Source organism: Paenibacillus sp. FSL H8-0280, from assembly GCF_045040665.1.
Lineage (GTDB): Bacteria > Bacillota > Bacilli > Paenibacillales > Paenibacillaceae > Paenibacillus > Paenibacillus xylanexedens_A.
Genome location: NZ_CP150296.1, coordinates 1 through 57,671 on the forward strand (window position 1 = coordinate 1; position 57,671 = coordinate 57,671).

Consider the following 57,671-nt stretch of genomic DNA (forward strand, 5'->3'; position numbering starts at 1 on the left):
GTGGACAGCCATACTTCTGATTTATGGCAGCAAATTTTATCAATCATACAAAACAAACTCAGCAAACCCAGCTTTGACACCTGGTTCAAAGCAACCAAAGCCACCAAGCTGAATGACCGTTCAATCGTCATTTCCGCACCAACCACGTTTGCCGTCGAATGGCTGGAGAGCCGTTACACCAAATTGGTTGGCTCGACGGTATACGAGCTGCTTGGCAAGCAAGTCGATGTGAAATTTGTCATCGAAGAGAACAAGCCTGCTGAACCGGACCCGCAACTGCCGGCGCCAACGCCTACAGTTGTACAGGAAGAAGCCGTACTCAGCATGCTGAATCCGAAATATACGTTCGATACATTTGTCATCGGGCCGGGCAACCGTTTTGCCCATGCCGCATCGCTGGCGGTCGCTGAAGCGCCCGCCAAAGCTTACAACCCTCTCTTCCTGTATGGAGGAGTAGGTCTCGGTAAAACTCACTTGATGCATGCGATCGGACATTATGTTCTGGAGCATGATCCGGGCAGCAAAGTCGTTTATTTGTCGTCTGAGAAATTCACGAACGAATTCATTAACTCGATCCGTGACAACCGCGGGGAGAGCTTCCGTAACAAATACCGGAGCGTCGACATTTTGCTCATTGATGATATTCAGTTCTTGGCGGGAAAAGAATCAACACAAGAGGAATTTTTCCATACGTTTAATGCGCTGCATGAGGAACGGAAGCAGATTATCATCTCCAGCGACAGACCACCGAAGGAAATTCCGACACTGGAAGAACGGCTTCGTTCTCGCTTTGAATGGGGGTTAATTACGGATATCCAGCCTCCAGATTTGGAGACACGGATCGCTATTCTGCGGAAAAAGGCACGTGCGGAAAACTTGGATATTCCGAATGAAGCGATGATGTACATTGCCAACCAGATTGACACCAACATCCGAGAACTGGAAGGCGCCCTGATTCGGGTCGTTGCTTATTCTTCGCTGACTAATCAAGATGTAACCACTCATCTGGCAGCTGAAGCACTGAAGGATATTATTCCTTCCAGTCGTCCCAAAATGATCACTATTCATGACATCCAACAAAAGGTCGGCGAGTATTATAGCCTTAAGCTTGAAGATTTCAAAGCACGGAAACGGACCAAGGCAGTTGCTTTTCCAAGACAGATTGCCATGTATCTCTCTCGTGAACTGACAGACTTTTCTCTGCCCAAAATTGGGGAAGCATTCGGAGGACGAGATCATACCACTGTCATACATGCTCACGAAAAAATCTCCCAAGCGATTAAAAACGATCAGGATCTCTATAAAGTTATCAACAACTTAACCGAAAAAATAAAGAATCCAACCTGAACAAGTCCCAAGCCTATGCACAACGTATACACATGTGGATAGGCTTGGGTGTACGGGTTTATACCCACTTATCCACATATTCAGTGCCCCTATTACTATTATTACTAAAAAGATCTTAAAGATATCATCTCCAAAATAGCCATTTCGGAGCTTAGCCTTCGGCCTTTGAAAAACACCTTTTAACACCCCAACACCCAAAAAATCAGCTAGGAGTGAAACCATGAAAATCAGCATAATGAAAAACTACTTAAACGATTCCATACAGCAAGTATCCAAAGCGATCTCGAGCCGTACGACGATTCCGATTCTGAGCGGTATCAAATTCGACGTGAATCATCAGGGTGTAACGTTGACAGCAAGTGACACCGATATATCCATTCAATCCTTCATCCCGCTTGAAGATGGAGATAAAAGCGTAGTTCAGGTAGATCAACCGGGCAGTGTAGTTTTGCCAGCCAAGTTTTTCGTGGAGATCATCAAGAAGCTGCCATCGCAAGAAGTGCACATGGAAGTCAAAGAGAACTTCAACACCTTTATCTCCGCAGGTGCTACCGAAATTCAACTGGTAGGTCTTGATCCGGAAGAATTCCCGGTACTGCCAAGCATCGAAGAAAACCAAACGGTCTCCATTCCAGGAGATTTGCTGAAAAATATGATCAAACAAACGGTTTTCTCCATTTCCACACATGAGACTACTCCAATCCTGACAGGTGTACTCTGGAGTTTGGGTGACAACGAATTGAAATTTGTGGCAACAGACCGTCACCGTCTTGCTACTCGATCAGCAATGCTGGATAATGCAGAAGGTATCCGCTTCAACAACGTGGTTATTTCCGGTAAAACGCTGAACGAACTCAGCAAAATTGTTCCGGATCAAAATACCCTTGTGGATATCGTTGTTGCAGATAACCAGGTCCTGTTCAAAATCGACCGTGTATTGTTCTACTCTCGTATTTTGGACGGAACATATCCCGATACTTCTAGAATTATTCCAACGTCATACAAAACAGAACTTGTTTTAGATACAAAAAAATTAAGTGAATCCATTGACCGGGCTTATTTGCTGTCGCGTGAAGAGAAAACAAACATCGTGCGTATGCAAACGATGGATTCGGGATCCGTTGAAATTTCTTCAAGTTCTTCCGAGCTAGGTAAAGTAAGAGAAGAAATCGAACCTGCCGAGTTTACAGGAGATCCGTTAAAAATCTCGTTCAACTCCAAATACATGCTGGATGTGCTGAAAGTTGTTGAAAGTGAGCAGCTGATGATCGCTTTTACAGGAGTCATGAGTCCAATTATCTTGAAACCGCTGGATGACAGTCACAGCCTTTACGTGATATTGCCATATCGGACGACCAACTAACGAAAGGAAGATCACAGTGAACCAAGTTACGATTCGTACGGAATATATTAAGCTTGATCAATTTTTGAAACTGGCTGATTGCATCCCAACTGGAGGTATGGCCAAAGCTTTGCTTCAGGAAGGTCTTGTACGTGTGAATAAAGAGCCTGAGGAACGCCGGGGACGTAAGTTATACCCTGGGGATATCGTTGAAGTGGACGGAGAAGGCACATTCGAAGTTGCTGCAGAATAAGAAGACCAGTTCGATCCTGCTGCCTCCTGACGGACGGGATAAAAGGGAGGTTACCGCGTGTTTGTGAACAGCATTGATCTGCAGAATTTCCGCAATTATGAACATCTCAGACTGGACTCTTTTGGTCCCGTAAACTTGTTGATCGGGCAAAATGCCCAAGGCAAGACCAATCTTGCAGAGGCGATTTTTGTACTCGCACTCACCAAGAGCCATCGTACATCCCGTGACAAGGAGTTAATCCGTTTCGGTGAGGAACGTGCCAGACTTGCAGCAGAGGTCGACAAAAAGTACGGATCGGTCAAGCTTGAACTATCTTTGTCGCAACAAGGCAAAAAAGCAAAAATTAACGGCTTGGAGCAGCGCAAGTTAAGTGATTTTGTCGGAGCGCTCAATGTTGTGATGTTTGCACCGGAGGATCTGGAGATTGTAAAAGGCACACCGGGGGTCCGCCGCCGGTTTCTTGACATGGAGATCGGGCAGGTAGCACCTGGCTACCTGTATCACCTACAGCAATACCAAAAAGTGCTCGTCCAACGAAACAATTTGCTTAAGCAGTTATGGGGACAAGGGGCATCAGCCCAGACCATGCTTGAGGTGTGGAACGAACAACTGGTTGAGCATGGTGTTAAAATCGTCAAAAAAAGGAAACAATTCATAAAGAAACTGCAAAAGTGGGCAGAAACGATTCATCAGGGGATCACCGGAGGCGGAGAAGTCTTGCGGCTGGCCTACCTTCCTTCCTTCAGCGAAGCCGCTGAGGAAGATGAAGCTGTCTTAATGGACCAATTTATGATAAAATTATCACAAATGAAAGAGCAGGAGATTCGCCGAGGCACAACCCTTAGTGGGCCGCATCGGGATGACCTGTCCTTTTTCATTAACGATCGGGAAGTACAAACATATGGCTCGCAGGGGCAGCAGCGCACAACAGCGTTGTCCCTTAAACTTGCGGAAATTGAACTGATTCATGAAGAAATCGGAGAATATCCAGTTCTGTTGCTGGATGATGTTCTGTCCGAGCTGGATCCTTTTCGCCAGACGCAGCTGATCGAAACGTTCCAGAGCAAGGTGCAAACCTTTATTACGGCTACGGGGATCGAGAGCCTGAACGTTGACAAGCTCAAAGATGCCAGTATTTATCACGTTCATGCCGGACAGGTTGAACGCTAAGGAGTGAGGGGCTTATGTACATTCATCTGGGCGGTGAGAAGATCATCCGTTCTTCCGAATTGGTCGCTATTTTTGATATATCGATTGAAAAATCCTCAAAGATCTCCAAGCAGTATGTCACGCATGCCGAGCAGGAAAAGACAGTGGAACACATCGGTGAAGAGGAAGCGAAGTCCATTGTGGTGACCAAAAACATTGTGTACTACTCGCCTATTTCCTCAGCCACGCTGAAGAAGCGGGCTCACATTTTTCCTGATCTCTAGCGTTTGTGTCGCATAAGGTATGTCTTTTTCTGCTTGTTTTTATGTGGACATCTGGCTGAAATGAAGGACGTTACCTATTTCAGCAAACATTATTAGTTAACGCATATTTACGATATTGAATCTATAGAAGTAGGTGAAAGGCATGTCTATGAATCAACCGTCATATGATGCGAATGAAATTCAGGTCCTTGAAGGATTGGAAGCCGTACGGAAGCGTCCGGGGATGTATATCGGTTCCACCAGTTCCAAGGGCCTGCATCATCTGGTCTGGGAAGTAGTGGACAACAGTATTGACGAAGCGCTTGCAGGTTACTGTGACCACATTGAGGTCAGTATCCATGAAGACAATAGCGTGACTGTAGTCGATAACGGACGGGGTATTCCTGTCGGCGAACATACCAAAATGAAACGTCCTGCACTTGAGGTAGTTATGACTGTCCTCCATGCAGGGGGGAAATTTGGCGGCGGCGGATATAAAGTATCCGGTGGTTTGCATGGTGTTGGTGTGTCCGTTGTGAATGCACTCTCTGAAAAAGTGGTTGTAACGGTTAAACGTGAGGGACATATCTATCAACAGGAATATCGCCGTGGAGCTCCACAGTACGACCTGAAAGTGATCGGTACAACCGACGAAACAGGAACAACGGTTAGATTCCATCCGGACCCTGAAATTTTCACGGAAACAAGAGTTTATGAATATGACATCTTGCTGGCCCGTATTCGTGAGCTGGCGTTCCTGAACAAGGGTATTGGTCTTACACTGACGGATGAGCGTACAGGTGCAACCAACTCATTCCTGTATGAAGGCGGCATTATCGAATACGTCTCCTTCCTCAACCAGAAGCGCGAAGTACTGCATGAGAATCCAATTTACGTTGAAGGTTCCAGAGATAACATCCAGGTGGAAGTTGCCCTGCAATACAATGACAACTACACCGAGAATATCTATTCCTTCGCGAACAATATCAACACGCATGAGGGCGGAACGCATGAATCAGGTTTCAAGAGTGCCCTTACGCGGATTATCAATGACTACGCCCGTAAGGCGGGGGTAATCAAGGACAGCACGGGGAACCTTTCCGGGGATGACGTGCGTGAAGGCTTGACAGCTATTATTTCGGTCAAGATTCCGGAGCCGCAATTTGAAGGACAGACCAAGACCAAGCTGGGCAACAGCGAAGTGCGTGGGATTGTCGAATCCTTGTTTGCCGAGAAGCTGCAGGAATTCCTGGAAGAGAACCCTTCCGTATCCCGTCGCATTTTGGAAAAAGGACTGCAAGCAGCACGTGCGCGTGAAGCTGCCCGTAAAGCCCGTGAACTGACACGTCGTAAAGGTGCACTCGAAGTAAGCTCACTTCCAGGTAAACTGGCAGACTGTTCATCCAAGGATGCTTCAATCAGCGAATTGTACATCGTCGAAGGTGACTCTGCAGGCGGATCAGCGAAGCAAGGTCGGGATCGTCATTTCCAAGCGATTTTGCCGCTGCGTGGTAAGATTCTAAACGTGGAAAAAGCTCGTCTCGACCGCATCTTGGGTAATGCGGAGATTAGAGCAATTATTACGGCAATGGGTACAGGTATTGGTGATGACTTCGATATTGCCAAAGCCCGCTATCACAAAATTATTTTGATGACCGATGCCGACGTCGATGGTGCTCATATTCGGACACTATTGCTGACATTCCTGTATCGGTACATGCGTAAAATCATTGAGGCAGGTTATGTGTATATTGCACAACCGCCATTGTTCAAGATTGAGCGTAACAAAGTAATTCGTTATGCCGGTTCCGAGAAAGAGCGCGATGAAATTATTGCAACGCTCGGGGAAAATGCGAAATTCAACGTTCAGCGTTACAAAGGTCTTGGCGAGATGAATGCCGGACAATTGTGGGAAACGACGATGGATCCGGAGAGCCGGACCATGATGCAGGTATCGATTAATGATGCCATCCTTGCTGATACCATGTTTGACACCCTGATGGGGGATAATGTTGAACCGCGTCGTGACTTTATCCAGGAAAATGCGAAATACGTGAAAAACCTCGACATTTAACACATTCGAAGAGGCGCCTGAGAGGGCGCCTTTTTTTATATTAGAGAAGGTCTGGAACAGGGAAGGCGTAACTTAGACTTCCGTACCCTTTGTTATCTACGTACACGTTTTTTGGCAGACGAGGCCTGTGCTTTGGGGGATGGACGGGAGCTCTTACTCTTTTTGGAGGGCAAACGACCGTACGCAATCGCATAACGTTTGATCTTCCGGTAAGCCTCCTTGTCCGGTAATAAGCCAAAGGCATAAATGCCTGGCAGTGTGTTGACTTCAAGAATCCAGGGACGCCCTGCTTCGTCTAGCGCAATATCAATACCAATCTCTTTGAGTCTTGGAAATGATGTTTGCAATTGTACAGCGGTATGAATACCTAAGCGGTACAGCTCAGTACGGAGTTTCTTGAAGCCATCCTGTTGAAGATGGGGGAGTACGAGTTCTTCAAACGTGGCCAATCGCCCACCACCATGAATGTTGGTGATGATTTTGCCCGGCGCAGCAACACGTCCCAGAATACCTGTTGTTTCCCAGTTGTGTTGCAGATTTTTCTGAGTTAACACACGCAAGTCAAAAGGCAAATCTTCATGCTTCATCAGCGATATTCCCTGTTGAATGATATATTCACGTTCCTGAATGCGATCATTCAGTGCTCGTTCGAGTTCGTCCAGGGAATGAAATGATCTCTCCTCTGTACCGTATTGGAGTTGATATGTTGTTGTGAGATAGGTAGCTCTGGAGGTAACAGCACTTGCTTCGGGTTCATCAGGCAGGTTCCGATCATTGGTTTCTTCCGAAACCTCTGTATCTGTGGTGGAATCTTCGGAATTAACGACAGGTTCGTATAAACGGGTTGTTTTCACCCGCATAACGCCATTACCGTAAGTACCACGGTCCGGTTTGATATAGTTGGACTCAAATAATTCAGTCATTCGTTCCAGAGTTTGACGGCTATATTTTCGGGTCACTGGGATATATTCATTCACAATGCGACTGCGTTGTAATACAGCTGTTTTGGCCCATTTGCTGGAGACGCGTTGGATACCCAAGATTCATCAGTCCTTTCATGTTTTGCTCAGTTCTAAAGAGGGACAGACACGGAGAAATCAAAGGACAAGAGACGATTTCAGTGGTATAATAGAGAAATATGGCGTTTTGTGCGATGAGCTGCACAATTTGCAGTTTGATCGTAGGACGGGAATGGCTTTAGCCTCGGTAGGCACAGTACATATGCCGTTTTTCTAGCATTGTATGTGCAATTGGGGAGGAAGGCAGGGCGTATCCCTAGACACGCAGAAGTTCCCGGAAGAAAGGCTATTGCCCAGCGGACGTTTAATTGTGTAACTTTTGTGAAAGTAATATAATAAAGAGTAGCGTTCTTGCGCGGTTTTAGCCTTGTTAGGCTTTTCACATATAATCAACTTTTTTTGCATGACGGAATGGAACGTTTGTTGAAGGACAAGAAGGAGGTCCAGCATGGCGGAAGAAATGAACTCTCAGATTACAGATCGGGATATAGGCGTCGAGATGCGTGAATCGTTTATGGATTATGCGATGAGCATCATCGTTAGCCGTGCCTTACCTGACGTGCGTGATGGATTGAAGCCGGTTCACCGGCGTATTCTGTACGCGATGTCAGAGCTTGGCATGACACCCGATAAACCACATAAAAAATCAGCCAGAATTGTCGGCGAAGTTATCGGTAAGTATCACCCACACGGTGACTCTGCTGTTTACGAGACGATGGTACGGATGGCACAGGATTTCTCCCTGCGTTATATGCATGTAGATGGACATGGTAACTTTGGATCGGTCGATGGTGATATGGCAGCAGCCATGCGTTACACCGAAGCACGTTTATCCAAGATTGCTATGGAAATGCTCAGAGATATCAACAAGGATACGATTGATTTCCAGCCGAACTATGACGGTGAAGAACATGAACCAATCGTCCTGCCTGCTCGTTTTCCTAACTTGCTTGTCAATGGGGTCGGCGGGATCGCGGTAGGTATGGCCACCAATATTCCTCCTCATAATCTGGGTGAGGTCATTGATGGTGTACAGGCCATGATTCAAAATCCGGACATTACATCCATGGAACTCATGGATTACATTCAAGGACCAGACTTCCCTACGTCCGGCTACATTTTGGGCCGTTCAGGCATTCGCCAGGCGTATCAGACCGGACGTGGTTCAGTAACGATGCGGGCTAAAACCAACATCGAAGAGAACAACAACAAGGCGCGAATTATCGTTACGGAGCTGCCTTATCAGGTAAACAAGGCGAGACTTGTTGAGAAAATCGCCGAGTTGGTACGTGATAAAAAGATTGATGGTATTACTGACCTTCGTGATGAGTCTGACCGTAATGGTATGCGGGTTGTAATTGAGCTTCGCAGAGACGTGAATCCGGGGGTTGTCCTGAACAACCTGTACAAACATACATCGATGCAATCCACTTTCGGGATTAACATGCTTGCGATTGTTAATAAAGAACCTAAAATCCTGAACTTGCGCGAAGTGTTGTATCACTACCTGCAGCATCAGATTGAGGTTATTCGCAGACGTACGCAGTTTGAACTGAAAAAGGCTGAAGCTCGTGCACACATTCTAGAAGGTTTACGTATTGCGCTGGATCATATCGACGAGATTATTACGTTGATTCGTTCATCCAGTAATGCGGATGCAGCAAGAGAAGGTTTGATTGAGCGCTTCTCACTCAGTCATGATCAGGCTCAAGCTATTCTCGATATGCGTTTGCAACGCCTCACAGGTCTGGAACGCGAACGTATTGAAAATGAATATAACGAACTGATGGTCAAAATCAGAGAGTATCGTGAAATTCTGGCGAATGAACATCTGGTGCTTGAGATTATCAGTACGGAGCTGCAAGAGATCCGCGACCGCTTCAGCGATGATCGTCGTACAGAGATCACTGTAGGTGAAGAGAGTATTCTGGATGAGGACCTGATTCCACGTGAAGAGGTTATCATTACGATTACTCATACAGGCTACGTGAAACGTCTGCCGGTATCCACATACCGCAGCCAGAAACGTGGTGGACGTGGGGTCGTGGGTATGGATACAAAAGATACCGACTTTGTCGAGCATCTGTTTGTGACCAACTCTCACAATTACCTCATGTTCTTCACTGACAAAGGTAAAGTGTACCGTCTCAAAGCTTACGAGATTCCAGAGCTTGGACGTACCGCACGGGGAACGCCGATTATCAACCTGATCCAGATCGAGCAGGGCGAATCGGTCAATGCCGTAATTCCGGTCCAGGAATTCGAAAGTGACAGATACTTGTTCTTTGCTACCCGCCAAGGGGTTGTGAAGAAGACGCCACTTGAGGATTACACCAATATTCGCAAAGGCGGCTTGATCGGTATTTCCTTACGTGATGATGATGTTCTGATCGATGTTAAGCTGACCGATGGATTGCAAGAGATCATCATGGGTACAGCTCACGGAATGTCTATTCGATTCTCGGAAGGTAACGTACGTTCCATGGGACGTAGTGCAACCGGGGTCAAAGGGATTACATTGGATGAACAGGATGCTGTTATCGGCATGGATGTAGTTGATAAAGAGCTTGATGTTCTGATCGTTACAGCCAAAGGTTACGGTAAACGTACACCTGTGAGTGATTATCGGATGCAGACTCGTGGCGGTAAAGGGATCAAGACTATTAATGTCACAGAGAAGAACGGCTCAGTAGTCAGCCTCAAAATGGTTAAAACCGAAGAGGATCTGATGATTATCACGTCTAGCGGTACGTTGATCCGGATGAGCATGGAAGGCATATCCACTATGGGTCGATACACGCAGGGTGTGAAGCTGATTCATATTCGTGACGAGGATTCAGTAGCTACAGTCAGCCGAATTGACAAAAATGAAGAGGAACCAGACGATGAGTCGCTTGAAGGCTTGGAAGGCGAGGAGTCCCAAGCTCCGGAAGTAAGCTTGGAAGAAGGCACCATTTCTGACGCTGAGGTTAATGAAGTTGAGGGCGACGACGATTCCGGTTCGGACGCATAAAATAGAATTTTATAAAGACTGATCTCTTTGAGATTGGAAGAAGATTGCGAGGGCTCCCACCGGGAGCCCTTTTGTTTGTATAAAGGAATCTCTTCTTTTATTCTTCCGAATCTGGGATGTACAGCCTGATTCCTGAGTAATATAATGGGAAATATCATGAAAAACCGGGACTATGGTCTTGTTTGTATTAACATAGAAGAACGATGAGTGAGGGGAATACACATGGGATTAATTACCCTGTCAGAAGTCAAACCAGGACTCAAACTTGGGAGTGATGTGCAAACACTTCGCGGCAGCGTTCTGCTTCAGAAGGGAAAAGTCATTTTACCCAAGGATATGGAAGTGCTCAGAGCCTTTATGATTCAACAGGTAGATATTGAACAAGAAAGAATGGCGTCGAGTAGTACAGGAACCAAAGGTGCATCTGTGTCCGCAGCAAGTTCTGCCAATGACAACAATGTTGAACGGGCTGGGAAGACAGGGAACGTCACCACAGCTCCTGTAGTAACGTCTTTGCAGGATGAGTATGAGAAGATGGTCGGACTAACCAAAAATGCTTTCCTGTCCTCTCTGGCGGCTGAATTACCGGTCTATGAGTTACGTACACAGTTGGAGTCTGTGTTTGCACAGCTCAAACAATATAATGTGCTTACCTTCAGTCCACGAGTAATGCAAGAACATGATTATGTATATCACCATGCCGTACTGAGTGCGATCACATCCTATCAACTGGCTCAATGGATCGATCTCCCCTCCAAGGATTGGATGCAAGTGGCTTTTGCAGGCTTGTTCCATGATATTGGTAACAACAAGGTAGATCCTCAGATTCTCCATAAACCATCCACCTTGACGGCTACAGAGCAGGAAGAAATTCGTCAGCATACGAAATATGGTTATCAGATCCTTAAACAGGCAAAGGCCATTAATGAGGGAGCCAGACTTGCAGCTTTGCAGCATCATGAAAAAGTGGATGGATCAGGCTACCCGTTGCAGCTTAGTGGGACGCAGATTCATATTTATGCCAAGATTGTAGCTATCGCTGATATTTTCCACGCCATGACCCTGGAGAAGATCTACCGCAAGGCACAATCACCATACCTAGTCCTAGAACAGATCCAAAGTGAGGCATTTGGGAAATTGGACCCTGCAATCGTAAGTGTATTTGTTCAACGGTCGACCCAGATCCATAATGGCATCCGAGTGAAACTCAGCAATAACCAGATTGGAGAGATCGTATTCTCTGATCGAGATCATCCTACACGGCCTATGGTGTCAGTAGAAGGAACCATCATTAATCTGATGCAGCAACGGCAACTTCACATCCAAGAGGTTATCGGATAACAATAGATATTAAAGTAACTTGATGAGAGGGCCTTTCTTTTATAGAGAGGCTTTTTACGTGAAATAAATGTGGGGGTGTAGAAAAAAACAGAAAGATTATAGAAAGATATATAACTACTCAAAAAAAGACTTGCATTCAATATCTGTACATGGTATATTCTAATTCCGGCTAAGAAAACACGGTTTACACGGTGCGGCAAGCAAATGAAATAAGCTTCGAAAGAAACTTAAAAAAAGAGCTTGCAAAGTTGGTTCGGATGTGATAAGATATAAAAGTTGCTGAAGAGAACGACATTCGGTAACGAAACAAGTTTGATCTTTGAAAACTGAACAACGAGTGAGTAAACATTCTGCTTGCAGAATGAACGCGAAAGTTTGAAACAAGCCTTGGCTTGAATCGACTGGAGCACAAATGAGATTTTTAATCTCGTCAGATTCAAAATGAGCTTATCGCTCTTTTCAATACTTTATTGGAGAGTTTGATCCTGGCTCAGGACGAACGCTGGCGGCATGCCTAATACATGCAAGTCGAGCGGACTTGAAGAGAAGCTTGCTTCTCTGATGGTTAGCGGCGGACGGGTGAGTAACACGTAGGCAACCTGCCCTCAAGTTTGGGACAACTACCGGAAACGGTAGCTAATACCGAATAATTGTTTTCTTCGCCTGAAGGAAACTGGAAAGACGGAGCAATCTGTCACTTGGGGATGGGCCTGCGGCGCATTAGCTAGTTGGTGAGGTAACGGCTCACCAAGGCGACGATGCGTAGCCGACCTGAGAGGGTGATCGGCCACACTGGGACTGAGACACGGCCCAGACTCCTACGGGAGGCAGCAGTAGGGAATCTTCCGCAATGGGCGAAAGCCTGACGGAGCAATGCCGCGTGAGTGATGAAGGTTTTCGGATCGTAAAGCTCTGTTGCCAGGGAAGAACGCTTGGGAGAGTAACTGCTCTCAAGGTGACGGTACCTGAGAAGAAAGCCCCGGCTAACTACGTGCCAGCAGCCGCGGTAATACGTAGGGGGCAAGCGTTGTCCGGAATTATTGGGCGTAAAGCGCGCGCAGGCGGTCATTTAAGTCTGGTGTTTAATCCCGGGGCTCAACCCCGGATCGCACTGGAAACTGGGTGACTTGAGTGCAGAAGAGGAGAGTGGAATTCCACGTGTAGCGGTGAAATGCGTAGATATGTGGAGGAACACCAGTGGCGAAGGCGACTCTCTGGGCTGTAACTGACGCTGAGGCGCGAAAGCGTGGGGAGCAAACAGGATTAGATACCCTGGTAGTCCACGCCGTAAACGATGAGTGCTAGGTGTTAGGGGTTTCGATACCCTTGGTGCCGAAGTTAACACATTAAGCACTCCGCCTGGGGAGTACGGTCGCAAGACTGAAACTCAAAGGAATTGACGGGGACCCGCACAAGCAGTGGAGTATGTGGTTTAATTCGAAGCAACGCGAAGAACCTTACCAGGTCTTGACATCCCTCTGATCGATGCAGAGATGTATCTTTCCTTCGGGACAGAGGAGACAGGTGGTGCATGGTTGTCGTCAGCTCGTGTCGTGAGATGTTGGGTTAAGTCCCGCAACGAGCGCAACCCTTATATTTAGTTGCCAGCACTTCGGGTGGGCACTCTAGATAGACTGCCGGTGACAAACCGGAGGAAGGTGGGGATGACGTCAAATCATCATGCCCCTTATGACCTGGGCTACACACGTACTACAATGGCCGGTACAACGGGCTGCGAAATCGCGAGATGGAGCCAATCCCAACAAAGCCGGTCTCAGTTCGGATTGCAGGCTGCAACTCGCCTGCATGAAGTCGGAATTGCTAGTAATCGCGGATCAGCATGCCGCGGTGAATACGTTCCCGGGTCTTGTACACACCGCCCGTCACACCACGAGAGTTTATAACACCCGAAGTCGGTGGGGTAACCGCAAGGAGCCAGCCGCCGAAGGTGGGATAGATGATTGGGGTGAAGTCGTAACAAGGTAGCCGTATCGGAAGGTGCGGCTGGATCACCTCCTTTCTATGGAGAATCGTTTCCTGCAACGGAAACATTCAAATACAAAATCTAGCCAGGTCGGCTAGTTACTCACTCGTTGCTCAGTTTTGAGAGCTCAAACTCTCAAACAGCTTGCTTTTGCATGGAGCTTGTTCTTTGAAAACTAGATATCGAAACGAAACAAACGCGAATTAGAACATTCCTTTTTAGCTGAACTTGTGTTAAACAAGTCAAGTGTATAAAGGTAGTTAAATTGCTTTTGTGATGGTATCGGGTGAGAGCGACTTTTGGATTTGGACGTAGTCCAAACCAAGGGAAGCGAGCGACCGAAACCGGAACAAAATGGTTAAGCTACTAAGAGCACACGGAGGATGCCTAGGCGCTAGGAGCCGATGAAGGACGTGGCGAACAACGAAACTGCCTCGGGGAGCTGTAAGCAAGCTTTGATCCGGGGGTGTCCGAATGGGGAAACCCAGCTGGGGTAATTTCCAGTTACTCACAACTGAATACATAGGTTGTGCAGAGGCATACCAGGGGAACTGAAACATCTAAGTACCCTGAGGAAGAGAAAACAATAGTGATTCCGTCAGTAGCGGCGAGCGAACGCGGAGAAGCCCAAACCAGAGAGCTTGCTCTTTGGGGTTGTGGGACGTCTCACATGGAGTTACAAAGGAACCGGTTAAGCGAAGAGGTCTGGAAAGGCCCGCCAAAGAAGGTAAAAGCCCTGTAGTTGAAAGTTGGTTCCCTCCGAGACGGATCCCGAGTAGTGCGGGGCACGTGAAACCCCGTATGAATCCGGCAGGACCATCTGCCAAGGCTAAATACTTCCTAGCGACCGATAGTGAAGCAGTACCGTGAGGGAAAGGTGAAAAGCACCCCGGAAGGGGAGTGAAATAGAACCTGAAACCGTGTGCTTACAAAAAGTCAGAGCCCGTTTTAGGGGTGATGGCGTGCCTTTTGTAGAATGAACCGGCGAGTTACGTTCCCGTGCAAGGTTAAGGTGAAGAGCCGGAGCCGCAGCGAAAGCGAGTCTGAATAGGGCGACTTAGTACGTGGACGTAGACCCGAAACCGGGTGATCTACCCCTGTCCAGGGTGAAGGTGCGGTAACACGCACTGGAGGCCCGAACCCACGCATGTTGAAAAATGCGGGGATGAGGTGGGGGTAGCGGAGAAATTCCAATCGAACTCGGAGATAGCTGGTTCTCCCCGAAATAGCTTTAGGGCTAGCCTCGGAAAACAGAGTCGTGGAGGTAGAGCACTGATTGGGTGCGGGGCCCGCAAGGGTTACCAAGCTCAGTCAAACTCCGAATGCCATAGACTTACTTCCGGGAGTCAGACAGTGAGTGCTAAGATCCATTGTCAAAAGGGAAACAGCCCAGACCATCAGCTAAGGTCCCCAAGTGTGTGTTAAGTGGGAAAGGATGTGGAGTTGCACAGACAACCAGGATGTTGGCTTAGAAGCAGCCACCATTGAAAGAGTGCGTAATAGCTCACTGGTCGAGTGACTCTGCGCCGAAAATGTAACGGGGCTAAACACACCACCGAAGCTATGGCTTGATGCTTTGCATCAGGGGTAGGGGAGCGTTGTATAAGGGTTGAAGGTGTACCGTAAGGAGCGCTGGACATTATACAAGTGAGAATGCCGGTATGAGTAACGAAAAGATCAGTGAGAATCTGATCCGCCGAAAGCCTAAGGGTTCCTGAGGAAGGCTCGTCCGCTCAGGGTAAGTCGGGACCTAAGGCGAGGCCGAAAGGCGTAGTCGAAGGACAACAGGTCGAAATTCCTGTACCACCGTAAGCCGTTATGAGCAATGGGGGGACGCAGTAGGGTAGTGACGCGGACTGATGGATGTCCGTCTAAGCAGTAAGGCTGATGTGTAGGCAAATCCGCACATTGTAAGGCTGAGCTGTGATGGGGAGCGAAAATTGTAGTAGCGAAGGTCATGATCTCACACTGCCAAGAAAAGCCTCTAGCCAGGTGATGGTGCCCGTACCGCAAACCGACACAGGTAGGCGAGAAGAGTATTCTAAGGCGCGCGGAAGAACTCTCGTTAAGGAACTCGGCAAAATGACCCCGTAACTTCGGGAGAAGGGGTGCCCCGGTAGTGTGAATAGCACGAGGGGGCCGCAGTGAAAAGGCCCAAGCGACTGTTTAGCAAAAACACAGGTCTGTGCGAAGCCGTAAGGCGAAGTATACGGGCTGACGCCTGCCCGGTGCTGGAAGGTTAAGGGGAGTGGTTAGGAGCAATCCGAAGCTGTGAACCGAAGCCCCAGTAAACGGCGGCCGTAACTATAACGGTCCTAAGGTAGCGAAATTCCTTGTCAGGTAAATTCTGACCCGCACGAATGGCGTAACGACTTGGGCGCTGTCTCAACGAGAGATCCGGTGAAATTTTAATACCTGTGAAGATGCAGGTTACCCGCGACAAGACGGAAAGACCCCATGGAGCTTTACTGCAGCTTGATATTGAATTTGGGTACGATCTGTACAGGATAGGTGGGAGCCTTTGAAACGTGAGCGCCAGCTTGCGTGGAGGCAACGTTGGGATACCACCCTGATCGTATCTAGGTTCTAACCTGGTACCGTAATCCGGTGCGGGGACAGTGTCAGGTGGGCAGTTTGACTGGGGCGGTCGCCTCCTAAAGAGTAACGGAGGCGCCCAAAGGTTCCCTCAGAATGGTTGGAAATCATTCGAAGAGTGCAAAGGCATAAGGGAGCTTGACTGCGAGACCTACAAGTCGAGCAGGGACGAAAGTCGGGCTTAGTGATCCGGTGGTACCGCATGGAAGGGCCATCGCTCAACGGATAAAAGCTACCCTGGGGATAACAGGCTTATCTCCCCCAAGAGTCCACATCGACGGGGAGGTTTGGCACCTCGATGTCGGCTCATCGCATCCTGGGGCTGAAGTAGGTCCCAAGGGTTGGGCTGTTCGCCCATTAAAGCGGTACGCGAGCTGGGTTCAGAACGTCGTGAGACAGTTCGGTCCCTATCTGTCGTGGGCGTAGGAAATTTGAGAGGAGCTGTCCTTAGTACGAGAGGACCGGGATGGACGTACCGCTGGTGTACCAGTTGTTCCGCCAGGAGCACCGCTGGGTAGCTATGTACGGACGGGATAAACGCTGAAAGCATCTAAGCGTGAAGCCCCCCTCAAGATGAGATTTCCCAGTATGTAAGACCCCTTGAAGACGACGAGGTAGATAGGCTGGGGGTGGAAGTGCAGCAATGCATGGAGCTGACCAGTACTAATCGGTCGAGGGCTTATCCAATAGCAAGTGATAATTCGCATGTTTCGTTTCGAATCTAGTTTTCAGAGAACAACACTCTGAAATGTAAGCTACGCGTTTGGTGGCGATGGCGGAGGGGTTCCACACGTACCCATCCCGAACACGACCGTTAAGCCCTCTAGCGCCGATGGTACTTGGACCGCAGGGTCCTGGGAGAGTAGGACGCCGCCAAGCAAAGAACCACTGCCGATGTTATTCGGTGGTGGTTTTTATTTGTTTATAAGGATTAGATACGTTGAGCAGAAGCTCTGACATGATCGATATTGGAAGGTAACATTTTTGTTACGGATAACAGCGGCAAAACCAGTATAATAGGACTATGTTAAATATGCTAAAAGTACCTGACCACAGAGCTGGAATGTGCAGCTGTGAAAAGGAGGGTGTGTGTGTTAAGTTGGCGGAGACTTGGACTACAATCATTTCTGTTGCTTTGTTTGACCGTTGTTCTGGCAGGATGCGGTGAAGCTTCAGGATCTGTATGGACTTCATATGAAGGTGCGGTGAACGAAAAGAGTTTTCCGGTGCCGAAAGTAGCGAATAAATCTGACCAGTCTGAAAATAATTCGGATATGGATTATGTTCGATATACGCTGTCTGGTATTAGTGAGAGTACTAGCTTGCCTGAGGTATATCTAGACGAGATTAAAAGCTGGGGTTGGACAGAGAAGCAAGCCAAGGGTACATCCAATGAATCCAGTACCTTGCGTGTATTTGCAAAGGAAGGACATACTGTGCATTTAGCAGTACATGATGGTTCCTTTACACTAATGGTTCCTAGAAATGATGCTACTCAAGCGACAGTTAAATCATTGGCTGAAGACGATTGAGCTGTTGCGGGTAAGGTTGCATATGATTAATTAACGTTGTGATGTTCCTTATAATATAGTAAAGCTCCCGTGTACTTGATCGGGGGCTTTTTGTTATTTAGAGAAGTAGGCTTTAGTAATGATGGGAGAACCCATCACGTATGGTGGATCAGAGGTCATACAGGTACAGAAGGAATGGAGCAGTTTCTTTCGTACACGTATAGGTGGTATGTGTGCGTGCGTGAAGCATAGGGGAGTATAGAGCGCCAAAAGTAGAGGGGAGAGATAAGTTGTATAAAGGTATTGAGGTAATGAGTGGCTGATGGAAAGCAGCTAGAGGGCAGATAGAGCTGAGACTGAGGCAAAAGATCGCTCAAAGGTGTAAGATCTACGAGATATCTGGGGTTATGAGGATATGGAGCAGCGGGAGGAAAAGAAGAGAAGAACGGAGCCTCGAGTGGGGATAACTCATTTTACTATACCCATACTGTGGATAATGGATGAGAAGGGGACAATAAATAAAGGTTATCCACTGTGGACAACCTTTATTTGAGCATGTGAGGCTGAGTCAACTGAACGATACACGATTATGTTTTTGTAACAGATTATTCGAAGGGCTCAGCGGTTATGTATTACAGGTAAGTGAGGTTCATTGAGTATTGCATAAACGAGGGAGCGTTATTGCAGATAGTATGAGACATCTTGTTCATTCAATTTGATGAGTCCGTCTTTGCGCTCACGGGAGAGCACCATTACAACATACAAGCGAGGACCCAACAACCACAAATGCCAGAAGATCAGCGAGAGGGTAAAGGACAATGGCGACCATATCAAACATACTGTAATGATACATAGTCCAATCCAGCTCATGTTAAGGTGTACCCGGACAAACATACGGAAGCTAAAATGCTGATCAGGGATATAACCTAACCAGGGCATACGCATATTCCAACGCCAGCGTTTGGCGTAAGAGGTACGGACCAGAAGTAATATCGTTCTGGCGATGACATAATGAATCCAGATGGTGATTGGACCTGCCAGTACAAAAAAGAAGAGGCCAGTCCAGGAGAATGCGAGTAGATTGAATAAGAGCATGATGACCGGCAGACACAGATAGCTGTAAATGACACTGCGGGCGATAGCCTTTTTTTTCAGAAGCCGGTATTGATAAAATGTTGCTTTATTCTCCGGTTCGGCGATCATACGATTATATATCCTCCTTCGGATTCACGGTTGTGTGGGGTAGGTATTCGTTTTTCTTACATGAGTAAAAGGGAATGAATCATACATGTATGTATATATGAACCTTGTATCTCACGCCATGACGATTGTACAAGATATTGAGATTCGACGGAGCTTACCTCAGTATACTCCCGAATACACGGACTGTCAGGCTTTGATATCGTTATCATGTATTATATATCGGCTGGGATTCCAAGTTTTTTTAAGGAAATTGAATATAAGTTTGAGTCAGGCCATGGGATACGTGATGTAGAGGTAAATGCGATGGAATGTAGGATTACTGTATATAGATAAGCAGGTGAATGTTCTTGTAGGGAGAATGAATGTATTTTTCGGTACAGACACCCAAGAGGGGGTGGGCGAATATATATATTTTATAGAAAGAAAGCACTATGAAAATGTTTAAAATAATAGAAACTGTGCAATACTGATAGTAAACGTAAAACAAGGTGGGATGGTTCATGGAAGAACATGCCGAACACACATGTATTATCTGCGAGCAAAGAAAAAAAGAAGGCATTTTTATTGTATCTGAATTCATATGTGACACTTGTGAAGCAGAAATGGTTCATACCGACGCGCAGGATGCCAAGTACAATTATTTTATTCATCAAATGAAGCAAATTTGGGTACAAAAAAATGCATAATGAATGTTGCTAATAGAAGTAGAAGCGAAACATCACATTGTAACGATGCTGATGTGTATAGAGGCCCAATGGGCCTTTTTCTGTTTTTAAGAGAAGAGATTGTCTTGTTTGCCATCTTGGGAAGGCGTATGCTGATATAATGATATAGATCATTTGCAGTAACGCGTGTGGAGATAGGGAAAAAGGGCGTTTCTTGGATTAGGAAGCATTTTGGAGCGCATAGGGCGCACATTATATATGTACAGGATGGTTATTTCATGGATCATAAAAATAAATCAAGTAGAGCCCCTTTATATGAAGCGTTGCTTGCGTATCGTGATTCGAAGCAGCGTTCTTTTCATGTGCCTGGGCATAAGAATGGACAAGCTTATCGACATTTGCTGGAACAAGCAGAAGCAGGGACAACTCCAGCTAAGGATATCGTTAATGAGGAACACCAGCACAACGGTGAGATTCAGAATGATGGAGGAAAGAATGTTAATCAGAAGGTAGAGCGTTTCAGTTCGGTGTATGAGCATGGGGCTGATCTGGCGAGCGGGAAACATTTTGGTGACGAAGGGATTCGTTTGGAAATAGAACTGACACCAGTGCGTTCATTTCTGGAAATGATGGAGATGGATGTTACGGAGATCACGGGCACTGATGATTTGCACCATCCGGAAGGTGTAATCCAGGAAGCACAGGAGCTTGCGGCAGATTGTTTTGGCGCTGAGGAGAGTTTCTTCCTTGTGGGAGGCAGTACAGCAGGTAATCTGTCCTTACTGCTCACCGTGTGTGATGAGCCAAACAGTATTGTGCTGGTGCAACGGAATGTGCACAAATCAGTTATTCACGGGTTAATGCTGGCAGGCGCAAGAGCTGTATTTCTGGAGCCGTGGGTCGATCCTGTGTCTGGACTTGCGGTCATGCCGTCGGTGGAGACGGTTCAGGCTGCTGTCCAGTCCTATCCTGAGGCAAAGGGAGTACTTGTCACTTTGCCCAACTATTACGGCATGGGCGCTGATCTGACGCCTATAGCCGAGGTATGCCACGCTGCTGGCATGCCATTGCTCGTGGATGAAGCGCATGGCGCGCATTATGGGCAGCATCCGGAGCTGCCTGTCTCTGCACTGTCATGCGGAGCAGACGGTGTTGTGCAGTCGACGCATAAGATGCTGACGGCCTTCACCATGGGTGCCATGCTGCACATTCAGGGACCACGGTTAAACCGGTCCCTGTTAAGGCAGCGCCTGGCCATGGTGCAAAGCTCAAGCCCATCATACCCGGTGATGGCTTCGCTTGATCTGGCGCGGCGCCTGCTGCATGTGCAGGGCGCGAACACCTTCACGGCGGGGCTCGCTGCCGTGAATGCTTTTAAGCGCGGCCTCGCGGAGCTGCCGCCCTTTCAGTTGCTGCAGCCTGCACAGCCGCTGCAGCAAGAACCGCCAGCCGGAACAGCGAAGCCGGCTGGCATGTCCGTGTCCGCTGCACAGCAGACACGGGAGGGCCTGACCGCGGCGGCGAAGCCATCTGCCGCGGGGTATACCGCTCAGGACCCATTCAAGGCCGTCATCTATGACGGCACAGGGGTGCTGAGCGGTTATGGGCTTCAGCAGCAGCTAGAAGCATGCGGCTGTGTGCCCGAGATGAGCGACGAACGGTACGTCGTCTTGCTCTTCAGCCTGGGCTCAACGGTGCAAGATGCTCAGCACCTGTTGCAGGCTTTACACCATATCAGCTCTGCCAATGGGCATGAGCAGGTCCAATCTAATGCAGCGCCATCACATCAGCTTGCGAAAGGTTCGGCACATTATATTTCCACGTGGAACAATTTACAAGAAAAAACTCGCTACTCGGAACCGATCTCCTTTACACTGCAACCGATTGTGGAGATGGATACGATCAATGTGCCGATAGAAGAAAGCGCAGGCTGTCGATCAGCTGAGATGGTAGTCCCGTATCCTCCAGGGATTCCGCTTGTATATCCGGGTGAACGTATTAGTACATCGATGGTGGCACGTATACAACTGCTGCGGGATGAAGGAGCAAAGTTTCATGGGGTATCCGATGCATCTCTACAGTCATTGAGGGTCATGAAGGAATGAAGGGAACACATGAAGATCTGAATTGCACTCACCAATAGGTGGACAATATGACCAATACGGATAGCGATACCGGACCCTACACATGTGAGGGTCTCTTGGTCATTAATCTAGTTGCTAGGGTGTGTCTTCAAACTCAGGCATGCAATACGTTGAAGGATGTCAGGGTCCAACATCTTGAAGTTAAGGATTGCTGATCCTGGCGAATTGTCCGACGATTTTCTAAGGAACCGAGGACGTCTTATTTAGCCTTCGAGTCCTCCTTTTATTTTGTAAGGAACCTGAGACATGTTATTAACCAAATTCGCCTAACAAACACGCTGTAAACGGCTGGTTATTCCAATATAGCGTGTTTTAGATTCCTTAGATTGCTGTGGGCGCATTAAATCGCTGAATAAGACGTCACAGGATCGTTAGCGCTCCCGCTCCGTGCCCTGCTCCAGACACGTTCAGTTATGTTCCGGCTTTCGGCAGGTATGAAGACAGGCTCTAGTTCAACTTATACAGATAGACATAAGAAAGAAGGGAACACTTTGGGTATTCCGCTAAAAAAATATACAGGAATAGTCCTGCAAGTTTTGTTGATGTACGGTTTTTATTGGATTGGAAACTTGATTCAAGCTGTATTACATCTGCCGTTAACAGGCAGTATTGTGGGCATGCTGGTATTGTTTGTCACCATTCAACTGGGATGGATCAAAATGAGCTGGGGAGAAGAAGGGTCGACGTGGCTTCAATCTCATCTGCAATTGTTGTTCATCCCGCCAACTGTGGGCATTATTAATCACTTTGATTTTTTTCGAGCTAACACATTGTTATTGGTTCTGGGTTTGATCGTTAGCACATTAATCACATGTCTGATATCTGCCAAATTAAGTGAGTGGCTTATGACATGGAGATCGTCTCATTCAGGCAAAAAGGAGGCGATCACTTGTCAGCATTCATCCTCGGAATTGGAATGATCGCGCTAACCATCGCTGTATATATTCCAGCTACTCGTCTATATAAAAGGCTGAAATGGCCGATCCTTATGCCTGTACTCACAACAACTGCCATACTGATCCTGATCTTGGTGATTTCCGGTATAAAGCTGGATACGTACATGCTGGGTGGCAAATGGATACAGGAGCTCTTGGGTCCAGCAGTTGTATCTCTCGCTTTTCCCTTGTCCAGACATCTGCATGTGCTGAAGCAAAATATCATTCCCATTGTGGGTGGAACAATCGGAGGCAGTATTACAGGTGTCTCCACAGGTGCTTTAATCGCCATTCTGCTTGGTTATCCTCAGGAAATGGTCATCGCTTTATTGCCAAAATCTGTGACCACTCCTGTGGCTATTCAACTCGCTAATCAGGTTGGAGGGAATGCCTCATTCACATCGTTGTTTGTGATGATTGCAGGATTCTCAGGGATATTATTGGGGCCGATGCTCTTGAAATGGGCCAAAGTCCGCAGTAAACATGCCTATGGAATTGGACTGGGTTCAGCATCTCATGCCCTCGGCATGGCAAGGTCTTTCGAATATGGAGAGAATGCGGTAGCCCTCAGTTCAGTTTCCATGATTGTCAGTGCTATTGCCGGATCAATTATGCTTCCATTATGGGTATGGATTATCTACGGTTGAACGCTTTACTTTGTTGTTCATGTTGGAGTAACCGCTGACCTATAGTATGATAGAAAGAAACAAGCTTGTATGATCTTGGTGTTATTAATACGTACCGATATAGCTGTAGCTATACACCTCTGGGCTGGGGATATCATATCTTGTAGCAAGAGGGTCTAAGCATATTCAATTACAGCAGTAATAGATGCAATTATCGACATAGAAAGCAGGGAAGCATATGCAGGGCAGAGGTAAATTCATTACGCTGGAAGGGGGAGAGGGTTCCGGTAAAACAACGATGATCGGTAGAATAGGTTCTTATTTTGAAGAACGGGGTATACCTTACGTAGTTACGCGAGAGCCTGGAGGAATTGAGATTGCGGAGAAAATACGTTCAATTATACTGGACCCTCTTCATACGGCAATGGATGCTCGAACCGAAGCACTATTGTATGCAGCTGCACGCAGCCAGCATCTGGCGGAGAAAGTAGAGCCTGCGCTGAGAGCTGGAAAAGCAGTCATCTGTGACCGATTTGTCGATAGCAGTCTGGTCTATCAAGGTTACGCCCGTGGACTCGGGATAGAGAATGTATGGGCCATTAACCGTTTTGCGATTGGTGATCTCATGCCGGATGTGACCTTATATCTGGACATTGAGCCTGAAGTGGGGCTTGCCCGGATCGATGCTCATGATGGCCGGGAAGTGAACCGTCTGGATCTGGAAAATCTGGAGTTTCACCGTAAAGTGAGAGAGGGTTACTTCCTATTAAAAGAGCAGTTCCCGGAACGGATCAGGGTTATCGATGCTTCCATGAAGCAGGAGGATGTCTTGGCAGCAATGATTTTGTCGCTGGAGACAGGGATTTTGAAGGATTTTGACGAGTAATTGTCTAATATATAGACAGGGCATTTGATAAAGGTGCTTATTCTAAAGGAGGTTATGCAGGATGAAACTGATTGTTGCGATTATACAGGATAAAGACAGCAACCGATTATCCAGCGCATTGGTCAAAGCAAACTTTCGGGCAACAAAGCTTGCCAGTACGGGCGGATTTTTGAAGGCAGGCAACACGACGTTTATGATCGGTGTCGATGATGGTCAAGTCGAATCCGTAATGAACGTCATTCGCAGCAGCTGTAAGGTTCGTGAACAGCTCGTGACTCCGGTCACACCGATGAGTGGAACAACCGACTCTTACCTGCCGCTACCTGTTGAAGTTCAAGTAGGCGGAGCTACTGTATTTGTTCTCCCTGTAGATCGCTTCGAACATTTCTAATTAAACCTATTGCATGGATCCCATGAGGTTCATTCATGATTGATAGCATGTTGGAAACGATGGATGCAAGAAGAGTTAACAGCGTTCGTGCGTGCCACTTACGGAACGCCTTTCTTGATGAGAAGAATCAGCATACTCTTTCCGGATGAGCATTTCCCAGCTGGGGGAATGGTTCATTTCGGAAAGAGGTTGACTACAAAGAACAAGTCCTTGATGGTGATGTGTATCTACCATTATATATAGAGTGTGATCAGCATATATAAAAGCCTCATTCTCACGCACAGGCGCAACGCGCACTGTGCTGATGGGCGATTGGCTAACTATGATAGAAAGCGGGCGTATCCATGAAAATCAATCCTGGATTCAGACCGATTCAGAGCGGGATCAGTTCTACTGATTCAGGTTCCAAACCGGTTCAATCCAAAAATTTCTCTGACATGATGAATCACCAGGGGGAACGGGCCTCACAAGCTGAACTGAATCGCCGGTTTAGTGAAATCCAGCTTCAGGGAGATCGCTTGGCACGCTCCATGACGATTCGTGAACTGAAGGCGTATAAGCAACTTGTTAAAAGGTTCCTGGAAGAGACCGTTCGTCGCGGTGTATCCATGAAAGAGACAAGGGGTTGGGATCGTCGTGGCAGAGGTAAGCGTTATAAGCTGATTGATGAAATTGACTCCGCTCTGTTATCCATGGCTGATGAACTGCTGGATACAGAAGAAGGAAAAATCTCTCTATTACAACAAGTAGGCGAAATTCGGGGGATGCTTATTAATTTAAGCTTCTGAGGAGGAAGTATGTCCTTTCAACAGATTATGGGTCAACAAGCGGCCAAGCAAATGTTACAAAGCAGTTTGAGACGTAAGGCAATAAGCCATGCATATTTGTTTAGCGGTCCAGCTGGTAGCGGGCAACGGAAGACGGCAATTACCTTTGCCAAGGCAATATTCTGTACAGAGCTTGAAGATGACGCTTGTGGGCAGTGTCTTGAATGTCGTAAGGTGGATCACGGTAACCATCCGGATCTAACCATGCTTGCACCAGATGGAAACAACATTAAAATAGATCAAATCCGGGATCTGCAGCGTATTTTTTCATACCGATCCGAGGCAGGCCATCCCAAAGTATATATTATAGAACAAGCCGAGAAAATGACGGTGCAGGCAGCAAACAGTTTGCTCAAATTTCTGGAGGAACCGCAGGTACCAGCAGTCGGCATCCTGATTACAGATAATGGACAGGCCATGTTGCCAACGATCCGCTCACGCTCCCAATTGGTGCCGTTCAGCGCACTGAATCCGGAAGAGATGCTTCAATCACTAATTGAGGAAGGGCACCCTGCCAATCTGGCTCGCTCTGCCGTCCATTTAGCGTCAGGATTGGAAGCATGTAGAGAAATTCTCCAGCAGAATTGGTTTGCAGAAATTAGAAACGTAATGTTACAATTAGGGAAGGAGTCCCTGGGTAGAGGAAGTACATCATTGATCTCTGCACAGCAGAAGCTTTTTAAAACCGGACTCTCTGAACACCTGGACATGTTACTCAGTTTGTTCCATCTATGGTTTAGGGACATGCTGTATGTTCAGTACGATAGGCATGAACATATCGTTTTTATAGATCAGTTAGACATGTTATCTCAGTTGGCACATACCCGCAGCACAGAGCAGTGGGTCTCCTATATGGATATGGCCGCAGCATGCAGAAAAAAATTGCGTTTCAACGTCAATGGCCAGCTTTGTCTGGAGCAATTTTTGATCGGTTTGGCATAAGACTGGGAGAGGGCAGAGTTAGCTCCAATCATATGCAAACGGTTATAACTTCATCCGGTTCCCTAAGAAGACGGGGCTTCAGACGAAGTGGGGTTGGCTTACAAGGGGGTTAATTTTTTGTACAGTGTAGTGGGTGTCCGTTTCAAAAAAGCGGGCAAAATTTATTACTTCGATCCCCTGGACCTTCCCATTGAGAAAGAAAACTGCGTTATCGTGGAGACAGCGCGGGGGGTTGAGTACGGTAAGGTTGTCGTAGGTAAGAAGGAAGTGGGCGAGTCCGATGTGGTGTTGCCGCTGAAGAAAGTCATCCGCGTTGCGGGCGATACAGATGCCCGTGTGGTTGATGAGAACAAGCGTGCAGCGAAGGAAGCATTCGGTACTTGTTTAAATAAAATCAAAGACCATGGCCTCAAAATGAAGCTGGTCGATGTGGAATTTACGTTTGATCGCAATAAAATTATATTTTATTTTACAGCTGAAGGAAGAGTTGATTTTCGGGAGCTGGTCAAGGATCTGGCAAGCATATTCCGGACACGAATCGAGCTGAGACAGATTGGTGTACGTGATGAAGCGAAGATGCTTGGCGGAATCGGACCTTGCGGCCGTGTGTTGTGTTGTTCTTCCTGGCTGGGAGACTTTGAGCCGGTATCAATCAAGATGGCTAAAGATCAGAGCCTGTCACTGAATCCGACGAAAATTTCAGGGTTGTGCGGAAGACTCATGTGCTGTCTGAAATTTGAGCATGATAACTATGAAAGTGTGAGAGAAGAACTGCCAGCTGTAGGCAAATTGGTCGTCACCTCATTGGGTGAAGGAAAAGTTGTCGGAATTAATGCCGGTAGCCGCACAGTCCATGTTCAACTGTTCGACATCAGTAAAGTCAAAGAACTTCCGCTGGATGACGTCGTTATCAAGTAAACCATAAAGGTTGCTTCGGGGTGGAAACTTGGAAAAGAAAAATCTGTTTACGCACATTCATGAAATGGAAACCCAACTGGGTCAGTTGCACGGTGATTTAGGAGAGTTAAAAATGATTGTGAAGGAGCTGCTTGAGGATAATCAGCGGCTTACCATCGAGAATGAGCAGTTACGCAAACTGCTCAAACGTGAGGCTCCGGCAGATCTGCCGATCTCCTCAGCACTCGCGCCTGTAGCAAGACCAGCAGGTCCGGCTACAGGCGAGGATGTTGTGGGTGAAGGGTATGATAATCTGGCTCGGTTGTATCACGAAGGCTTCCATATCTGCAACGTCTATTATGGACATTTGCGGACGGAAGGCGATTGTCTGTTCTGCCTGTCTTTTTTGAATAAATGAAGTGACCGTAGGGATCCCCTACGGTTTTTTTTCAAGGTTATAAACCTAAACTAAACAAACATGAGATATAGAGTACCGGAGGATGAGCGTAACATATGAAAGCAAATGAAGTTGTGTTACATGAGTCAGAGCGGATTGATGATCTGCTCTCTCATGATCTGAGAATCATTCAAAGTGATGAAGTGTTTAGTTTTTCGATGGATGCCGTATTATTAGCCCGGTTTGCTTCCGTACCTAAACGGGGTCGTGTACTTGATTTGTGTACAGGTAACGGGGTGGTTCCCATTCTGCTTACAACGCGTACGCAGGCTAGTCTGGAAGGGATCGAGATTCAGCCACGTTTGGCTGATATGGCGCGTCGCAGTGTGCAATTAAATGCATTGGATGAATCGATTATGGTTCGTGAAGGTGATTTGCGAGAACTGGTGAAAGAAACAGGACATGCTGTATACGATGCAATAACGGTTAATCCTCCATACATGCCCCTGAATGGCAGTGATCTCAAGATGAACACACATCAGGCAATGGCACGTCATGAGATCGGATGTACCCTGGAAGAAGTGATTCAGGCGTGCAGTCGACTTGTACGTAATGGCGGCAAAGTATCGATGGTTCATCGTCCACAGCGCCTTGCAGAGATTATCTCGCTCATGCGCGAATATAAGCTGGAACCAAAACGGATTCGGATGGTACATCCCCGTGCTCATCTGGAAGCCAACATGGTGTTAATTGAAGGAATGAAAGATGGTAAACCGGAAGTTAGGATGCTTCCTCCACTCATTGTCTACAATGAAGAGGGGAAATACTGCGAAGAGATTATGGATATTTACTATGGTCAGCAACATGCTGAGCGTACTACGAAAGGAGGGCTTTAGATGACTTTGCATATTCAAAAAAGCTATGCGGAGCAGCCTGAAGGATCAGGCAAGCTCTATCTGGTTGGAACACCCATTGGTAATCTGGAGGATATGACCTTCCGTGCCATCAAGACATTGCAGAGTTGTGACATCATTGCAGCAGAAGATACACGTCAGACCCGAAAGCTGCTTACCCATTTTGAAATTACACCTTCCATGCTGTTTAGTTATCATGAGCATAATAAGGGGGCGAGTGGACCTGAACTGATACGCTATATAATAGAAGGAAAAAATTTGGCACTCGTCAGCGATGCCGGTTTGCCAGCCATTTCGGACCCTGGTTCTGACCTTGTACAGCTTGCACTGGAAGCCGGAATAACGGTCATTCCCATCCCGGGGCCCAACGCTGCGTTGTCTGCTCTGATCGTGTCCGGATTACCGACGGAGCGTTTTACATTCGGCGGTTTTTTGCCGCGGGAGAAAAAGGACATGCGAAAAGTGCTGGAGGCTTTTGACGAATCCAACGGGACTTTGTTATTTTATGAATCGCCTCACCGTATTCGGAAAACATTAGTCCACCTTGAAGAAATTCTGGGTGATCGCTTGATTGTCCTGGCTCGTGAACTAACCAAGCGTCATGAGGAATTCGCAAGGGGTACTGTGAGGGAATGCATAGACTGGCTTGAAGAACATCCGCCTCTTGGCGAGTACTGCTTGCTGGTAGAAGGCATTAAGGAAGAGGAGCGTAAGGCTGAGCGCGAAGCATGGTGGCAGCTTATGTCACTCGCGGATCATGTCAGCCATTATGAGGGTGAAGGACATAACCGTAAAGATGCAATGAAAAAAACGGCTACCGATCGCGGTCTGGCGAAGCGGGATGTATATAATGCATTAATCGAGCAGTAATCTAACCCAATATCTTATGCTGTGGGGGACATAACCTGAAAAGAAGCTTATATCCAACCTTAGTGGAATATTAAAAAGAGCAGAGTGGCTAAAAAAAATTCCGAACAAATTTCATCGTTCTCTCCCAGTTCGCGTGTGACAGAATCATTTTGGGTAATGGAACCCATAACAAGGCAAAAAAATACCTTCCGCGGTGGGGTTCACACCGGGAAGGTCATTAAGGAATATTTAAAAGGTTAGAAATAACAATTTAGATAAGTCCAGTATACCTGGTTTTTCTTATTTTGTCACAGGTGCAGGGATTTCGGAAATACATTCGTTACAAACAATTTTACCTTTGAAGTAAGTAACGTTCTCTGCATTACCACAGAAGATACAAGCAGGCTCGTATTTTTTCAACATGATGCGCTCGCCGTCAACGTAGATTTCCAGAGCATCTTTTTCACCAATACCGAGCGTACGGCGCAATTCAATTGGAATAACTACCCGTCCCAGTTCGTCCACTTTTCTTACAATACCTGTTGATTTCATCATTATAATCAGTGCTCCTCTCAGCTAACTATCTTTGTCATTATTCGACATTATTTTATGTTTTATGATACTCATCATACCAACGATTCCCAAATCAGTCAACCTTAAAATTAGCTTAAAATTAAGGCTGTTTTTCACAAGGTTACTGGTGGTAAGGGATTGGAAGCCGTTTTTCGCATTTAAACCTCAATGTCAGCTTTGTCGATTTGGAAAACGACAAAACTACTTCATTCGACAAAGTTCGTCATATGGTGTCGAATCTTAGGTGAATCGTAGAGCTCAAAGCGTTAATATAAAAGAAATTAAAGGAGTGAGTCGACATGCAACAACGTTTAACGGAAGAGAAAGTATTCAAAGATCCGGTACATAATTATATCCACGTGCAAGATCCGGTTATATGGCAGTTAATTAACACCCCGGAATTTCAGCGTTTACGCCGGATTCGTCAGCTGGGTACTTCTTACCTTACCTTTCACGGAGCAGAGCATAGTCGGTTCTCACATTCACTAGGTGTTTATGAGATTACACGCAAGATCATCTCTCAATTTGAAAGAAGTCATTATTCGGATTGGCCGAAGGAAGAAAAGATTGTAGCTCTGTGTGCAGCTCTGCTTCATGATCTCGGGCATGGGCCATTCTCTCACTCCATCGAGGAAGCTTTTGACATGAATCACGAAGATTGGACTTGTCGCATTATTACAGGTGATACCGAAGTAGGGGCGATCTTAAGACGGTATGCTCCTGATTTTCCTGAGAAAGTAGCGTCTGTCATTCAAAAAACGTATGAAAAGCCGATTGTGGTGAACTTGGTGACCAGTCCGCTTGATGCAGACCGAATGGATTATTTGCTCAGGGATGCCTATTTTACAGGTGTAAATTACGGCACGATTGACCTTGATCGTATCCTTCGGATGCTGCGTCCTTATCATGGGCGGATTGTAGTCAAGGAGTCAGGCATGCATGCAGTGGAGGATTACCTAATGTCTCGGTATCAGATGTATTGGCAGATCTACTTCCATCCGGTAACTCGTAGTTCTGAAATTATATTGCGGCAAATATTCAAGCGAGCGAAAATACTCCTACAACATGGTTTTCAATTCCGCTTCATGATTGATCCACTCCCTCAATTATTTGAAGGAGAATTATCCGTGGATGAATATTTGCAGTTGGATGAAGCATTAATTCAGACGGCATTTACGCAGTGGCGCAAGGAGGACGATACTGTTCTGAGTGAGTTATGCGAACGTTTTATGGATCGCAAGTTATATAAGTATGTAGAGCTTGAACAGGTCGACTTGACAATGATGGAAGAGATTCGGGAAGCTTTTGTACAGGCTGGCCTCGATCCCGAATATGATCTTGAAATTGATTTTCCTTCGGATAATCCGTATGATGTGTTTCGTCCGGATGAATCCACAGATAAGCAGATTCTTCTTCTGGATCGACAGGACAATTTACGTGAGTTGTCAGAAGTATCTGACATTGTCCGTTCCATCAGCGGACTTCACCGAGGGAAACATCATTTGTATTACCCGCAAAACAAGGTGGATGCGATTATTCACGAATTACCGTCACATATACGCCCCTATTTCTTGTAATCGTGTGGGTATAATCCGATGAAGAATTTCGATATCAAAACACTTTCTAAAAGAGCTATTTTTCATGATACAGTAATCTGCTTTAATGGGGAGTATATGTAGATCGACATAATTTTGTAAATGCAAGCAGGCAGAATGAGTGCAATAAGCAATATATAGATCAGAATATCCGTATATCTTCTATATATTGTAGTTTTGAAGAAACAAACGTAATGATGTAATACACAGATGCCCAAAATGTTTTATGTATGAGTCATTGAATTATTGAATTTTACAAATTGAATTTTGAAAAAGAAGATAGTCGTTATTTCGACATGAAGGGAGATACAGACATGATGCTGTTCGACACACATACACATCTGGATGCACCACAATTCGACGAGGACCGCGAGGACATGATTCAGCGTGCTGTGGATGCAGGAGTTGGTCGTATGATCAACATTGGCTTTAACCGGGAGACAATTCCAACCACAATGAAACTCGCCGAAACGTATGACTTTATATATGCAGCTGTAGGGTGGCATCCCGTAGATGCGATAACAATGCAGGAGGGCGATTTGGAGTGGATTGCATCTTTATGCAAGCATGAAAAAGTGGTTGCGATCGGTGAGATTGGATTGGATTATCACTGGGATACTTCACCCAAAGAAATACAGCATCGCGTATTACGACAACAAATTGCTTTGGCGCGTGAAGTGAACATGCCAATTGTCATCCATAATCGGGATGCACATGAGGATATCATAAGAATTTTGCGTGAAGAGAAGGCTGGCGAAGTTGGTGGTGTGATGCACTCGTTCTCGGGCAGCTGGGAAACAGCAAAAAGTTGTCTCGATATGGGCTTCCATCTCTCTTTCGGAGGACCGATCACATTCAAAAATGCAAAGCAGCCCAAAGAGGTGCTGGAGAAGGTTCCTATGGACCGATTTTTCATTGAAACAGATGCTCCATATTTGACACCTCACCCTTATCGTGGGAAGCGAAATGAGACAGCGCATGTACGTCTGGTTGCAGAGGCAGCTGCGGAAATTAAAGGCATTTCGGTGGAGGAAATTGCTGCAATAACAACCAAAAATGCCATGGAACGATTTGGGATTCGTTAAAAAAACGAGCAAATGAGGTGAAAAAGGCAGGTAAGCGGAGGTAATTTGCCCTTTGATCCAAATAAATCAAGAATATTACAATATTTTAACCAAATATTCAGAAAAACGTACTTGATCAACGCTTTACAACATGCATCAAAACAGGATATCATCTTTTCAGTGAATTGTTGTGCGGAAAATTGGACAGATGTTCGGGGGATGAACAAAGGGACACTTTCCGATGAAACAACATTACTTTCATGAATCAGTCTCGCTGAGTCTCCGTTATCGGAGAGCGGGGGAACCAATAGGGCTTAAACATCGGTGTATTTGGCCGATGCGCAACGTTCGCTGACCCAAAAGCAGCGAAGGGAACTGCGAAGCCGTATTTGATTTCTTCTTTGGGTCTCGGGGTGAATTCAAGGGCGTCCGCCATGAGCGGGTGACCCAAGATAGGGCGGCTCTCTTTCGCCCGAACCCGACAGCTAACCTCGCAAGCGGAAAAAGAGAGGCAACCTCGTGCATGAATTTCCGATATTCAAAATCATTCGGAAGCCACGAAAGAGTTCCTCTTACACTCTTTCTTTGGCTTTTTTGTTTTTGAATAAAAGAAATATTGTCATCATACGGTAGGTATTCAGGAGGATGACATCATGTTGCGAAGATTGATTCATGGTGCAGAACCGGATTATGTTGGTCCGATCTGTGTTCTGTAGAAAATTTGGTATAGTCACGTCAAAGACATCATGCATTACTTTAGACGGCGAGGCTATGAAGGAGGACGGAGAAGTGGGCACATTCCAACCAGAAGAGACCCATGAGTCACGATCATCCAGTAAGTCTTTCGCGTTGCGGTGGAAGCATGAGAACATGCGTCAAATGGCATTGATCGCGATTTTCTCAATTGCGCTTACAATCATGATCTTGTTAGTCGTTTACGGTCAGGCCGGGAAACAAATTTCACTGGTTATTGATGGCAAAGCTCAGGTGGTAGAGACTCGTACAGGAATGCTTCAGGAAATGCTGGAGGAGCAGTCGATCACAGTCAGCCCTCACGATAAGGTATCCATGTCCATGAATGGGGCGATTACAGATGGAGACCGAATCGTTATTGAGCGGGCCGTTCCAGTTAACATTACGGCAGACGGAGACACCAAGACTCTGTATACAACCGATTCATCGGTAGAAGATGCAATTCAAAAATCAGGTATTCAAGTTGAAAGTAATGATAAAGTGTATCCGGCGCTTGGAACTGCGATCAAAGCGGAGATGAAGATCCGTGTAGTGCGCGTAACAAAGCGTACAGTGGAAGTAGAGCAACCGATCGCTTACAAAGTCATTAAAACGGCTGACCCTAGCTTGTACAAAGGGGATAACCGTGTCGTTGTGAACGGCAAAGAAGGCACAATTGTGCAGCATATCGAAAAGGTATTTCAGGATGGAGAATTGGTCTCCAAAAAAATGGTCGGAAAATCTGTCGCGAATAATCGTGTAGATAAAGTGATCGCTGTTGGCACCAAAGCAAAACCGGTCGTGAAAGAACCTGAGATTCAGACCGTATCGGCTCAAACGTCAACAACCAAAAAGTCTACAACAACGAACTCGAAGAAAACATCTGCCTCGGGCAGCAAAGTGATTACCGTATCCGGGACTTCTTTTAAATACTCCAAAGTACTTAAAAATGTATCCATGACTGCCTACTCTTCCGAAGAGCCTGGCATTGGAACTAAAACAGCTTCCGGTACTCGTGTAACGGAAGGGCGCACCATTGCGGTTGATCCCAAAGTCATTCCAATTGGCTGGTGGGTATATATCGAAGGTCTGGGATTCCGTCGTGCGGAAGATACAGGCGGTGCCATTAAAGGCAACAAAATTGATGTGTATTATGACAGTGTGAAGCATGCCCTGAATTTTGGACGTAAGAAAGGCAAGACGGTCTACGTGATCGGTCCGGTGAAGCCGGAAGCGAACTAAAATCGTTTTACTTTGAAATGGGAATGCTATAAAATAGTTGCATGAATGATTCATGCGGAATATGCGGCGGAGGAGTCTGAATTCAGCTCCCCCGCCGTTTGGCAGAGAAGAGGATATTCCTCTTCTTTTTGCGTTAGAAAGGAAGAAATGGAACATGATAAAAGAAGTCATTGTGGTGGAAGGCCGTGACGATACGGTAGCTATCCGTCGGGCCGTGGAAGCCGATACCATAGAAACAGGTGGATCAGCAATCAACCAACGCATTCTGAAGCGGATTGCGCTTGCTCAGGAGAGACGGGGAGTCATTATACTGACAGATCCGGACCATGCTGGCGAACGCATTCGTAAAATTATTGCGAACAAGGTGCCAGGTTGCAAACATGCCTTCATTCCGGAAGCTGATGCAACGCGCAAAGGGGACATTGGGGTGGAGAATGCCTCACCAGAGGCGATCCGTCATGCTCTGGCGCGCGTACATACTTCATACGAAGGTGCTCCGAGCCTGATCGATTGGGAGGACCTGATCGCGGCAGGACTTATCGTGCATCCGCAGGCTGCTGCACGTCGCATGGAGATGGGCAATCTGCTGGGTATCGGTTATTGTAACGGTAAGCAGTTCCACAAACGTCTCAGTGTATTTCAGATTACACGGGAAGAATTCTCTACAGCATTAGCGCAAATTGAACGTGAAGGATTGTGAGCATATGAAGGACATGGAAGAGACGATAGAAATTGCAACGCCCAAGCGTACGAAAGAGATTATTCAAAGACACGGATTCTCATTTAAGAAAAGTCTGGGTCAGAACTTTCTGATCGATCAAAATATACTGAACAAAATCGTTAATGCAGCCGACTTGGACGAGTCCAAGGGCGCACTGGAGATTGGGCCGGGTATTGGAGCCCTTACGGAGCGACTGGCTCGGGTAGCCGGTCCCGTCACAGCCGTAGAGATTGATCAGCGCTTGATCCCAATCCTGGGAGAAGTGATGCGGCCTTATTCGAATGTACGTGTTCATCATGGGGATGTGCTGAAGCTTGATCTGGCTGAGTTGTTTAATACGGATTTTGCATCCGTGGACAAAGTCAGTGTCGTGGCTAACCTGCCTTATTATGTAACGACTCCAATCATGATGAAACTGCTGGAAGAGAAGCTGCCGGTAGACAGCATTGTTGTCATGATCCAAAAAGAAGTGGCTGAACGCATGGCTGCTGCACCGGGATCAAAAGACTACGGTAGTCTGAGCATCGCAGTTCAGTACTACAGTATGCCGGAGCTTGTGTGTATTGTGCCTCCTACGGTCTTCATTCCGCAACCTAATGTGGAATCAGCTGTCATTAAGCTGAAAGTGCGTGAGCAGCCGCCAGTGGAGATTCCAGATGAAGCACACTACTTCGAAGTGGTACAGGCTTCTTTTGCCCAGCGGAGAAAAACAATCTCAAACAACTTGAAGGCGCGCTTCTTCACAAAGGAGAATCGGGAACAGGCAGACATTCTGCTGGAGCAGGCAGGTATTCAACCGTCCCGACGTGGAGAGACGTTGAGTCTGCAAGAGTATGCCACACTCAGCACCGTAATGTGGGAAGCAGGGGTACGTGCAGCGCTGTAAAATTTGAATGAACCAAACCGGGTCTTTGCCCATACGATGGGGTAGAGGTGATTACGTTGATGAATATCGGAGACTTGGTCGTTCGGAAGTCATACGGCGGCGATGTGACTTTTCGGGTGGAAGGCCTCCAGTTGGATGCTGCGGTCATTAAAGGGACTGAGTTCCGGCTGATTGCCGATTCCCCGGTGGACGATTTGATACAGGTTCCCTACGAACCACAAAGCGCCAAGACCAGACAGGCGCATATTAAAGCACATCAGACCCTGTCCCGTCTGCAGCAGAATCGTATGGAACAGGCTGAGCGGAATCGTGAAGGTCTAGTACAGGATTGGTCTGCCCAGCAGGAACCGGCTTATTTTGAAATGCCTGGAAAGGTGCTTCATTTGGATGGAGATCCGAACTATTTGAAAAAAAGTATGGATCTCTATGAGCAACTTCGTGTGCCCGCAGAGGGACAGTATGTCCATGAATCGGCAATGGCAGATACCTTATACCGCTTATTACCCAAAGTACGTCCGGATATCGTAGTTATTACGGGTCATGATGGGGTGCTAAAGACACGTCAGCCCTATGACTTATATAGTCTTGGTAGCTACAAGAACTCGCAAAATTTTGTGTCGGCCATTCAGGTGGCCAGACAATATGAACGCCATCTGGACGCACTCACTATTGTTGCAGGGGCCTGTCAGTCCCATTTTGAGGCACTGCTACGCGCAGGGGCGAACTTTGCCAGTTCCCCAGGCAGAATTCTCATTCATGCACTTGATCCGGTCTATGTGGCAGCAAAGGCCTCCTTTACCTCTGTGCGGGATACGGTCAACATGAGTGATGTTCTGCACAATACCATCAGTGGCAGCCAGGGTGTGGGTGGTGTTGAGACACGGGGGAGTTACCGGGTAGGTCTGCCTGGGCTGAATGATTTATCTACGCTAAAAGTGAACCCGTCGGCAGTCTGATGTAGGCCATTTAAAGTCCCAATTTGGGGCTTTTTTTGTTTGCAAAAAAATTCATTGACAACAACTTTTTGATGCTGATATAATAATTAGTTTTGATTTGACAATGACTGTAAAATCCGGTATAATGGACAAGAAAAGAGGTGGTCGTCGACAATGGCTAAAAACACGCTGTTGGATATCAAACGCAATCTCGATGCACATATTGGTCAGAAAATTATGTTGCGGGCTAATGGTGGCCGCCGTAAGACCATTGAGCGTACGGGTGTATTGGAAGAAACGTACCCTTCTGTTTTTATTGTTAAGCTTGATGAGGAGCAAGAAACCTTCAAGCGAGTATCTTATAGTTATGCGGATATACTTACGGAATCGGTGGAAGTCATGGTTTATGACCCGGGCAGCCAGACGCATAGCTCCTATATGGAGACGTAAGTATCGATTTACAGGCGATTCGCCCCATAAGGCGGATCGCTTTTTTGTTTTTTTTAAACACCAATTCTCCCTCTAACGTAACCCATACATACTCAGGAATGAGCGAGGAACGGTCGCGGCATACTATATGGACAGGTGAAGGGACAGTTTCTTAAGCAATGCAGGAAACTGAATATGGCCTGGTGACAAAATGTCCAAAACGTGAACGAACAACGAACTCATCACATTATGAAGGATACTTTGGAGGAGGATGGTTCATGAGTCGCAGAAGAAGAAGTGTCATGTCAGAGGATCTGAAGAATGAGCTCGCGAAAGACCTGGGCTTCTATGATACTGTGCAACAGGAAGGTTGGGGCGGAATTAAAGCCAAGGATGCAGGAAACATGGTAAAACGTGCAATTCAACTTGCTGAACAGGCTGCGCGCAAATCTTAATCCGTTTAAAGCAAACTGAAAAGCGGGGAAATCCGTCAGGAACAACCCCGCTTTTTCCCCTTAGATGCGGAATACAAATGACTTGACAGCCCCATTTTGATATAATATGTTAAGTTGTCTTAGGGAAAAGGTGAGGACGGGTGAACGCCTTGAAAATTTACGAAAAAGCGCCTGCTAAAATTAATTTGATGCTGGACGTTTTACATAAAAGAAGCGATGGATTCCATGAAGTTGAAATGATCATGACCATGGTCGATCTGGCTGATCGGCTGGAAATGTCGGAGCTGCCGCGAGATACTATTTTCATCTCCAGTCAGGCGGGTTATATCCCGCTCGACGAGAAGAATCTGGCTTTCCAGGCAGCCAGACTCATTAAGGAGCGCTATAACGTGCGTACAGGTGTCCATATTCATCTGGATAAAAAGATTCCAGTTGCAGCCGGACTTGCCGGCGGCAGCAGTGATGCAGCAGCAGCGCTGCGTGGATTGAACCGTCTGTGGCGGTTGAATATACCGGATCACGAACTGCAGGAGCTTGGAGCTGAACTTGGGTCGGATGTTCCATTCTGTATCACAGGAGGGACTGCACTCGCTACAGGCCGTGGTGAGAAGTTAACTCCCATTCCTAATCCGCCGCAATGCTGGGTAATTCTGGCCAAGCCTCCGATTAATGTGTCTACAGCCGATGTGTACGGGAGGTTCCGCAGTGACAAGATTGTTCGTCATCCGAGTGCAGCTAAAATGGAGCAGGCTATACGCAATCAATCATTTACAGAAGTCTGTGACCAGATGGGCAATGTGCTTGAAGATGTAACGTTGAAGCTGTATCCGGAAGTTCAGCATCTGAAGGATGCCATGATTCGATTGGGTGCAGACGGCGTGTTAATGTCTGGTAGCGGTCCAACGGTATTTGGTCTGGTTTCCAAAGAATCCAAGGTTGCCCGGATATACAATGGTCTGCGAGGGTTCTGTAAAGAAGTGTACGCTGTGCGCATGTTGACGTAAAATTCGCTTTTATAATGTACAAACACGTATAAAGGTGTTATATTCTTAAATAATTATTCGGATTTGGATGTTTCCGTGATCGTGAGGATGGATCTCTGTGAAGAAGTTAAAACGAAGCGCAAGGCTGGTTGAAATGACGCAATACTTATTGTCCAGACCGCATACGGTTATTCCGTTGACCACATTTGCCGAACGTTATGGAGCCGCAAAGTCTTCAATTAGTGAAGATTTGGCGATTATCAAGGAAGTGTTCGAAGAAGGTGGGTCAGGAGAACTGCATACACTGGCTGGAGCGGCCGGGGGAGTAAGATGGATTCCGAAGGTATCCCGAGAACTGGCATTGGCATTTGCGGAGCGGCTCTCGACCCAGCTCGCGCAACCTGATCGGATCTTGCCTGGAGAATACCTGTACATGTCCGACTTGCTTGGTCAGCCCGCATTGATGAATGAAGCCGGCAAGATTTTTGCAACGGCCTTTGGCAATATGAATATTGATGTGGTTATGACGGTAGAAACCAAAGGAATTCCACTGGCTTATGCGACCGGTGCCCAGCTCAACCTGCCTGTCGTGCTCGTACGCAGGGACCATCAGGCTACAGAAGGATCGGCCGTAAGTATCAATTATGTATCCGGGTCCCATAAAAGTCTGCATACCATGTCCCTGTCCCGCAGGGCGATGCGTGAGCATTCCAGAGTACTTATTGTGGATGACTTCATGAAGGCCGGGGGTACGGTGCAAGGAATGATCGATCTTTTGGCCGAGTTTAATGCTACAGTTGCCGGGGTAGGGGTACTGGTGGAATCTGGTTCTGTAGATTCAGAAGAACGCCTGCTAACAGATTACGTATCTCTGGCGAAACTGACAGCAGTTGATGCCAAGAGCAGACAGATTTCCGTCAAGCCTGGCAACTATTTTGACCTGTAGAAAGATGACGAATGTTATGTCGTTAAAAGGTCTTTTCCATCGACCTGGCACTAACGTTGTCGAATTGTGTATTAAATAAAAAAATTCCTGAAATTAGGAAATTTTTGTGGTTATAAAAAGAAGGAGTTCGTATATGCTGTGTGGAATTATACACCAAGTTCTGATGGAAAAAGGTGGTGAACACACACATGCAAATTACGGATGTCAGACTCCGCCGTGTTAACTCGGAGGGGAGAATGAAGGCTATCGCATCCATTACCATCGATAACGAATTCGTCGTTCATGACATTCGTGTCATTGATGGTAACAACGGAATGTTTGTTGCTATGCCGAGCAAACGTACTCCTGATGGAGAGTTCCGTGATATCGCCCACCCGATCTCTTCCGGTACGCGTGAGAAGATTCAGGCAGCAGTTTTGACTGAATACGATCGTGCGGCAACTGAGGAAGAAGTCATTGAAGAAGGTGCCTGAGAACATTATTGGGGTTCGAAGGAAAAGAGAGCCATGTCTTATGGCTCTCTTTTCTTTTTGACCGGAATAAGATATATTCAGTATTGAGTTTATTAGCAGAGAACAAAAAGCGCATCGTGCGCTTGGTGGCAGGGCGGCATCTTAGGAATCATTGGGATTCGGTTAAGCTCGCAGGTACACGGCGTATACATATAGGTCACGATTCGTTGGTGTCCGCGTTGTTACGTGTGATTACAGAGACAGCAGGCGATGAACAGGACCGGCTTGAAGCCGGCTGAACGATACTCATTGGATATAGATCAGCAATGCATTTCAATGGGATTTTCAGAACAGGAGGTCGTTAATTTTGAAACGAATGGCAATCGTTCTTGCCGCAGGGCAAGGAAAACGAATGAAATCAAAATTGTACAAAGTACTGCATCCCGTATGCGGTAAACCTATGGTTGGACATGTGCTGGATGCAGCACTCAGCGCAGGCGTTGAACGCAGTGTAGTTGTAGTCGGTCATGGTGCCGAAGCGGTGCAGTCATTTTTGGGTTCCAGAGCGGAGTATGCACTCCAGGCAGAACAATTGGGTACAGGTCATGCAGTGAAGCAGGTTAAATCTTTGCTTGGCGGCGAAACAGGCTCTACAATTGTGGTATGTGGAGATACACCGCTTGTGACCAGTGAGACGTTGGAAGGTCTGATGAAGCTGCATGAGAGCAGCGGAGCAGCAGCCACAGTTCTTACGGCTCAGTTGGACAATCCCAAAGGTTATGGCCGCGTTATTCGCGGAGAAGATGGATCTGTACAACGGATTGTGGAACAAAAGGATTGCACAGAGCAGGAAGATGCTGTGAATGAGATTAACACGGGCACATACTGTTTCGATAATGCAAAATTGTTCGCTGCCCTGGAAAAAGTGACGAACCAGAACGCTCAGGGAGAGTATTATCTCACAGACGTGGTTGGCATTTTCCGCAATGATGGAGAAGTGGTTGAGGCTTACATGTCAGATGACATCGCAGAATCCATCGGGGTTAATGATCGACTCGCACTTTCGCAAGCCGAAGCCTTCATGCGTGAACGTCTTGCCGTACGCCATATGTTGAACGGTGTGACAATCATTGATCCGTCATCGACATATATCGGAGCGGATGTTACGATTGGATCAGATACAGTATTGTATCCGGGGACGATCCTTAAAGGCACAACTTCCATTGGTGAAGCATGTCATATTGGTCCTCAGGCAGATGTGGAAGACAGCGTTATTCAGGACGGAGTTACGATTAAACATTCGGTAGTATCCAATGCCGAGGTTGGTTCTGATGCAACGGTAGGTCCATTTGCTAATTTGCGTCCAGGCACTAAACTGGGTCGCAACGTAAAAATTGGTGACTTTGTTGAAGTGAAAAATGCTACAATTGATGAAGGTTCCAAAGTATCTCATCTCAGCTATATTGGGGATGCCAAAGTAGGGAAAAACGTAAATGTTGGATGCGGGGCAATAACTGTCAATTATGATGGTTATAATAAAGCTGTGACAACGATTGAAGATGATGCTTTTGTAGGCAGCAACGTCAATTTGATTGCACCGATTACGGTAGGAAAAGGCGCTTATGTGGTTGCTGGCTCCACCGTTACTCATTCCGTTCCCGAGAATGATCTGGCCATTGCTCGTCCACGTCAGGAGAATAAACCTGGTTATGCGGAGAAGATTCGCGGACGTGCCAAAGCCAAGAAACAAAATGCCAAACCCCAATAAGGGGTTTTGATAACAAGATTGCCTCCCGAAGATCGGGGAGGTGCCGACATGTCGCAGACGCTTATTGATTCCAATGAACCAGCACGGAGGGTTTTTATTTTATGACTTATTTTGATTCGAAATTAAAAATATTTACTTGCAATTCTAACCCCAAGCTTGCCCATCAAATTGCTGATTATATCGGGATCCCTATGGGTGAATCTCACACAACCAGCTTTAGTGATGGCGAGATTCAAGTGAAACTCTCCGAGAGTGTTCGGGGTTGTCACGTTTATATCGTGCAGTCCACTTGCTTGCCGGTTAATGATAACCTGATGGAAATGCTCGTTATGATTGATGCACTCAAACGGGCATCTGCCAAGACGATTAACGTCGTTATTCCTTACTATGGCTATGCAAGACAGGATCGCAAGGCACGTTCGCGTGACCCGATTACAGCGAAACTGGTTGCTAACCTGATTGAAAAAGCGGGTGCAACCCGTGTCATCGCGATGGACTTGCATGCAATGCAGATCCAGGGATTCTTCGACATTCCGGTTGACCATTTGCTTGGCGTGCCAATTCTGGCTCAATATTTCCGGTCGAAACAGATCGAAAATCCGGTTGTTGTGTCGCCTGACCACGGTGGCGTAGTGCGCGCACGTAAACTGGCTGATTTCCTGAATGCACCCCTGGCGATTATCGATAAACGTCGTCCTGAGCCAAATGTGAGCGAAGTGATGAACATTATCGGTAACATCGAGGGTAAAACAGCCATCCTGATCGATGACATTATTGACACGGCGGGAACGATTGTACTGGGAGCGAATGCTCTGATGGAAGGCGGCGTAAAAGAAGTATACGCGTGCTGTACTCACCCGGTATTGTCCGGACCTGCGATGGAACGTTTGGAGAATGCACCATTGAAGGAAGTCATCGTAACGGATACCATTCCAATTACGCATGCTAATCCGACAAGCAAACTCAAAGTGTTGTCTGTAGCGCCTTTGCTCGGAGAAGCAATTATCCGGGTTCATGAGGAATTGTCAATCAGCAAGCTGTTTGAAATTGAATAAGGATGTCTGCATAAAGTAGTAGAGGGGTTACGTTTTCCGGTTCAATGGAAAATGTAACCCCTGTCGGCGTGCCGTTTTATTAAAAGTGAAACAGACGCTGGTCAGTCCATATAAGTTGAACTACTCATTTACACAATAACGGAGAGGGCAGAAAAGATCTGAAGAAGCGAAGTTAAAAGCTTTCTGAAAGAAAGCTGCTTCGGAAGCATATGCCTTCGACTTAACAGCGATCGGAAGATGTTTCTGCACGCGCAGTGATCCAGGGTAAAATGGTTCGTTCATCTTATATGGTTAATACCCGGGGCGGGAGATAAATCGGAAACGACGCCGATGAAAAAGCGTGTCGGCAATTTCGACGAATTGATTATCGAAACGTGTGATTAGACCAATCTCAATATGGGTGTCGCGGTCGTATACCTGTACAGGTACGTGATATTCGAGATGATAGATAAAATCGCTATGTTGAGTCAGTTGTCCATTGTCTTCGCGCAAAACCCGCTCACCTTCCTGGGTCGATAAAATATGAACTGTAAATACTACAGTAAATCGATCTTTACTTTCCTGATATTATATGAAATATAACATTCGAAGTCTATGCCTCACCTCAGTCTAATCCGAAGGAGGGAACAAGATGAAGTGGATTGTCGGACTTGGAAATCCAGGCTCGAACTATGCCAAAACCCGTCATAATATCGGTTTTATGGCACTGGATCGGTTGGCTGATCGTCATAATATCTCCATTACACAGAATAAATGTAAAGCGCTGATTGGAGAAGGCAATATTGGCGGTGTGAAAACCGTACTGATCAAACCAATGACCTATATGAACTTGTCTGGTGAATCGGTTCGAGCATATATGGATTTTTATAAAGTTAGTCTTGAAGATCTGATTGTTGTGTACGACGACATGGATACAGAGATTGGCAAAGTCAGATTGCGTTACCAAGGTAGTGCAGGCGGACATAATGGAATCAAGTCCATTATTCAGCATACCGGTACACAGCAGTTTAACCGGGTGCGCATGGGAATATCCCGGCCTGAACCAGGACATGCCATTGTTGATTATGTACTGTCGACATTCATGAAGAAAGAAAAGGAAGCCCTTGATCAGACCATTGAGCAAACGTGTGATGCCCTGGAGCATAGCTTGACTCATACGTTTGAACAAACAATGGCGAAGTTTAACGGTTAATTTTGTAAGACATACTGGTAAAATGATCATACAAGACGGGTTCGATTCAGCCATACTGGACATACTGGATGTATAAACCATGTTCAGGAGGCATAAACATGTCAGTGAATTACGTATGTAGGCATTGCCGTACCTTTATTGGACGAATCGATTCTGCCCGGATAACGGAAGTAGAGCTCGGCTTTCATTTCTTGACCCCCGACGAGCGGAGGGATATAATAGCGTATAATTCCGGTGGTGACATTACCGTTCGGATTACATGTGATTACTGTAAGGAAGCCCTGGAGCACAATCCGGAGCTTAGCCTGCTCGCGAGTCCGCTTCAGTAGACATCGCCCGTACAGGATCGAATGACAGTTGAGGGCGGTTGCGTAATAACGCTCCACCTTTTATAGCCTTGGCAGCCTGCTGAGGCTTCTTTTCAGTTGGCATGAAAGCCATGGCTATCTCGAAATTAGGCTCAGCCGCATCAACAGATGTGGCAATGTTGCGAGTAATCCGATATGATGAAACAGGACAAAAAGGAATTTGTATCCATTTTAATAGTGATGCTACGCGTATGCGTGAGATAATCAAGTAAGTTATAAGAGAGGTGCCCCTTTTGTTACAAGCACTTATACAGGCTTTTTCCAAAGATCCGGACTTCGGGTCCATTACAGCCGGAATCAAGTCCGGCATGAAGGAACAATTGGTTTCGGGTCTATCCGGCTCGGCGCGTCAGATTATGCTGGCTGCCTTGCATCAGGAAATGAACCGACCATTGCTCGTAGTAACACATAATATGTTTTCAGCTCAAAAAATTGCAGAAGATTTACAGGAAGCGCTTTCACCTGATCAGGTGTTGATCTATCCTGCCAACGAGCTTGTCGCTGCGGAAGCTGCTGTTTCCAGCCCGGAAACATTGGGTCAGCGTATTGATGTGTTGGTCCGCTGCGCCCAGGGATTCAGGGGCGTTGTTGTTATTCCTTTTTCCGGGGTAAGACGTTATGTTCCGCTTCCGGAAGTGATGGCCAATGCTCGAATTTTGATTAAACAGGGCAACACACTTCAACTGGACTCCTTCCTGCTGGAGATGGTAAAGCTCGGATATGAGCGTGTGGAACGCGTGGAATCTCGTGGTGAGATGAGTGTACGCGGAGGTATCATCGACTTCTATCCGGTTACTTCATCGATCGCATATCGGGTGGAGTTATTTGATGATGAGATCGACTCCATTCGGACATTTGATCCAGCGGATCAGCGTTCGATTGAACGGATTGAAGAAATTACGGTTTTACCATGCAAGGAGTTAATTGCAGATCGTGAACGTATGGAAAAGGCTGCCGATGCGGCTGCTCTTTTGCTGGAGCAACAGCTGGAGAAAATGACGGACCGACAGGCGAAGCTGCGTCTTCGTGAGGAAATTCACCGGGAGATCGAGCTTTTGCGGGAACACGTGTATTTCTCCGAAATGTATAAATATATTTCTCCGCTCTATCCCGAGAACAAAACGATCTACGACTATATGCCAGAAGATACCCTGCTGGTTCTTGATGAGCCTGCCAGACTATCGGAGACATCAAAACAGCTGGACCGTGATGAATCAGAGTGGAACCTGCATTTGATGCAAAACGGAAAAACACTTCCGGATCTTCCATTATCCGCAGACGGTGATGAACTCTTGTATGAGCGTCCATTCCAGACGCTGTTTATGTCGATCTTTTTGCGCCAAGTTCCACACACTCAACCACAAAACATTCTGAACTTCATCAGTCGTGGCATGCAGGATTTCCATGGACAGATGAATGTACTGAAGGCAGAGATGGAGCGTTGGCAGAAGGCCGGAGTCAAAGTGCTCATGCTGGCGAACGGTGAGGAGCGACTCGAGCGGATGCGCCGGGTACTGATGGACTATGATATTCCAGAGCCAGAGATGATGATCGGTAATTTGCAAACGGGATTTGAAATGCCGTCCATTCATTTGGCTGTTGTGACCGAGGGCGAGATGTTCTCGCAAAAACAGCGTAAAGTACGCAAACCGATTCGGAATGTAGATAATGCTGAACGGATCAAATCCTATAGCGAGCTAAAAGTGGGCGATTATGTCGTTCACCAGAACCACGGGATTGGTAAGTACCTGGGGATCGGCACCCTCGAGGTTGGTGGTATTCATAAGGACTACATGCATATTCTCTATGCGGGTGGAGACAAACTGTCTGTACCTATTGAGCAGATCGATCTGATTCAAAAATATGTTGGTTCCGAAGAGAAAGAACCGAAAATATACAAGCTGGGCGGCAATGAGTGGACACGGGTCAAAAATAAAGTCCGCACATCCGTACAGGATATTGCTGATGATCTGATTAAGCTGTATGCAGAGCGTCAGACCTCCAAAGGGTTTGGATTCGACAAGGATTCTGCGGAGCAGCAGGAGTTTGAGGACATGTTCCCTTACGATGAGACACGTGATCAGGTGCGTGCGATCGAAGAAATCAAAAAGGACATGGAACAAAACCGTCCAATGGATCGTTTATTGTGTGGGGATGTTGGTTACGGCAAAACCGAGGTGGCTATTCGGGCTGCATTTAAAGCAGCTATTGAAGGCAAACAGGTGGCTGTACTCGTGCCAACAACCATTTTGGCACAGCAGCATTTTGAGACGTTCCGTGAGCGCTTCTCCGGTTATCCGTTCAACATTCATGTGCTTAGCCGGTTCCGCTCCCGTAAAGAGCAGAATGAAACAGCCAAAGGCATCAAGGCAGGCACAGTGGATATTGTCATCGGGACGCATCGATTGCTGTCGCAGGATCTGGTGTTCAAGGACCTGGGACTGCTCATTGTTGATGAAGAACAGCGCTTCGGTGTAACCCATAAGGAAAAACTGAAGAAGCTGAAAACCAATGTGGACGTGCTGACGCTGACGGCAACGCCGATTCCGCGTACGCTTCATATGTCCATGCTGGGTGTGCGTGATCTGTCCGTTATCGAGACTCCACCAGAGAATCGTTTCCCGGTGCAGACCTATGTGGTTGAACACAGTCAGGCGCTTGTTCGTGAAGCCATTGAGCGTGAGCTTGCCCGTGGTGGGCAAGTGTATTACCTCTACAACCGTGTTCAGGGAATTCAGGAGATGGCTGCCGAAATTTCTGAACTTGTGCCTGAAGCCAAAGTTGGTGTGGGACATGGTCAGATGTCGGAAACAGAGCTGGAGAAAACGATCTTGGACTTCCTGGATGGTGAATATGACGTGCTTGTGAGCACAAGTATCATCGAGACCGGGGTAGATATTCCGAACGTAAATACACTGATCGTACATGATGCGGATAAAATGGGACTCTCCCAGCTGTATCAGCTGCGCGGACGTGTGGGTCGTTCCAACCGTATTGCGTATGCCTATTTTACGTACCAACGGGATAAAGTGCTTACTGAAGTTGCTGAGAAACGTCTGCAATCCATCAAAGAATTCACCGAACTGGGTTCAGGTTTCAAAATCGCCATGCGTGACTTGTCGATTCGTGGTGCGGGAAATCTGCTAGGAGCGGAGCAGCATGGTTTCATCGCTTCCGTCGGGTTTGATCTGTATTCCCAGATGCTCGCAGAGGAGATCAACAAACGCAAAGTTACGATGCTTGGCGAGGAGCCGGTACCTTCTGATCAGTGGAACACAACCCTGGATCTCAGTATCGATGCCTACTTGCCGTCCGATTATATCTATGACAGTATTCAGAAGATTGAGATCTACAAAAAAGTGGCGGTCATTGCATCTTTCGACGATGCGATGGAATTGGAAGACGAATTGGTTGACCGATTCGGTGATCTTCCGGAAGCCGTCATTAACTTGCTGGCTGTTGCGCGGATGAAAGTATACGGCAAAATCTACGGTATTGAGTCCATTTCCCAACGCGGTGAGGACATTACCGTGAAGTTCTATGAAGGGCGTGAACATGCCTTTGAACTCTCGAAAATCGCGCACATTGGAAATCAGTTCGAAAGACGTGTACAATTTGAACAAGGACCCCATATGCTGATTCACGCTAAAGGCAAGGGGCTTGGGGATAAGCAACTGATGGAGCTGGTAGAGAAAATTCTGGAGTCCATGAAAACTGCTTTTAAATCAAAGGGGGAACTAAAGGATGTTACCAAAGTATAAAAAAGTAGGAAAAGTACTGTCTGTGAGCATGGTCGCAGTACTATCCTTATCACTGCTTGCTGCATGTGGCAAGAAGGAAGAAGCAAAAACACCTGAATCGACGGATACAAGTGCTGTAGTCGCTACGTATGATGGTGGTACCATTACAGCCAATGAATTCGACATGGAGCAACGTGTCATGAAATTCCTCTATCCGGAGTATGCACAAATGATGGATATGGACGATTTCAAAGAGTATCTGGTGAAACAGGAAGTTGCTTATGAATATCTGAGTGGCAAAGCAACTGAAGATGCTAAAACAGCCGGTACAAAAGCGGCAACTGAGCAATTCGATAAAATGAAAGCTTCTGTTCAGGCAGATCAATGGACAGAAATGCTCAAAGCTCAGAACCTGACTGACGACAACATTAAAGACTACATGACTCGGATCATGACAGTAATCAAAGATAAAGAAACAGGTGTTACGGACGATGCAATCAAGGCTGAGTTTGAGAAAAACAAAGATCAGTTCACAACGGCTTCTGTTCGTCACGTACTGATTAACTTCACAGATCCAAAAACGCAAAAAGAGCGTAAAAAAGAAGATGCACTTAAAATTGCAAAAGAAGTAAAAACCAAGTTGGATGGCGGAGCTGATTTTGCTGAAATTGCAAAAAAATATTCCGAAGATCCAGGTTCTGCTGAAAAGGGTGGACTGTATGAAAATACACCTGTAGGTAGCTGGGTAGAGGCATTTAAGGAAGCTGCAAAAACGTTGCCACTGAACAAAATCAGTGATCCAGTAGAGACAGAGTACGGTTACCATGTCATGAAAGTGGAAGCTCGTACAGAAGCGGACTTCACCAAATTGACGGCTGAGCAAAAAGAAAGCCTGAAGAGCCAATTGGCAGCTGCTGAGATCGATACGTTCATGCAAAATGAATTGGACAAAATCGTAAAAGAAGTTAAGTTGCCAAAAACAGAAAAAGCTGAAGAAGGCACAACTGAAGGTACAACTGAAGGTACTACAGGTACAGGAACTGAAGGAGAGAAAACAACCGAACCAAAAACGGATGACTCCACAGGTACGGATACCAAGACTGACCAAGGTACGACTGGAACAGACAAAGATGCAACTACAGATGAAGGTACAAGCAGCAAGTAAGCTGGTAAAATTGCTGTGTTAGCATACGTTCAGGGTTAAATTCGCCCGAATGAATGCCTTGTACTACGTAAATATGGACAACCATACAGAGAAGCAAGGGGAGGACTTAGGACCTCCTTCTTGCTTCTTCTTGTATCTATTCAAGCCATATGGGTACATGGTCGCCTTCTTCGAAAGTTACACAACTATATTCTCCGAAGCATGTATAAGGAAATGGGAACAGATGAATACTATGGTCAAGATATCACACTAAACGTTCTGGGACTTTCCTCTACCCATTAAGGAACAGTAGTTGAAAAATCTTCTCGAGAAAGTGGGGCAACATGTGAAATGAAAGCTACTGGTATTGTCCGCCGTATAGATGACCTTGGTCGTGTGGTCATTCCAAAAGAAATCCGCCGTACGTTACGTATTCGTGAAGGTGATCCACTGGAAATTTTCGTGGATCGTGATGGAGAAGTTATCCTTAAAAAATATTCGCCAATTGGCGAACTTGGTGATTTTGCCAAAGAATATGCAGAATCCCTGTATGAGAGTACAGGACATGTAACGATGATTTCTGACCGGGATACCATTATCACGGTGGCAGGTGGTTCGAAAAAAGAGTATTTGGACAAGCAGGTAGGTCAACTGTTAGAGGGATGTATGGAAAACAGGAAGACCATTTTGGAAACAAACAACGGTTCTTATGAACTTAGCAAAGATCATGACGAGACGTTATCCTCTTTTGTTATTGCGCCGATTATTTCAGGTGGTGACCCCATCGGAACGGTTATCCTGTTCAATAAGGATGAATCGGTGAAGATGTCTCAGATGGAAGTGAAGATGTCTGAGACGGCTGCTGGTTTCCTTGGCAAGCAAATGGAACAATAGATCGCAGATCAACTCCTGGTGCCCTGTTTTGGGCATACGGGAGTTTTTGCATTTTAAGGGACAACGAAGTTAATCCGGGATGATTGTGATGGGAGAGGGTTAGTCTGTGTGCCTTCAGGCAGTTATAATAGCAAGGTATGCTTAAAAGGATTACGCAGGAGGGAATTATGAAACAGCCGTCTACAGGCTCAAGGCTGCTACAGGGTGCATTTATACTTGGGCTTGCCGCCATTATCTCTAAAATCATTGGTGCTTTTCAGAAGATTCCGCTGCAGAATCTGGGGGGAGACGGTGTATTTGGCATCTACAATACGGTGTATCCGTTATATATGCTCATTATCACGCTTGCTGCTGCAGGGCTGCCGTTGGCCGTATCCAAATTCGTAGCAGAACAGAACGCACTCGGAAGACCAGACGAGAGCAGAAGAATTATTCGACTATCTTCCCTACTGCTCGGGGGAATTGGAATTATAATGGCGCTCTTGATGTATGCAGGTGCGCCGCTGATCGCTGACATGATTGGCAACGGCCATGTGGTTCCATCGATTCGTGCAGCTTCATGGGCGTTATTGTTCGTACCTGTGATGACAGGGCTGCGAGGATATTTTCAGGGATTACAGCAGATGGTCCCAACAGCGGTATCACAAGTGGTGGAGCAGACGATACGTGTCACCGTCATGATTGTTCTGCTTCTGTGGTTGATGAGACGGGACGCTTCGCTTGAGACTATTGCTGCTGGTGCCATGATGGGCTCCGTTGCTGGTGGAATGGTTGGGCTGTTAACCATGTTAGGGTACATGGTCCGTCATCGACGAAAAGGCAGGGAAGTGGTCAACGGGCAATTGGATTCGGAATGGAGCAGTAAAGGGGGAGAGGTTGGATCAGAACGTCAGGAGCGTCAAGAGCATCGGGAGCATAGGCCGGTTACGCCACAGAAGAAAACGGTGAGTGCTATTAACCCGGCTCTGGCAGAAAGATCACGATCCAATGGGGAGTGGATCAGGACGCTGCTCATGTACGCCATTCCCGTTTGTCTCGGGTCGCTTGCTGTACCGCTGATGAATCTGGTGGATACCTTCACCGTGCCCCGATTGCTGCGAGGAGAAGGACTGGACGAGCTTCAGTCAATGGTTTCCTTCGGCATCTATAACCGTGGATTGCCGCTGGTTCAACTGGTGACGATGCTGGCCACGTCACTGTCTGTGCTGTTTATTCCGGCGATGGCGGAAGCCCGGTTAAAGGGCGGGCCAGAAGCCGTTAGGCAGCAAGCAGGCCTCGCGCTGCGCTGGTTCTGGTTGATCGGCCTGGCGGCATCCGCGGGTCTCGCGGTGCTGGCGGAGCCGATTAACCGCATGCTGTACGGAGATGCCGCAGGCACCGAAGCACTGCGGTACATGGCGCTGACGGCTGCGGGCAGCACCGTCAGCATTATTGCGGCGGCGCTGCTGCAAGGCCTCGGCGCCGTGCGCGCACCCGCGTTCAGCATGCTGGCCGCCGCAGGCGTCAAGGCGCTGCTGAACGTCATGCTTGTGCCGGCGCTGGGCATCAGCGGCGCGGCTCTGGCAGGCGCAGTCGCCTACATGCTGGCGGCTGGCCTGAATGTGGCGCTGCTGGCGCGACTTGTCGCCCTGCGCCCTGCCCCTGGCGCCGTCCTGGCGAAGCCGGCGCTGGTGATCGCCGCCATGAGTCTGGCGGCGGTAGGCACGGCCTGGGCCGCCGAAGCGGTACTCGGCGGCATGGGTATCGCGGCCGACCGCCGGCTGGCCGCGATGGGCGTGAGCCTGCTGGGCATTGCCGCAGGCTCGGCCGTGTTCTTGCTGGCGGCGGCCCGGACAGGGCTACTGACCGCCGCGGAGCTGGCGGCTGTGCCTAAGTTGGGGCCTCGCCTTGCCAAGCTGCTGCGCAGACTGCGTGTGCTGCGCTAGCTTCATGCTCACGGTGCTTCTGCATCCAGCACAGCTAATATGCAATTATAGGATATCGAATGATTCTGGTATAATACGTGTAATTAGTCCTGTTCAGGCATGATGAATCAGTGAGCCTGGACAGGATAGTCCGGATGGAGGTTTACGTAATGAGTGCAGCTTTAACCGTAGTGGGTCTTGGATCTGGAGATGCAGACCAACTGACCGTAGGTATTATCAAAAAAATGAAACATGCAGCTACGCTGTATGTACGTACCCTGGATCATCCCGTATTGAATGATCTGAAGCAAGAGGGGCTGGAGATGACATCATTTGACGCTATCTATGAGGCGAAGTCCTCCTTCCCCGAAGTATATGATGAGATCGCGAATCAACTGATAGAAGCCGCTCGCAAGGGTGAGACCGGAACGGAGATTGTGTATGCCGTACCCGGTCATCCGATGGTAGCAGAAGCAAGTGTGCGCCTGCTCAAAGAACGTTGTCCGCAGATGGGCATTTCACTGCGTGTCATGGGTGGAGAGAGCTTCCTGGACGAAGCCTTTATCCGGCTTGGATTCGACCCGATTGAAGGGTTTCAACTTCTGGATGCCAGCAGCCTGAACACGGAATTGGTACAACCACAGCTACATACGTTGATCGGACAAGTCTACGATGTGTTCACTGCTTCAGACGTGAAGCTGTGCCTGATGGAGGTTTACCCGGATGATCATCCGGTATTTGTTGGTCACGCGTTGGGTGTACAGGGCCAGGAGGTCATTCACAAGATTCCATTGCACGAACTGGACCGGATCGAAGGGTACGGCAATCTGTCGCTGATATATGTACCGAAGAACACCGATGATGCCTTGCGTCGCAGATCCTTTGCGCGTTTGCATGAGATCGTGAACATTCTTCGTAGTCCTGGCGGCTGTCCATGGGATCAGGAGCAGACACATCAGTCCATTCGCAAAAACCTGATTGAAGAGACCTATGAGGTCATTGAGACGATCGATGAGGATGACCCCGACCATATGAAAGAAGAGCTGGGTGATCTGCTGCTGCAGATTTTATTACACTCCCAGATGGAAGAAGAAGTGGGCACATTTAATGTGTATGATGTCATCGAAGGCTTGAATGATAAGCTGATCTTCCGCCATCCACATGTTTTTGGCGATAATCAGGCAGAAGATGCGAATGAAGCTCTTCAGAACTGGGAACAGATGAAGGCAGAGGAGAAGAAGCGCAAAGGCCAGGATCAGCAGAAGGTTTCCGTGCTGGATGGTATACCGCGTGACTTGCCTGCATTGATGAAGGGATACAAGTTACAGAAGAAAGCAGCCAAAGTAGGCTTTGACTGGGATGATGTTGAAGGTGTATTTGCCAAGATCGAGGAAGAACTGGCAGAGTTGAAAGAAGCGGTGCAACAAGGCCAGTCTGTGGAAGAACGGAAGCTCGAACTGGGTGATTTATTATTCGCAGCTGCCAACGTTGCAAGATTCATCGATACGGACCCGGAAGAGGCGCTGGCTGCGACCAACCGCAAGTTTGTTGGGCGGTTCCAGTACATCGAGGAGCGTTTGCGTGAACAGGGAAGAACACCAGCAGATAGCAATGTAGAAGAGATGGAGCAATTCTGGCAGGATGCGAAGAAAGCAGGATTATAACGGGTTCAATTTTCTGGTAAATACCGATAAACCTTATTCCATCATGTTATGCAGTGTGTTATGATATACGAACATGTGTTCATCTGTGTTGACTGGGATAGGTGTTTAGCGACGGATGGTTTCGGGTACTGGTCTTAGACTGTTGCCTGCGGACCATCGACAAAAAGCTAAAAAAAGTCGCGGACCAAGGCAGGATTTCAGATGCCAAGCCAGAATACATGTGTAGTAACCTAACGCGAAACCAGCGGCAATAACCTATTGCTCAGGCTCGCAGATACTTTTTTTTCAATTTGGGAGGCTTTTAAAAATGAACAAAACAGATCTGATTAACAACATTTCAACCAAAAGTGGTTTGACTAAAAAAGACGTTGAGTCCGTATTGAACGGCTTTTTGGGAGAAATTACAGATGCACTTGCCAGCGGAGACAAAGTACAATTGATCGGCTTTGGCACTTTTGAGACCCGCAAACGTTCCGGTCGTACCGGACGTAACCCACAAACAGGGAATGAAATCGTGATTCCTGAGTCCACTGTTCCTGCATTCAAAGCAGGCAACAAACTTAAAGAAGCCGTAAAATAATGCGTCTTGATAAATTCCTGAAGGTCTCCCGGCTAATCAAACGCCGCACTGTGGCCAAGGACGTCTCTGAACAGGGACGTGTTCTGGTGAACGGACGTGAAGCTAAGCCCAGCGCCGCTGTCAAAGTGGGCGATGAGCTGACGGTTCAGTTCGGTCAGAAACTGGTCACTGTGAGGGTGGAACGAATTGCCGAGAGTACCAAGAAGGATGAGGCGAGCAGCCTCTACACCTTGGTGAAGGAAGAGCCGATCGCCAAGGATAACGGAATGAACTGGTAACAGTACATCTGGTATTAAATATTCATTCAATGCAAGTTGAATCGAAACGTCCTCCTGTAACAGGGAAGGGCGTTTTTGTTTTTACTGGATGCCGGGTTATTTGTTCAACAACGCTGGTTCTATTCCAACCTCCACATCCATAAGCTAGGTGTAAGAAGGAGGGGTACATGCCATGGTTGAGCACGGTAAGGCCAAACAGCATCATCTGAGCATGCAGAATCGGAAACTGCTGGATCTGACGGGTGTCTCCAACGTGGAGAGCTTCGACAGTGAGGAATTTTTGCTGCAGACTGAACTTGGGCATCTGACCATCCGGGGGCACAATTTACATATCAAAAACCTGAGCCTGGAGGAAGGTCTGTTATCCATTGAAGGCACAGTCAGTTCGCTCCAATATCTGGACCCCGGTTCCCAGTCCAAAAATGGTAAAGGCCTGTTTGGCAAGATGTTCCGATGAGTCCGGATACTCAATGGATCACATTGATGTGGATGCTTACCTCGGGGGTCGTGATGGGAATGGCCTACGACAGTTACCGGGTACTGTCCGGACAGCTGCGGTTTCCGAGATGGAGTATACACACGCTCGATCTGTTGTACTGGGTTGCTTCCGCGCTGTTCGTTTTTCGGATGCTATACGCCGGAAACCACGGACAGTTGCGGTTTTATGTCTTTTTGGGGCTGATTATAGGGGTTTGCTTCTATTTTTGGCTTTTAAGTGTTACAACCCAGCGTTTTGTGGTAATGTTAATTAAACTCGCAAGAACGCTGATTCATTGGTGTGGACATATCCTTAACATCCTGATCGTTATGCCGGCTAAAGGAATTTATAAGTTAATTCGCGTATTATTCGGTTTTGTAATTGCGATACTATTATTCCTGGGCAGGCTGGTGCTGCAATGTTTGGTACCTTTCGGCAAGTTGTTCCGCTGGATGTTTAGGCCGCTCCTGAAACATTGGGTAACGCCACGCTTCATGATCCGTGTGGGTACAAGAATTGCAGCGATGTGGAAACGCTGGTTTTAAGGAGGTCCGTAATGGGTAAAACACCTGTGGGCAGATCAAAGGCTCCAACTAACCAAGGAAAATCTGCCGGTGCAAAAAGGCGCCTCATGCTTTGGATGACGTTTATGATTGTATTTGTAATATGGGCAGGATATACGTTCCTTGTGCAGAATGCACAAATTTCGGACAAGAGTTCTCATCTGGCCACTCAGCAAGCTTCAAAGGAAGATACGTTGAAGAAGCTGGAACAGTTGAAGTACGAAGTCAGCCGGTTGAATGACCCTGAATACATAGGACAGCTGGCACGGAAAAAAGGATATTATCTTCCTGAGGAAACGCCGATCCAGGTTGAAGAGTCAGGGAACTGATGGAATTCGGTCTATTACCGAGCTAGGTTTGTTATCCGTGTGTCTGAAGCCGTTAAACCGGAAAAAATAGGCTCTCTGATGGGGTAGTGTTCAGTTGACCTTGGTTTATGGCATAAGGTATAATTACATTAGCGCAGCATTGATTTTGGCATTCAAAAAATCGGGTTGTATATTTTTAAGGGAGGATCATTTTATTCTATGGCAATTGAAGTGGGCACCAAGTTAGAGGGCAAGGTGACAGGAATCACGCATTTTGGAGCATTTGTGGATCTGTCAGGAGGTGTCACGGGTCTCGTTCACATCTCGGAAATCGCCGACAATTATGTCAAAGATGTCAACGACCACCTGAAGCTGAATGACCTCGTTACAGTGAAGGTTATCAACGTTGACAAGGATGGCAAGATCGGACTTTCCATTAAGCAAGCTGTTGACAAACCGGTTGAGCAACAAACCCAATCTAGACCCCCGAGAGCTCCTAGACCGGAACGCAGTGGAGGAGATCGCGAACGATTCAGCGGCGGAGGCCCAAGTGGTGGCCAAGGTCGTGGTGGTGGCGGCGGTGGATTTAACCGTGGTGACCGCGGAGGCCGTTCTTTCAAGCCCGCAGCAGGCAAACCTTCATTTGAGGATAAAATGTCACGCTTCCTGAAAGATAGTGAAGAGCGGATCTCTTCGCTTAAGAAGAACACAGAAGGCAAACGCGGAGGCCGTGGAGCCAAGCGTGTGTAATCTGTCACAACCTGATCTAAACATATAAGTAAAACCGTTAGCCCATGGGCTAACGGTTTTTTTGCGTTTCTTTTACAGATAAGTAATTGAATAGCTTTTTTTGTAAGGTGAAGCTCCATATCCCCAGTTTTTCTGCACGGCAAAATGAAACCATAAGAACATTTGTCGTCTACCATTTTTTACCGACAGGTTTCCGTGGCATTCCACAGTTATCCTGCTCAAATGGTGGCGAGACCAAACCATCTCCGGTTCAAAATCAGACATTCCGATTGTCGGAATCAAGTAGGAGAATGAATGAAACCACAATAAGGCCGGGGGTTTCGCTCCACCGCGCCAGGCTTGTTTCTTTTGTCGTAAACTTTTTGGACCCTGCCCACCTATTCTGACAAACTACGTCTTCTAATC

The 57,671-nt window shown here is 47.1% G+C and carries 52 protein-coding genes, 3 rRNA genes and 1 riboswitch; of the genes, 51 read left to right on the plus strand and 4 right to left on the minus strand.

Features of this window, described 5'->3' with window-relative positions:
* The 6 genes from dnaA (at position 1) to gyrB (ending at position 6,428) form a co-directional block, all read left to right on the plus strand.
* Positions 1–1,347: a chromosomal replication initiator protein DnaA gene (gene dnaA / locus MHI12_RS00005; RefSeq protein ID WP_036611990.1), complete on the plus strand. Its 1,347-nt coding sequence runs from the start codon at positions 1–3 to the stop codon at positions 1,345–1,347.
* Between the two features lie 220 nt (positions 1,348–1,567).
* A complete protein-coding gene (gene dnaN, locus MHI12_RS00010) occupies positions 1,568–2,710 on the plus strand; it encodes a DNA polymerase III subunit beta (protein WP_017691408.1) in 1,143 nt (380 codons plus the stop codon).
* Positions 2,711–2,726: 16 nt separating this feature from the next.
* Positions 2,727–2,942: a S4 domain-containing protein YaaA gene (gene yaaA / locus MHI12_RS00015; protein WP_036611994.1), complete on the plus strand. Its 216-nt coding sequence runs from the start codon at positions 2,727–2,729 to the stop codon at positions 2,940–2,942.
* 57 nt (positions 2,943–2,999) lie between these two features.
* Entirely contained in the window at positions 3,000–4,112 is a 1,113-nt protein-coding gene (gene recF, locus MHI12_RS00020; protein WP_076216624.1) for a DNA replication/repair protein RecF, read from the plus strand.
* Between the two features lie 14 nt (positions 4,113–4,126).
* Positions 4,127–4,375, plus strand: coding sequence for an extracellular matrix regulator RemB (gene remB / locus MHI12_RS00025; protein WP_017691405.1), 249 nt, complete (start codon positions 4,127–4,129; stop codon positions 4,373–4,375).
* Between the two features lie 142 nt (positions 4,376–4,517).
* On the plus strand, positions 4,518–6,428 hold the full coding sequence (gene gyrB, locus MHI12_RS00030) for a DNA topoisomerase (ATP-hydrolyzing) subunit B (protein ID WP_076216622.1): 1,911 nt from the start codon (positions 4,518–4,520) through the stop codon (positions 6,426–6,428).
* Between the two features lie 92 nt (positions 6,429–6,520).
* Here the strand turns inward: gyrB and MHI12_RS00035 are convergent, their stop codons facing one another.
* Complete coding sequence (locus MHI12_RS00035; RefSeq protein ID WP_405171191.1) at positions 6,521–7,468, minus strand: YheC/YheD family protein; 948 nt, start codon at positions 7,466–7,468, stop codon at positions 6,521–6,523.
* Between the two features lie 427 nt (positions 7,469–7,895).
* Here MHI12_RS00035 and gyrA point away from each other — a divergent pair, with 427 nt between their 5' ends.
* The 6 genes from gyrA to MHI12_RS00065 all read left to right on the plus strand — a co-directional run bounded on the left by gyrA (position 7,896) and on the right by MHI12_RS00065 (position 17,912).
* Positions 7,896–10,460, plus strand: a complete 2,565-nt coding sequence (gene gyrA / locus MHI12_RS00040) for a DNA gyrase subunit A (protein WP_405171192.1) — start codon at positions 7,896–7,898, stop codon at positions 10,458–10,460.
* 222 nt (positions 10,461–10,682) lie between these two features.
* Positions 10,683–11,801 (plus strand): HD-GYP domain-containing protein, encoded by a 1,119-nt coding sequence (locus MHI12_RS00045; RefSeq protein WP_405171193.1) that lies wholly within the window; start codon positions 10,683–10,685, stop codon positions 11,799–11,801.
* 467 nt (positions 11,802–12,268) lie between these two features.
* Positions 12,269–13,821 (plus strand): 16S ribosomal RNA (locus MHI12_RS00050).
* A 320-nt stretch (positions 13,822–14,141) separates the two neighbouring features.
* Positions 14,142–17,067, plus strand: a 23S ribosomal RNA gene (locus MHI12_RS00055).
* 75 nt (positions 17,068–17,142) lie between these two features.
* Positions 17,143–17,259, plus strand: a 5S ribosomal RNA gene (gene rrf / locus MHI12_RS00060).
* Together the 16S, 23S and 5S rRNA genes form the textbook arrangement of a ribosomal RNA operon.
* A gap of 212 nt (positions 17,260–17,471) precedes the next feature.
* Positions 17,472–17,912, plus strand: a complete 441-nt coding sequence (locus MHI12_RS00065; RefSeq protein ID WP_084174380.1) for a hypothetical protein — start codon at positions 17,472–17,474, stop codon at positions 17,910–17,912.
* A gap of 657 nt (positions 17,913–18,569) precedes the next feature.
* On the opposite strand, the gene MHI12_RS00070 is transcribed toward MHI12_RS00065, so the two are convergent.
* Positions 18,570–19,094 carry a hypothetical protein gene (locus MHI12_RS00070; RefSeq protein WP_036606136.1) on the minus strand — a complete coding sequence of 175 codons (525 nt, stop codon included), beginning with the start codon at positions 19,092–19,094 and terminating at the stop codon, positions 18,570–18,572.
* Between the two features lie 500 nt (positions 19,095–19,594).
* Here MHI12_RS00070 and MHI12_RS00075 point away from each other — a divergent pair, with 500 nt between their 5' ends.
* The 12 genes from MHI12_RS00075 (at position 19,595) to rsmI (ending at position 29,588) form a co-directional block, all read left to right on the plus strand.
* On the plus strand, positions 19,595–19,780 hold the full coding sequence (locus MHI12_RS00075; RefSeq protein ID WP_315939719.1) for a sigma factor G inhibitor Gin: 186 nt from the start codon (positions 19,595–19,597) through the stop codon (positions 19,778–19,780).
* A gap of 257 nt (positions 19,781–20,037) precedes the next feature.
* Positions 20,038–21,864, plus strand: coding sequence for an aminotransferase class I/II-fold pyridoxal phosphate-dependent enzyme (locus MHI12_RS00080; protein ID WP_405171194.1), 1,827 nt, complete (start codon positions 20,038–20,040; stop codon positions 21,862–21,864).
* A gap of 530 nt (positions 21,865–22,394) precedes the next feature.
* Positions 22,395–22,823 carry a CidA/LrgA family protein gene (locus MHI12_RS00085; protein ID WP_083677614.1) on the plus strand — a complete coding sequence of 143 codons (429 nt, stop codon included), beginning with the start codon at positions 22,395–22,397 and terminating at the stop codon, positions 22,821–22,823.
* Complete coding sequence (locus MHI12_RS00090) at positions 22,793–23,485, plus strand: LrgB family protein (RefSeq protein WP_051449580.1); 693 nt, start codon at positions 22,793–22,795, stop codon at positions 23,483–23,485. Before MHI12_RS00085 ends, MHI12_RS00090 begins: the two co-directional genes overlap by 31 nt.
* Before the next feature lie 217 nt (positions 23,486–23,702).
* On the plus strand, positions 23,703–24,350 hold the full coding sequence (tmk, locus tag MHI12_RS00095; RefSeq protein WP_017691392.1) for a dTMP kinase: 648 nt from the start codon (positions 23,703–23,705) through the stop codon (positions 24,348–24,350).
* Between the two features lie 61 nt (positions 24,351–24,411).
* Positions 24,412–24,741, plus strand: coding sequence for a cyclic-di-AMP receptor (locus MHI12_RS00100; RefSeq protein ID WP_017691391.1), 330 nt, complete (start codon positions 24,412–24,414; stop codon positions 24,739–24,741).
* 344 nt (positions 24,742–25,085) lie between these two features.
* Complete coding sequence (locus MHI12_RS00105; RefSeq protein WP_017691389.1) at positions 25,086–25,529, plus strand: YaaR family protein; 444 nt, start codon at positions 25,086–25,088, stop codon at positions 25,527–25,529.
* A 9-nt stretch (positions 25,530–25,538) separates the two neighbouring features.
* Positions 25,539–26,510: a DNA polymerase III subunit delta' gene (holB, locus tag MHI12_RS00110; protein WP_074092912.1), complete on the plus strand. Its 972-nt coding sequence runs from the start codon at positions 25,539–25,541 to the stop codon at positions 26,508–26,510.
* Between the two features lie 117 nt (positions 26,511–26,627).
* A complete protein-coding gene (locus MHI12_RS00115; protein ID WP_017691387.1) occupies positions 26,628–27,428 on the plus strand; it encodes a stage 0 sporulation family protein in 801 nt (266 codons plus the stop codon).
* Positions 27,429–27,456: 28 nt separating this feature from the next.
* Entirely contained in the window at positions 27,457–27,825 is a 369-nt protein-coding gene (yabA, locus tag MHI12_RS00120) for a DNA replication initiation control protein YabA (protein ID WP_017691386.1), read from the plus strand.
* 95 nt (positions 27,826–27,920) lie between these two features.
* Positions 27,921–28,700: a tRNA1(Val) (adenine(37)-N6)-methyltransferase gene (locus MHI12_RS00125; RefSeq protein WP_405171195.1), complete on the plus strand. Its 780-nt coding sequence runs from the start codon at positions 27,921–27,923 to the stop codon at positions 28,698–28,700.
* Positions 28,701–29,588 (plus strand): 16S rRNA (cytidine(1402)-2'-O)-methyltransferase, encoded by an 888-nt coding sequence (rsmI, locus tag MHI12_RS00130; RefSeq protein ID WP_405171196.1) that lies wholly within the window; start codon positions 28,701–28,703, stop codon positions 29,586–29,588. It abuts the gene before it with no gap.
* Between the two features lie 279 nt (positions 29,589–29,867).
* On the opposite strand, the gene MHI12_RS00135 is transcribed toward rsmI, so the two are convergent.
* On the minus strand, positions 29,868–30,122 hold the full coding sequence (locus MHI12_RS00135; protein WP_024633700.1) for an AbrB/MazE/SpoVT family DNA-binding domain-containing protein: 255 nt from the start codon (positions 30,120–30,122) through the stop codon (positions 29,868–29,870).
* 317 nt (positions 30,123–30,439) lie between these two features.
* On the opposite strand from MHI12_RS00135, the gene MHI12_RS00140 reads away from it, so the two are divergent.
* The 14 genes from MHI12_RS00140 (at position 30,440) to MHI12_RS00205 (ending at position 43,403) form a co-directional block, all read left to right on the plus strand.
* Positions 30,440–31,717: an HD domain-containing protein gene (locus tag MHI12_RS00140; RefSeq protein WP_405171197.1), complete on the plus strand. Its 1,278-nt coding sequence runs from the start codon at positions 30,440–30,442 to the stop codon at positions 31,715–31,717.
* 332 nt (positions 31,718–32,049) lie between these two features.
* Positions 32,050–32,820, plus strand: coding sequence for a TatD family hydrolase (locus MHI12_RS00145; RefSeq protein WP_179087975.1), 771 nt, complete (start codon positions 32,050–32,052; stop codon positions 32,818–32,820).
* A 241-nt stretch (positions 32,821–33,061) separates the two neighbouring features.
* Positions 33,062–33,315: riboswitch (cyclic di-AMP (ydaO/yuaA leader) on the plus strand.
* 273 nt (positions 33,316–33,588) lie between these two features.
* Positions 33,589–34,773: a ubiquitin-like domain-containing protein gene (locus tag MHI12_RS00150; protein WP_405171198.1), complete on the plus strand. Its 1,185-nt coding sequence runs from the start codon at positions 33,589–33,591 to the stop codon at positions 34,771–34,773.
* 154 nt (positions 34,774–34,927) lie between these two features.
* Positions 34,928–35,473, plus strand: a complete 546-nt coding sequence (gene rnmV / locus MHI12_RS00155) for a ribonuclease M5 (protein WP_338707449.1) — start codon at positions 34,928–34,930, stop codon at positions 35,471–35,473.
* A 4-nt stretch (positions 35,474–35,477) separates the two neighbouring features.
* Positions 35,478–36,380, plus strand: a complete 903-nt coding sequence (gene rsmA, locus MHI12_RS00160) for a 16S rRNA (adenine(1518)-N(6)/adenine(1519)-N(6))-dimethyltransferase RsmA (RefSeq protein ID WP_405171199.1) — start codon at positions 35,478–35,480, stop codon at positions 36,378–36,380.
* Between the two features lie 59 nt (positions 36,381–36,439).
* Entirely contained in the window at positions 36,440–37,336 is an 897-nt protein-coding gene (gene yabG / locus MHI12_RS00165; RefSeq protein WP_017691377.1) for a sporulation peptidase YabG, read from the plus strand.
* A gap of 153 nt (positions 37,337–37,489) precedes the next feature.
* Positions 37,490–37,765: a biofilm formation stimulator Veg gene (veg, locus tag MHI12_RS00170; RefSeq protein WP_017691376.1), complete on the plus strand. Its 276-nt coding sequence runs from the start codon at positions 37,490–37,492 to the stop codon at positions 37,763–37,765.
* A gap of 257 nt (positions 37,766–38,022) precedes the next feature.
* Entirely contained in the window at positions 38,023–38,199 is a 177-nt protein-coding gene (locus tag MHI12_RS00175; protein WP_017691375.1) for a small, acid-soluble spore protein, alpha/beta type, read from the plus strand.
* A gap of 149 nt (positions 38,200–38,348) precedes the next feature.
* Complete coding sequence (gene ispE, locus MHI12_RS00180; RefSeq protein WP_026081373.1) at positions 38,349–39,203, plus strand: 4-(cytidine 5'-diphospho)-2-C-methyl-D-erythritol kinase; 855 nt, start codon at positions 38,349–38,351, stop codon at positions 39,201–39,203.
* 97 nt (positions 39,204–39,300) lie between these two features.
* Positions 39,301–40,128, plus strand: coding sequence for a pur operon repressor (purR, locus tag MHI12_RS00185; protein WP_017691373.1), 828 nt, complete (start codon positions 39,301–39,303; stop codon positions 40,126–40,128).
* Between the two features lie 188 nt (positions 40,129–40,316).
* Entirely contained in the window at positions 40,317–40,601 is a 285-nt protein-coding gene (gene spoVG / locus MHI12_RS00190) for a septation regulator SpoVG (RefSeq protein WP_017691372.1), read from the plus strand.
* A gap of 83 nt (positions 40,602–40,684) precedes the next feature.
* Positions 40,685–40,879, plus strand: coding sequence for a hypothetical protein (locus tag MHI12_RS00195; RefSeq protein ID WP_124118801.1), 195 nt, complete (start codon positions 40,685–40,687; stop codon positions 40,877–40,879).
* Between the two features lie 77 nt (positions 40,880–40,956).
* Positions 40,957–42,348, plus strand: a complete 1,392-nt coding sequence (gene glmU, locus MHI12_RS00200) for a bifunctional UDP-N-acetylglucosamine diphosphorylase/glucosamine-1-phosphate N-acetyltransferase GlmU (RefSeq protein WP_260633062.1) — start codon at positions 40,957–40,959, stop codon at positions 42,346–42,348.
* Between the two features lie 101 nt (positions 42,349–42,449).
* Positions 42,450–43,403, plus strand: a complete 954-nt coding sequence (locus tag MHI12_RS00205) for a ribose-phosphate diphosphokinase (protein ID WP_017691370.1) — start codon at positions 42,450–42,452, stop codon at positions 43,401–43,403.
* A 291-nt stretch (positions 43,404–43,694) separates the two neighbouring features.
* Here MHI12_RS00205 and MHI12_RS00210 read toward each other — a convergent pair whose 3' ends face one another.
* On the minus strand, positions 43,695–43,895 hold the full coding sequence (locus MHI12_RS00210) for a hypothetical protein (protein WP_024633712.1): 201 nt from the start codon (positions 43,893–43,895) through the stop codon (positions 43,695–43,697).
* 139 nt (positions 43,896–44,034) lie between these two features.
* On the opposite strand from MHI12_RS00210, the gene pth reads away from it, so the two are divergent.
* From pth to MHI12_RS00275, 13 genes are all read left to right on the plus strand, one after another.
* Positions 44,035–44,595, plus strand: coding sequence for an aminoacyl-tRNA hydrolase (gene pth, locus MHI12_RS00215; protein ID WP_036606126.1), 561 nt, complete (start codon positions 44,035–44,037; stop codon positions 44,593–44,595).
* Positions 44,596–44,693: 98 nt separating this feature from the next.
* Positions 44,694–44,924, plus strand: a complete 231-nt coding sequence (locus tag MHI12_RS00220) for an anti-sigma-F factor Fin family protein (protein WP_017691368.1) — start codon at positions 44,694–44,696, stop codon at positions 44,922–44,924.
* 272 nt (positions 44,925–45,196) lie between these two features.
* A complete protein-coding gene (mfd, locus tag MHI12_RS00225) occupies positions 45,197–48,724 on the plus strand; it encodes a transcription-repair coupling factor (RefSeq protein WP_036606125.1) in 3,528 nt (1,175 codons plus the stop codon).
* A complete protein-coding gene (locus MHI12_RS00230) occupies positions 48,708–49,868 on the plus strand; it encodes a peptidylprolyl isomerase (protein WP_405171200.1) in 1,161 nt (386 codons plus the stop codon). Before mfd ends, MHI12_RS00230 begins: the two co-directional genes overlap by 17 nt.
* 330 nt (positions 49,869–50,198) lie before the next feature.
* Positions 50,199–50,741: a stage V sporulation protein T gene (spoVT, locus tag MHI12_RS00235; RefSeq protein WP_036606123.1), complete on the plus strand. Its 543-nt coding sequence runs from the start codon at positions 50,199–50,201 to the stop codon at positions 50,739–50,741.
* Positions 50,742–50,908: 167 nt separating this feature from the next.
* The gene (locus MHI12_RS00240; protein WP_405171201.1) at positions 50,909–52,666 is read left to right on the plus strand and encodes an oligosaccharide flippase family protein; all 1,758 of its coding nucleotides are present in this window, start codon (positions 50,909–50,911) and stop codon (positions 52,664–52,666) included.
* 149 nt (positions 52,667–52,815) lie between these two features.
* On the plus strand, positions 52,816–54,309 hold the full coding sequence (mazG, locus tag MHI12_RS00245) for a nucleoside triphosphate pyrophosphohydrolase (protein WP_405171202.1): 1,494 nt from the start codon (positions 52,816–52,818) through the stop codon (positions 54,307–54,309).
* Between the two features lie 307 nt (positions 54,310–54,616).
* On the plus strand, positions 54,617–54,889 hold the full coding sequence (locus MHI12_RS00250) for an HU family DNA-binding protein (RefSeq protein ID WP_017691362.1): 273 nt from the start codon (positions 54,617–54,619) through the stop codon (positions 54,887–54,889).
* Positions 54,889–55,167 (plus strand): RNA-binding S4 domain-containing protein, encoded by a 279-nt coding sequence (locus tag MHI12_RS00255; protein WP_017691361.1) that lies wholly within the window; start codon positions 54,889–54,891, stop codon positions 55,165–55,167. The genes MHI12_RS00250 and MHI12_RS00255 overlap by 1 nt, the downstream gene beginning before the upstream one ends.
* Positions 55,168–55,339: 172 nt before the next feature.
* Positions 55,340–55,624 (plus strand): sporulation protein YabP, encoded by a 285-nt coding sequence (gene yabP, locus MHI12_RS00260; RefSeq protein ID WP_036606119.1) that lies wholly within the window; start codon positions 55,340–55,342, stop codon positions 55,622–55,624.
* Entirely contained in the window at positions 55,621–56,190 is a 570-nt protein-coding gene (yabQ, locus tag MHI12_RS00265; RefSeq protein WP_017691359.1) for a spore cortex biosynthesis protein YabQ, read from the plus strand. Before yabP ends, yabQ begins: the two co-directional genes overlap by 4 nt.
* A gap of 11 nt (positions 56,191–56,201) precedes the next feature.
* Positions 56,202–56,537, plus strand: a complete 336-nt coding sequence (locus tag MHI12_RS00270; RefSeq protein ID WP_076254642.1) for a septum formation initiator family protein — start codon at positions 56,202–56,204, stop codon at positions 56,535–56,537.
* Positions 56,538–56,735: 198 nt separating this feature from the next.
* Complete coding sequence (locus MHI12_RS00275) at positions 56,736–57,266, plus strand: S1 domain-containing RNA-binding protein (protein ID WP_017691357.1); 531 nt, start codon at positions 56,736–56,738, stop codon at positions 57,264–57,266.
* The last annotated feature ends 405 nt before the right edge of the window (positions 57,267–57,671 follow it).

What these genes read in the sequence shown, in the direction of transcription:
- rsmA (WP_405171199.1), top strand. Translation starts at nt 35,478, where the DNA reads ATGAAGGACATGGAAGAGACGATAGAAATTGCAACGCCCAAGCGTACG.
- gyrB (WP_076216622.1), top strand. Translation starts at nt 4,518, where the DNA reads ATGTCTATGAATCAACCGTCATATGATGCGAATGAAATTCAGGTCCTT.
- MHI12_RS00135 (WP_024633700.1), bottom strand. Translation starts at nt 30,122, where the DNA reads ATGATGAAATCAACAGGTATTGTAAGAAAAGTGGACGAACTGGGACGG.
- MHI12_RS00070 (WP_036606136.1), bottom strand. Translation starts at nt 19,094, where the DNA reads ATGATCGCCGAACCGGAGAATAAAGCAACATTTTATCAATACCGGCTT.
- MHI12_RS00105 (WP_017691389.1), top strand. Translation starts at nt 25,086, where the DNA reads ATGAAAATCAATCCTGGATTCAGACCGATTCAGAGCGGGATCAGTTCT.
- gyrA (WP_405171192.1), top strand. Translation starts at nt 7,896, where the DNA reads ATGGCGGAAGAAATGAACTCTCAGATTACAGATCGGGATATAGGCGTC.
- rnmV (WP_338707449.1), top strand. Translation starts at nt 34,928, where the DNA reads ATGATAAAAGAAGTCATTGTGGTGGAAGGCCGTGACGATACGGTAGCT.
- MHI12_RS00250 (WP_017691362.1), top strand. Translation starts at nt 54,617, where the DNA reads ATGAACAAAACAGATCTGATTAACAACATTTCAACCAAAAGTGGTTTG.
- veg (WP_017691376.1), top strand. Translation starts at nt 37,490, where the DNA reads ATGGCTAAAAACACGCTGTTGGATATCAAACGCAATCTCGATGCACAT.
- MHI12_RS00255 (WP_017691361.1), top strand. Translation starts at nt 54,889, where the DNA reads ATGCGTCTTGATAAATTCCTGAAGGTCTCCCGGCTAATCAAACGCCGC.
- yabQ (WP_017691359.1), top strand. Translation starts at nt 55,621, where the DNA reads ATGAGTCCGGATACTCAATGGATCACATTGATGTGGATGCTTACCTCG.
- MHI12_RS00205 (WP_017691370.1), top strand. Translation starts at nt 42,450, where the DNA reads ATGACTTATTTTGATTCGAAATTAAAAATATTTACTTGCAATTCTAAC.
- MHI12_RS00230 (WP_405171200.1), top strand. Translation starts at nt 48,708, where the DNA reads ATGTTACCAAAGTATAAAAAAGTAGGAAAAGTACTGTCTGTGAGCATG.
- MHI12_RS00270 (WP_076254642.1), top strand. Translation starts at nt 56,202, where the DNA reads ATGGGTAAAACACCTGTGGGCAGATCAAAGGCTCCAACTAACCAAGGA.
- MHI12_RS00145 (WP_179087975.1), top strand. Translation starts at nt 32,050, where the DNA reads ATGATGCTGTTCGACACACATACACATCTGGATGCACCACAATTCGAC.
- dnaN (WP_017691408.1), top strand. Translation starts at nt 1,568, where the DNA reads ATGAAAATCAGCATAATGAAAAACTACTTAAACGATTCCATACAGCAA.
- MHI12_RS00045 (WP_405171193.1), top strand. Translation starts at nt 10,683, where the DNA reads ATGGGATTAATTACCCTGTCAGAAGTCAAACCAGGACTCAAACTTGGG.
- MHI12_RS00275 (WP_017691357.1), top strand. Translation starts at nt 56,736, where the DNA reads ATGGCAATTGAAGTGGGCACCAAGTTAGAGGGCAAGGTGACAGGAATC.
- yabP (WP_036606119.1), top strand. Translation starts at nt 55,340, where the DNA reads ATGGTTGAGCACGGTAAGGCCAAACAGCATCATCTGAGCATGCAGAAT.
- spoVT (WP_036606123.1), top strand. Translation starts at nt 50,199, where the DNA reads ATGAAAGCTACTGGTATTGTCCGCCGTATAGATGACCTTGGTCGTGTG.
- mazG (WP_405171202.1), top strand. Translation starts at nt 52,816, where the DNA reads ATGAGTGCAGCTTTAACCGTAGTGGGTCTTGGATCTGGAGATGCAGAC.
- MHI12_RS00080 (WP_405171194.1), top strand. Translation starts at nt 20,038, where the DNA reads ATGGATCATAAAAATAAATCAAGTAGAGCCCCTTTATATGAAGCGTTG.
- spoVG (WP_017691372.1), top strand. Translation starts at nt 40,317, where the DNA reads ATGCAAATTACGGATGTCAGACTCCGCCGTGTTAACTCGGAGGGGAGA.
- pth (WP_036606126.1), top strand. Translation starts at nt 44,035, where the DNA reads ATGAAGTGGATTGTCGGACTTGGAAATCCAGGCTCGAACTATGCCAAA.
- MHI12_RS00100 (WP_017691391.1), top strand. Translation starts at nt 24,412, where the DNA reads ATGAAACTGATTGTTGCGATTATACAGGATAAAGACAGCAACCGATTA.
- MHI12_RS00075 (WP_315939719.1), top strand. Translation starts at nt 19,595, where the DNA reads ATGGAAGAACATGCCGAACACACATGTATTATCTGCGAGCAAAGAAAA.
- MHI12_RS00240 (WP_405171201.1), top strand. Translation starts at nt 50,909, where the DNA reads ATGAAACAGCCGTCTACAGGCTCAAGGCTGCTACAGGGTGCATTTATA.
- remB (WP_017691405.1), top strand. Translation starts at nt 4,127, where the DNA reads ATGTACATTCATCTGGGCGGTGAGAAGATCATCCGTTCTTCCGAATTG.
- MHI12_RS00140 (WP_405171197.1), top strand. Translation starts at nt 30,440, where the DNA reads ATGCAACAACGTTTAACGGAAGAGAAAGTATTCAAAGATCCGGTACAT.
- holB (WP_074092912.1), top strand. Translation starts at nt 25,539, where the DNA reads ATGTCCTTTCAACAGATTATGGGTCAACAAGCGGCCAAGCAAATGTTA.
- MHI12_RS00125 (WP_405171195.1), top strand. Translation starts at nt 27,921, where the DNA reads ATGAAAGCAAATGAAGTTGTGTTACATGAGTCAGAGCGGATTGATGAT.
- glmU (WP_260633062.1), top strand. Translation starts at nt 40,957, where the DNA reads ATGGCAATCGTTCTTGCCGCAGGGCAAGGAAAACGAATGAAATCAAAA.
- MHI12_RS00220 (WP_017691368.1), top strand. Translation starts at nt 44,694, where the DNA reads ATGTCAGTGAATTACGTATGTAGGCATTGCCGTACCTTTATTGGACGA.
- tmk (WP_017691392.1), top strand. Translation starts at nt 23,703, where the DNA reads ATGCAGGGCAGAGGTAAATTCATTACGCTGGAAGGGGGAGAGGGTTCC.
- rsmI (WP_405171196.1), top strand. Translation starts at nt 28,701, where the DNA reads ATGACTTTGCATATTCAAAAAAGCTATGCGGAGCAGCCTGAAGGATCA.
- yabG (WP_017691377.1), top strand. Translation starts at nt 36,440, where the DNA reads ATGAATATCGGAGACTTGGTCGTTCGGAAGTCATACGGCGGCGATGTG.
- MHI12_RS00175 (WP_017691375.1), top strand. Translation starts at nt 38,023, where the DNA reads ATGAGTCGCAGAAGAAGAAGTGTCATGTCAGAGGATCTGAAGAATGAG.